The organism is Amycolatopsis sp. CB00013 (assembly GCF_001905755.1).
GTDB classification, from domain to species: domain Bacteria; phylum Actinomycetota; class Actinomycetes; order Mycobacteriales; family Pseudonocardiaceae; genus Amycolatopsis; species Amycolatopsis japonica.
The window spans coordinates 1-57361 of the sequence record NZ_LIWC01000006.1 but is presented as its reverse complement, the minus strand read 5'-3'; the positions used below and the strand labels follow the sequence as shown (position 1 = coordinate 57361).

General features: G+C 69.7%; 50 protein-coding genes (1 of these 50 cut by a window edge). 28 read left to right on the top strand and 22 right to left on the bottom strand.

The annotated features are described in order from the left end of the window. Together AMK34_RS33655 and AMK34_RS33650 are read left to right on the top strand one after the other, a co-directional pair. Positions 1 to 6787, top strand: the 3' portion of a protein-coding gene (locus AMK34_RS33655) for a WXG100-like domain-containing protein (RefSeq protein WP_073848063.1). 2921 nt of this gene lie to the left of the window's left edge; the window shows 6787 of its 9708 coding nt (coding positions 2922-9708); the start codon falls outside the window, past its left edge; the stop codon is at positions 6785 to 6787. A gap of 2 nt (positions 6788 to 6789) precedes the next feature. After that, a complete protein-coding gene (locus AMK34_RS33650; RefSeq protein ID WP_241832924.1) occupies positions 6790 to 9021 on the top strand; it encodes a YrhB domain-containing protein in 2232 nt (743 codons plus the stop codon). Between the two features lie 46 nt (positions 9022 to 9067). Here the strand turns inward: AMK34_RS33650 and AMK34_RS33645 are convergent, their stop codons facing one another. From AMK34_RS33645 to AMK34_RS33630, 4 genes are read right to left on the bottom strand one after another with little or no spacing between them, the layout of a single operon-like run. Then, a complete protein-coding gene (locus tag AMK34_RS33645) occupies positions 9068 to 10042 on the bottom strand; it encodes a DUF6177 family protein (protein ID WP_038509482.1) in 975 nt (324 codons plus the stop codon). Further along, positions 10027 to 10383, bottom strand: coding sequence for a hypothetical protein (locus AMK34_RS33640; RefSeq protein ID WP_038509484.1), 357 nt, complete (start codon positions 10381 to 10383; stop codon positions 10027 to 10029). The genes AMK34_RS33645 and AMK34_RS33640 overlap by 16 nt, the downstream gene beginning before the upstream one ends. A gap of 8 nt (positions 10384 to 10391) precedes the next feature. Next, positions 10392 to 11645, bottom strand: coding sequence for a sensor histidine kinase (locus tag AMK34_RS33635; protein WP_073848061.1), 1254 nt, complete (start codon positions 11643 to 11645; stop codon positions 10392 to 10394). Next, entirely contained in the window at positions 11642 to 12307 is a 666-nt protein-coding gene (locus tag AMK34_RS33630) for a response regulator transcription factor (protein WP_174492007.1), read from the bottom strand. Before AMK34_RS33630 ends, AMK34_RS33635 begins: the two co-directional genes overlap by 4 nt. A 159-nt stretch (positions 12308 to 12466) precedes the next feature. On the opposite strand from AMK34_RS33630, the gene AMK34_RS33625 reads away from it, so the two are divergent. The 4 genes from AMK34_RS33625 to AMK34_RS33610 all read left to right on the top strand — a co-directional run bounded on the left by AMK34_RS33625 (position 12467) and on the right by AMK34_RS33610 (position 15945). Next, positions 12467 to 13120: a helix-turn-helix transcriptional regulator gene (locus tag AMK34_RS33625; RefSeq protein WP_073848060.1), complete on the top strand. Its 654-nt coding sequence runs from the start codon at positions 12467 to 12469 to the stop codon at positions 13118 to 13120. Next, positions 13120 to 14769: a right-handed parallel beta-helix repeat-containing protein gene (locus AMK34_RS33620; protein WP_038509488.1), complete on the top strand. Its 1650-nt coding sequence runs from the start codon at positions 13120 to 13122 to the stop codon at positions 14767 to 14769. Before AMK34_RS33625 ends, AMK34_RS33620 begins: the two co-directional genes overlap by 1 nt. A 9-nt stretch (positions 14770 to 14778) precedes the next feature. After that, positions 14779 to 15444, top strand: a complete 666-nt coding sequence (locus AMK34_RS33615) for a winged helix-turn-helix domain-containing protein (RefSeq protein ID WP_037342057.1) — start codon at positions 14779 to 14781, stop codon at positions 15442 to 15444. A gap of 108 nt (positions 15445 to 15552) precedes the next feature. Continuing rightward, positions 15553 to 15945: a hypothetical protein gene (locus AMK34_RS33610; protein ID WP_038509490.1), complete on the top strand. Its 393-nt coding sequence runs from the start codon at positions 15553 to 15555 to the stop codon at positions 15943 to 15945. Between the two features lie 64 nt (positions 15946 to 16009). Here AMK34_RS33610 and AMK34_RS33605 read toward each other — a convergent pair whose 3' ends face one another. Next, a complete protein-coding gene (locus tag AMK34_RS33605) occupies positions 16010 to 16711 on the bottom strand; it encodes an IclR family transcriptional regulator (protein WP_007031477.1) in 702 nt (233 codons plus the stop codon). A 79-nt stretch (positions 16712 to 16790) separates the two neighbouring features. Here AMK34_RS33605 and leuC point away from each other — a divergent pair, with 79 nt between their 5' ends. From leuC to AMK34_RS33590, 3 genes are all read left to right on the top strand, one after another. Continuing rightward, positions 16791 to 18209: a 3-isopropylmalate dehydratase large subunit gene (gene leuC / locus AMK34_RS33600; RefSeq protein ID WP_073848059.1), complete on the top strand. Its 1419-nt coding sequence runs from the start codon at positions 16791 to 16793 to the stop codon at positions 18207 to 18209. Positions 18210 to 18240: 31 nt separating this feature from the next. After that, complete coding sequence (gene leuD / locus AMK34_RS33595; protein ID WP_073848058.1) at positions 18241 to 18843, top strand: 3-isopropylmalate dehydratase small subunit; 603 nt, start codon at positions 18241 to 18243, stop codon at positions 18841 to 18843. Between the two features lie 253 nt (positions 18844 to 19096). Continuing rightward, positions 19097 to 19762: an HU family DNA-binding protein gene (locus tag AMK34_RS33590; protein ID WP_073848057.1), complete on the top strand. Its 666-nt coding sequence runs from the start codon at positions 19097 to 19099 to the stop codon at positions 19760 to 19762. A gap of 623 nt (positions 19763 to 20385) precedes the next feature. Here the strand turns inward: AMK34_RS33590 and AMK34_RS33585 are convergent. The 3 genes from AMK34_RS33585 to cofC are packed head-to-tail and all read right to left on the bottom strand — an operon-like array spanning position 20386 to position 24285. Next, positions 20386 to 21321 (bottom strand): NUDIX hydrolase, encoded by a 936-nt coding sequence (locus tag AMK34_RS33585; RefSeq protein ID WP_073848056.1) that lies wholly within the window; start codon positions 21319 to 21321, stop codon positions 20386 to 20388. After that, positions 21318 to 23621 carry an RNA degradosome polyphosphate kinase gene (locus tag AMK34_RS33580; RefSeq protein ID WP_174492008.1) on the bottom strand — a complete coding sequence of 768 codons (2304 nt, stop codon included), beginning with the start codon at positions 23619 to 23621 and terminating at the stop codon, positions 21318 to 21320. The genes AMK34_RS33585 and AMK34_RS33580 overlap by 4 nt, the downstream gene beginning before the upstream one ends. A gap of 58 nt (positions 23622 to 23679) precedes the next feature. Beyond that, positions 23680 to 24285, bottom strand: a complete 606-nt coding sequence (gene cofC, locus AMK34_RS33575; RefSeq protein WP_038509500.1) for a 2-phospho-L-lactate guanylyltransferase — start codon at positions 24283 to 24285, stop codon at positions 23680 to 23682. 90 nt (positions 24286 to 24375) lie between these two features. Between cofC and AMK34_RS33570 the strand changes: the two genes are divergently transcribed. The 3 genes from AMK34_RS33570 to AMK34_RS33560 all read left to right on the top strand — a co-directional run bounded on the left by AMK34_RS33570 (position 24376) and on the right by AMK34_RS33560 (position 26871). After that, positions 24376 to 25119 (top strand): lysophospholipid acyltransferase family protein, encoded by a 744-nt coding sequence (locus AMK34_RS33570; RefSeq protein WP_073848055.1) that lies wholly within the window; start codon positions 24376 to 24378, stop codon positions 25117 to 25119. After that, positions 25119 to 26132, top strand: a complete 1014-nt coding sequence (locus tag AMK34_RS33565) for an NAD(P)H-dependent glycerol-3-phosphate dehydrogenase (protein WP_174492009.1) — start codon at positions 25119 to 25121, stop codon at positions 26130 to 26132. Before AMK34_RS33570 ends, AMK34_RS33565 begins: the two co-directional genes overlap by 1 nt. A gap of 259 nt (positions 26133 to 26391) precedes the next feature. Beyond that, the gene (locus AMK34_RS33560) at positions 26392 to 26871 is read left to right on the top strand and encodes a cysteine dioxygenase (RefSeq protein ID WP_073848054.1); all 480 of its coding nucleotides are present in this window, start codon (positions 26392 to 26394) and stop codon (positions 26869 to 26871) included. A 46-nt stretch (positions 26872 to 26917) separates the two neighbouring features. On the opposite strand, the gene AMK34_RS33555 is transcribed toward AMK34_RS33560, so the two are convergent. The 6 genes from AMK34_RS33555 to AMK34_RS33530 form a co-directional block, all read right to left on the bottom strand. Next, positions 26918 to 27931, bottom strand: coding sequence for an asparaginase (locus AMK34_RS33555; RefSeq protein ID WP_073848053.1), 1014 nt, complete (start codon positions 27929 to 27931; stop codon positions 26918 to 26920). A 136-nt stretch (positions 27932 to 28067) separates the two neighbouring features. Then, entirely contained in the window at positions 28068 to 28892 is an 825-nt protein-coding gene (locus AMK34_RS33550; protein ID WP_073848052.1) for a class I SAM-dependent methyltransferase, read from the bottom strand. Then, on the bottom strand, positions 28889 to 29269 hold the full coding sequence (locus AMK34_RS33545) for a VOC family protein (protein WP_038509512.1): 381 nt from the start codon (positions 29267 to 29269) through the stop codon (positions 28889 to 28891). Before AMK34_RS33545 ends, AMK34_RS33550 begins: the two co-directional genes overlap by 4 nt. 42 nt (positions 29270 to 29311) lie before the next feature. Further along, positions 29312 to 30049: an FAD:protein FMN transferase gene (locus AMK34_RS33540; protein WP_037342073.1), complete on the bottom strand. Its 738-nt coding sequence runs from the start codon at positions 30047 to 30049 to the stop codon at positions 29312 to 29314. Next, positions 30046 to 30465, bottom strand: a complete 420-nt coding sequence (locus AMK34_RS33535) for an FMN-binding protein (protein ID WP_073848051.1) — start codon at positions 30463 to 30465, stop codon at positions 30046 to 30048. The genes AMK34_RS33540 and AMK34_RS33535 overlap by 4 nt, the downstream gene beginning before the upstream one ends. A gap of 17 nt (positions 30466 to 30482) precedes the next feature. Further along, positions 30483 to 31820, bottom strand: coding sequence for a ferredoxin reductase family protein (locus AMK34_RS33530; RefSeq protein WP_073848397.1), 1338 nt, complete (start codon positions 31818 to 31820; stop codon positions 30483 to 30485). Between the two features lie 145 nt (positions 31821 to 31965). On the opposite strand from AMK34_RS33530, the gene AMK34_RS33525 reads away from it, so the two are divergent. After that, positions 31966 to 32661 carry a response regulator transcription factor gene (locus tag AMK34_RS33525; RefSeq protein ID WP_073848396.1) on the top strand — a complete coding sequence of 232 codons (696 nt, stop codon included), beginning with the start codon at positions 31966 to 31968 and terminating at the stop codon, positions 32659 to 32661. Then, a complete protein-coding gene (locus AMK34_RS33520; RefSeq protein WP_073848050.1) occupies positions 32658 to 34094 on the top strand; it encodes a sensor histidine kinase in 1437 nt (478 codons plus the stop codon). Before AMK34_RS33525 ends, AMK34_RS33520 begins: the two co-directional genes overlap by 4 nt. A 195-nt stretch (positions 34095 to 34289) precedes the next feature. On the opposite strand, the gene AMK34_RS33515 is transcribed toward AMK34_RS33520, so the two are convergent. After that, positions 34290 to 34943 carry a pyridoxamine 5'-phosphate oxidase family protein gene (locus AMK34_RS33515; protein WP_073848049.1) on the bottom strand — a complete coding sequence of 218 codons (654 nt, stop codon included), beginning with the start codon at positions 34941 to 34943 and terminating at the stop codon, positions 34290 to 34292. A gap of 81 nt (positions 34944 to 35024) precedes the next feature. Between AMK34_RS33515 and pdxR the strand changes: the two genes are divergently transcribed. Continuing rightward, positions 35025 to 36383 carry a MocR-like pyridoxine biosynthesis transcription factor PdxR gene (pdxR, locus tag AMK34_RS33510; protein WP_073848048.1) on the top strand — a complete coding sequence of 453 codons (1359 nt, stop codon included), beginning with the start codon at positions 35025 to 35027 and terminating at the stop codon, positions 36381 to 36383. 33 nt (positions 36384 to 36416) lie between these two features. Further along, positions 36417 to 37385 (top strand): zinc-binding dehydrogenase, encoded by a 969-nt coding sequence (locus AMK34_RS33505; RefSeq protein WP_073848047.1) that lies wholly within the window; start codon positions 36417 to 36419, stop codon positions 37383 to 37385. A gap of 4 nt (positions 37386 to 37389) precedes the next feature. Here the strand turns inward: AMK34_RS33505 and AMK34_RS33500 are convergent, their stop codons facing one another. Both AMK34_RS33500 and AMK34_RS33495 read right to left on the bottom strand, forming a co-directional pair. Continuing rightward, positions 37390 to 37932: a DUF3515 domain-containing protein gene (locus AMK34_RS33500; protein ID WP_073848046.1), complete on the bottom strand. Its 543-nt coding sequence runs from the start codon at positions 37930 to 37932 to the stop codon at positions 37390 to 37392. Positions 37933 to 37951: 19 nt separating this feature from the next. Further along, entirely contained in the window at positions 37952 to 38185 is a 234-nt protein-coding gene (locus tag AMK34_RS33495) for an Lrp/AsnC ligand binding domain-containing protein (protein ID WP_005160289.1), read from the bottom strand. Positions 38186 to 38318: 133 nt separating this feature from the next. Here AMK34_RS33495 and AMK34_RS33490 point away from each other — a divergent pair, with 133 nt between their 5' ends. Continuing rightward, positions 38319 to 39275, top strand: coding sequence for a thiamine-phosphate kinase (locus tag AMK34_RS33490; protein ID WP_037342083.1), 957 nt, complete (start codon positions 38319 to 38321; stop codon positions 39273 to 39275). On the opposite strand, the gene AMK34_RS33485 is transcribed toward AMK34_RS33490, so the two are convergent. Continuing rightward, positions 39272 to 40018, bottom strand: coding sequence for a GNAT family N-acetyltransferase (locus AMK34_RS33485; protein WP_073848045.1), 747 nt, complete (start codon positions 40016 to 40018; stop codon positions 39272 to 39274). The two genes, AMK34_RS33490 and AMK34_RS33485, sit on opposite strands and share 4 nt — an antisense overlap. A gap of 57 nt (positions 40019 to 40075) precedes the next feature. Here AMK34_RS33485 and AMK34_RS33480 point away from each other — a divergent pair, with 57 nt between their 5' ends. Genes AMK34_RS33480 through AMK34_RS33470 form a run of 3 tightly spaced genes read left to right on the top strand, consistent with a single transcriptional unit; the run spans position 40076 to position 41774 of the window. Continuing rightward, positions 40076 to 40546 carry a GNAT family N-acetyltransferase gene (locus AMK34_RS33480; protein ID WP_038509530.1) on the top strand — a complete coding sequence of 157 codons (471 nt, stop codon included), beginning with the start codon at positions 40076 to 40078 and terminating at the stop codon, positions 40544 to 40546. A gap of 8 nt (positions 40547 to 40554) precedes the next feature. Then, on the top strand, positions 40555 to 41085 hold the full coding sequence (locus AMK34_RS33475; RefSeq protein WP_073848044.1) for a gamma carbonic anhydrase family protein: 531 nt from the start codon (positions 40555 to 40557) through the stop codon (positions 41083 to 41085). Positions 41086 to 41096: 11 nt separating this feature from the next. Continuing rightward, entirely contained in the window at positions 41097 to 41774 is a 678-nt protein-coding gene (locus AMK34_RS33470; RefSeq protein WP_073848043.1) for a uracil-DNA glycosylase, read from the top strand. Between the two features lie 354 nt (positions 41775 to 42128). Here AMK34_RS33470 and rpmB read toward each other — a convergent pair whose 3' ends face one another. Further along, a complete protein-coding gene (rpmB, locus tag AMK34_RS33465; protein WP_007031450.1) occupies positions 42129 to 42320 on the bottom strand; it encodes a 50S ribosomal protein L28 in 192 nt (63 codons plus the stop codon). A gap of 133 nt (positions 42321 to 42453) precedes the next feature. Here rpmB and AMK34_RS33460 point away from each other — a divergent pair, with 133 nt between their 5' ends. The 5 genes from AMK34_RS33460 (at position 42454) to AMK34_RS33440 (ending at position 49225) form a co-directional block, all read left to right on the top strand. After that, entirely contained in the window at positions 42454 to 44037 is a 1584-nt protein-coding gene (locus tag AMK34_RS33460; protein WP_073848042.1) for a DAK2 domain-containing protein, read from the top strand. A 4-nt stretch (positions 44038 to 44041) separates the two neighbouring features. Beyond that, entirely contained in the window at positions 44042 to 46195 is a 2154-nt protein-coding gene (recG, locus tag AMK34_RS33455) for an ATP-dependent DNA helicase RecG (RefSeq protein WP_073848041.1), read from the top strand. Between the two features lie 83 nt (positions 46196 to 46278). Then, positions 46279 to 46659 (top strand): hypothetical protein, encoded by a 381-nt coding sequence (locus AMK34_RS33450; protein WP_073848040.1) that lies wholly within the window; start codon positions 46279 to 46281, stop codon positions 46657 to 46659. Next, positions 46656 to 48719, top strand: coding sequence for a caspase family protein (locus AMK34_RS33445; RefSeq protein WP_073848039.1), 2064 nt, complete (start codon positions 46656 to 46658; stop codon positions 48717 to 48719). The genes AMK34_RS33450 and AMK34_RS33445 overlap by 4 nt, the downstream gene beginning before the upstream one ends. Before the next feature lie 2 nt (positions 48720 to 48721). Beyond that, positions 48722 to 49225, top strand: a complete 504-nt coding sequence (locus AMK34_RS33440) for a GNAT family N-acetyltransferase (protein WP_073848038.1) — start codon at positions 48722 to 48724, stop codon at positions 49223 to 49225. Here the strand turns inward: AMK34_RS33440 and AMK34_RS33435 are convergent. The 3 genes from AMK34_RS33435 to AMK34_RS33425 form a co-directional block, all read right to left on the bottom strand. Beyond that, the gene (locus tag AMK34_RS33435; RefSeq protein ID WP_073848037.1) at positions 49215 to 49622 is read right to left on the bottom strand and encodes a hypothetical protein; all 408 of its coding nucleotides are present in this window, start codon (positions 49620 to 49622) and stop codon (positions 49215 to 49217) included. The two genes, AMK34_RS33440 and AMK34_RS33435, sit on opposite strands and share 11 nt — an antisense overlap. Before the next feature lie 382 nt (positions 49623 to 50004). Beyond that, positions 50005 to 50508: a hypothetical protein gene (locus AMK34_RS33430; protein WP_143202696.1), complete on the bottom strand. Its 504-nt coding sequence runs from the start codon at positions 50506 to 50508 to the stop codon at positions 50005 to 50007. A 423-nt stretch (positions 50509 to 50931) separates the two neighbouring features. Continuing rightward, positions 50932 to 51540 (bottom strand): TetR/AcrR family transcriptional regulator, encoded by a 609-nt coding sequence (locus AMK34_RS33425; protein ID WP_073848035.1) that lies wholly within the window; start codon positions 51538 to 51540, stop codon positions 50932 to 50934. A gap of 31 nt (positions 51541 to 51571) precedes the next feature. Here AMK34_RS33425 and AMK34_RS33420 point away from each other — a divergent pair, with 31 nt between their 5' ends. From AMK34_RS33420 to AMK34_RS33410, 3 genes are all read left to right on the top strand, one after another. Then, a complete protein-coding gene (locus tag AMK34_RS33420; protein ID WP_073848034.1) occupies positions 51572 to 52732 on the top strand; it encodes an erythromycin esterase family protein in 1161 nt (386 codons plus the stop codon). Positions 52733 to 52801: 69 nt separating this feature from the next. Then, complete coding sequence (locus tag AMK34_RS33415) at positions 52802 to 53701, top strand: S8 family peptidase (protein ID WP_073848033.1); 900 nt, start codon at positions 52802 to 52804, stop codon at positions 53699 to 53701. A gap of 88 nt (positions 53702 to 53789) precedes the next feature. Beyond that, positions 53790 to 57167 (top strand): pyruvate carboxylase, encoded by a 3378-nt coding sequence (locus tag AMK34_RS33410; protein ID WP_073848032.1) that lies wholly within the window; start codon positions 53790 to 53792, stop codon positions 57165 to 57167. Positions 57168 to 57361 lie beyond the last annotated feature (194 nt).

Genomic DNA, 57361 nt, shown 5'->3' with positions numbered 1-57361 from the left:
GCCCTTGTTGCCGGACGAGTCGGTTCCCGTGCTGCCGTCGGCGAATCCGCCGTGGCCCGGCGCGCCCGTCACCTCTCCACCTCCGCGACCGTCCGCGGTGCCCGAGCACGCGGTGCCCGCCTGGCCGGTGGAGATCCCGTCCCGGCACCAGCCGATCGCGCCGGATTTCCCTCTCGGCCCCAGGGAAGACCAGCCGAGCGTGGTTCCTCCCGAAATCCGGGAATTGCTGACCGAAACCGAGCGCGACCTCCTCGACGCACTCGCCGCCGCCGGAGTGAACATCGCGTTCATCCTGGAACGCGTCCTGACGGAGTTGACGGGGAAGCCCGGTATCCCGAACCGAATCGGACTCCCGGACCGGCTCGCGTCGCTGACCGACGCGCAACGGGCGGCCTTCCGTGAACGGCTGGAGGGAATCCTCGACGCACAGCCGGTCAGGCCACGACCCGCGACCGAGGGAAAGCCCAAGCCCGAGTACCAGATCCTCGGTTCGCCCGAAGGGCTTTGGTTCCCCTACACGATTTCGCTGAACTCCGACACGATAACCGCCTACGACAAGGCGGTCCGGGAGCACGAAGAACTTCTCGAGCAGCTCATGTGGGCGGCCGGATTCCTGCCGCCCGAGGAGGTCGAAAAGCTGCTCGAAGCGACCGGGGACCTGCCGCGGCTCAAAGAACTCCTGCGGAACTTGCGGGACAACGTGCAATCCGCCCTCGTCGCAGCCTGGGAGCTCGCCGCGAAGGGACCGTGGGGGGTGGTGATCGAGGGCGTCCGGGAACCGGTGTTCTCAGCCGAGGGTGAGCTTCTCGGCACCATCGACATCAAGGCACGGCTCGCCGATGGAACCGAGGTGTGGGTAACGGTCGGGCGGCTCGCCGGGCCCAGTGAGAAGGACGCCGCGAACTTGCTCGACAGCGCGGCGAAGTCGGTCGCGCCGTCGTCCGCCGCCGTAAAGCGGTACTTCGTGCTCAGCGCCCCGGCATCGCTCGAAGGCACCGCGGGGATCAAGCAGGTCGCCGGGGACCTGGGCGCGCTCGGTTTCGACGCGGTGCTGCCCCACGGGCGGGAAAGCCGGGTACCGGACGAACTTCCCTTGCTGGACCCGTTTTTCGCCCGCAACGTCCGGCCTCGGCACCCCCAGCGCCACGAGCCGCATCCGGCTCGGCCCGCCGCCCCCGCCCGTCCCGCCGATCTGCCGGACGAGCTGATCCCGCTCTGGGAAGAGCTGAAGGCCCGAGAACAGCGAGCTCTCGCCGATCTGGCCGCGACCGTGGGACCGAAGGCCGGCCGCTACGCCCTGGCGAATTTCGTGACCTGGCTGGCACAGGAGAAGGGGCTTTCCCGCGACGTGTCCGCTTCGCTGGCGGAGTGGCTGGCCAGGGTTCCGCCACCGGGCAACCTGCCCCCCAAATTCGTTCCGGCCTGGCACAAGATGCCCGTGGACGTGCAGCAAGCGTTCGCGAAACTGATCGAGACGAAAGGCCTGCAGGTCGCGCTGTCCGAGTTCAACAACCGGATCGGGGAGCTGACCTCGGTACGAGGCACCCCACTGCAGCGGGTCGCGGACCTGGACGCAGCCCGGTTCGACATCCTGCGCCGGCTGTTCACCGAACAGGTCACGCCGACTTCCGCCGCCGAGATGGGGCGCACGCTCTTCTTCCACGACGTTCGTCCCATCCTCGACAGGTGGCTGGTCCTTCACCAGGTCATAGACAGGCTGGCCGGACACGGAGTCACCAACGTCGCCGAGCTGTACGAGGAGCTGCACCGCAACCTGAGGCTCACGTTCGAGAAACTCACCGGTCTGGATCCGGCGGGCAAGATCGCCGCGAAGGACGTGGGCGGCAATCCGGAGAACCTCAGGGGTTTCGAAGCCACTCTCCGCAGCGCGCTTCGGCTCGCGGACCTGAGTCATACGGATCCGGAAAGGCTGGCGCGGCTCGGCCTGCCGGGACTGAAGATCATCGCCTTGGACCGCAAGATCTACCGGCCGAACGGCGAAGAGTTGTCCGACATCGACATCCTCGGTGAGCTCACGGACGGCACGAGGGTGTGGATCGAGGTCAAGCGCAGCAAACTGGACTACGGGACCAAAAGGTACGAGGACGATCTGGCGGTCAAGCTCCGGAACCAGGGCGCTCATGAGGACTTCACCGCCCGCCCCACGAAGCTCTTCGTGCTGTTCGCGTCGAAGGTCGACGTTCCCTATGCCAAGCAGGTGATCTCGGACGGCGCCTACGCGGTCCTGCACCTCGATCCCCTGCAGAACGTCGATTTGGTCGCGAAAAGCAAACCGGCGCTTCCGATCAGATGGAATCAAGGACGCCGGGACCAGCTCTTCGCGGCCGGTCTGGCCGATATGGACCTGCAGGCTCCATTCGGGCCGCTGGGCGGTAAACGGCAGAAGCACCCGCAGCGCCAGTGGCCGCACCCCGAGCGTCCGCCCTCTTCGGTGAAAGCCACCACCGTGCTGGCGGCGAGGACTCCCGAGCCGTCGCTTCCGTCGAGGCCGACCCAGGTTCCGGCCAAGGTGTGGAAGCAACTCTCCGCTGACGGTCAGGCGGCGATGGCGAAGGCGGCCGCTTCGGGGCATTCGGACATCGTCCGGCTGTTGGGTGCGCACGCGGCGGAACTGGCGGGGGCGCGCAAACATCCCCAGCCGCGGCGAATCCCCAAGCTGCTCGCTTCCTTGACACCTGAACAGCACCGCGATCTCGCGTCGGCGCTGGACCGCGCGGCCGCCGAGGCGGCGAAGGCCCGCCCGGCCAGGCCGGCTCCGCCACTCGGTAGCGGCTGGACGTCGATCGAAATCGGCGGTGCCGCCATGGCCGCGCCGGCGCGGCCGGAACTGGAAGGCGAGCTCGCGCGCGCCTTCTCCCAAGCCGTCGAGGACGCCGGGCTGACGGTGCTCGCGGAGTACGTCCGATCGTCCATAGTGGCCGGTGACGGAGATCAGCGGTTCACGGTCGTCGCCGAAGTCGGTGACTGGCTCGGGGACCGAGCGGCGCTGTGGTCGGTATCAGCCCGGGGACCGGTCGGGGACCCCGCGAGGAACGTCCTCCGGATCGTCGTGTCGGCTCGGCTCGCTCCCGGCGCCGTTCCCCGGGCGCTCGCTCACGCCCTCGCCGCCGGCGCGGCCGATCTCGCCGACGGCGGGTCCGCCATTCCGGGATATCTCGACCCGGAGGGAGATCTCGACCGCAGGCCGGAGCTGACTCCCACCGACCGCGGACATCTCGCACAGGTCGTCGTCCTCGACCGCGAATTCCAGCGGACCGCGCTGAATCCACCGGCGCGTGCCCGCACGCGCAAGGCGATCGTGGAACTGCTGGGCCGCCTCGGTCTCGATCCGAACCAGAGCGGGAGCGACTACCGTATTGCGGCGCTGGCGGGCGAACCCGGTAGGTGGGAGGTCCGGCGCCACCTCCCGCCGAAGGTGACGGACGGCTACCTCGCGACGAAGACCCACGCGGTCACCGGCCTCTACACGAGTGTCCTCCCGTCGGGTATCTCGGCGGGTGTCTTCATGATGCTGGGCTCCGGGGGAGGTGGCATCGCCTGGGCGGTTTTCGGTCTGGTCAACGCTCTGCTCGGTGCGGGGATGGCCCGGAAATGGGAGATCGCCAAGGACGAACAGGTCGCCAAGGGACGGGTGTACGACGCCACCGCACGCAGGATCGACGCCGGCGCCGCGTCGGCCGGACAGGTACGTGGTCACTTGGCTCAGGTCGGCGTGCCCGCCCACCACGGGCCGTCCGCACCCTCCGAACGACAGGCGGGTCTCGCACGGCTGGGGCCGCGGCCCGATCTCGCCCAGAGTCTGGGGAAGCACGTCCGGCGGTTCGCCCTGCCGCCGTTGACCGGTGCGGGTGTCGGGATCTGCGTGGGCATCCCCCTCGGACTCACAGGGGCGTCCGTGCTCAGCATCGCCGCTCTCGCGGGGGTCGCCGCGCTCTTGCAGCCCTTCGCCGAACGGCGGCGGACGCAGATCCAGAAGGGAGAAGAGCTCAGGAAGATCGATGACAACGCCAGGGAGCTGGACCACCTGCTGGCCGCCTACGACGTCCAGGTCTATGTGGACCTGGCGAAGCGTCTCGGTCTCGACCCCGGCCCAGAACCGAAGAGTCTCAGTCTCGCGCACCGCGATCCGAAGCCGCTCGGGCTGGGGAAGGCGGCCAACACACCGGACATCCTGCCCTACTTCAGTGAGATCGTCAGGCGGACGTTCCGGGGCACCGCCGCGGGGACGCTCGACCAGAGCGCGTTCCTCGCGCGGCATCTGACCCTCTTCGAATCCATGTTCGCCTATGGCGCAGGCCGCAGTCTCGCCACCTTGTTCATCGCGGTCTGGCAGTTGAACAAGCTCGACCAGACCGAACTGGAGCACACCGTCGCCAGGCGGACCTTCGATGAGCGGCAACTGCGTTATCTCGCGAGTCCACAGGTGGCGAAGGAACGCGAAGGGATTCTGAAGCTGGCCGAGTCGGCGGTCGGGCCGCGGCCCGGCTTCTGGGGGCGGTTGCGTGACGCGGCGGTTCTCTTCGGCTCGCCGAAGCCGCCGCAGACGGAGCCGCGATCGGTTTCCACAACGGACGAAGCGGCGATCCGTCCCGGATTCGCTTCGAAAGCGGACTTCATGAAGGCTTACACGAGGGTTTCGGCGATCGGCGCCGCGGCCACCGTCGGGGCCGTCGAGCTGTCCGGGGCGAGTCCGGCACTCGCGGTCTCCGCCGTCGCGGTCGCGGCCGCCGGGCCGGTGATCGGCTGGCGCAAATGGTGGCACCGGAAGGCCGAACTCGAAGCGAGCGACAAGAACATCGCCGCGACCAACCAGCAGAAGGCGGACAAGAGGGCCGCGGAGCAGGCGGAGACGGAGCGGTTCGTCACCGCCAAGGTGACCATGTCCGCCGAGGCGGTCGCCGCGGAGGCACGGCGGGCCGACCGGCCCGCGGTGCTCGGCCTGGCCCCGAAGGCGTTCGACGCCATGCGGCAGGTCGCCGCGTTCATGGCGGCCCGGCCGCCGGAAAAGCCGCCCACGCCCCTCCGTAATCTGAAACCGCTCGAGATCGCCGAGTATCTGTGGCCGAACCTGGACTGGGCGGCTCCCTACGAGGCCGCACTCCTCGAAGCGCGGCGCTCCATCGCGGCGGAGTCCACCCGGCTCGACACGACGAAGGACTGGGGCGACTACGAGACGATCGGTGCGCGGCGACTGGCCGTCGTCGAACTCGCGCGGCTCGCCGACCGAGTGGTCACGCTGCTGGAACACTATCGCCGGAGTGGCAACGGCGAACCGGTCTGGGTGGGGAACGCGGACCTGAACAACGCCATCGTGAGCTACCAGCGGCTGAGTTCGGCGGACTGGGCGAAGGCGACTCAGGAACCCGCCCCGGACTGGCCGTCCGGTCCCGGCAAGACCAGTGCCGCGGCGGCGCTCCCCGCACCGTGGAGTTCGCCACCGATACTGGACACACTGGACTGGCCGGCCAGTACCGGTTGGGGGACCGTGCCCCGGGGTGCGGGGAGCTGGCTGCCGACGTGGCGGAACCGCACCGCGGCATCGGCGTCGTCACAAGCGGACTTCTCGAAGCTGGCCAAGGCGACGCCGCTCACTTCGTCGCCGTCGATCCACGACGGCTCCGTGCGGCGGGCCGACGCGGAACGGCTCATCGCGGCGGAGTTCCCCGAATTGCCCAAGACGAATCCGAACGGCCACTCGCCCGACGCCGAGCGAGACGGCTACCGGACGAACTGCACCAAGGCGGTGGTCGCCTTCGTGCTGCGCCTGCGTGGTGAAGAGGTGACGGCCGGTCCGGTCCTGCCGGAGGAAGCCGCGACGCTGGCGTATGTCTCCGACCGCCTCGGAGGTGTGTGGGAGACCGGTCACGGCGTGAGCTACGACAGTGTCATCGCCGCGATGAATTCCCGTCCGGTCGGCGCGATGGCGGTCATCGACATCGTCCACACCGGAGACGACGGACTGGCACGCGAGCACGTCGCATTGGTGGTTCGGCGGCCATACGGGATCGTGTTCCTCGACCCGCAGACGGGCTGGTTGCTGAAACTGCCCGAGCGGCCGGTCGCCCTCGCCCTGCTGCCGTTCACCGACGTTCCCTTCGAAAGCGCAGCGAAGGGCTTGAGCGGACTGAGCTCCCGGCGGCTGGCGGCGCTGGGCTTGCCGGGCCTGAAGATCGAGAAGACCGTGGAGCTCGTGGCGGGACTCGACCTGCACGGGCGGCTCGTCGACGGGACCGAGGTCCGGGTCTTCGCCAGAGGTGCCGTCTCACCGGATTCCCGCCCCTTCGACCGCGGGGTCGTACCACCCGGTGGCAAGGTGGTGTACCTCTACGTGGGGGCGGAAGGGAAACCGGCGGACGGGTTTCTCGAGGCCGGGGCGGACCTGGTCCTGAGATACGGCGGAAGCCCGGATTTCGAGCTGATCGCGGACGCCGATCCGGCGCCGCCGGGCGCCCCGGCGCGGTACGGTCCGTTCCATCGGCTGGAAAGCACGAGCCAGAACGCCGGCGTGGCCGGGATGCAGTCGGCGTCCCGCGAGATCTGGGGCAGGGCACCCGTCTACGGGGACAGCGCGCCGGTGGTGCAGGCCTACCGCGGCCCGTTGCCGGAAGGACGCAGGGGAGTCGAGTTCTGGACCGACATCAAGCCCAAATGGCACGGCACCAATGTCGCGATGCGGGCCTGGTACCCGACGCAGGGAGTCCGGATCGAGGACGACTTCGCCAAACTCGAAGTCGTGGTCACCAAGAACACGCAGACGGAGGAGTGATCGTGCACGCTGGTGAGGCGATCGCGAAGGCACAGGCGTGGCTGCGCTTCGGCACATCCGTGGATCTGACGACGGGGGAGCACGCGGTCCGGATCGAGCATGATCGGGTGCGCGAGGTTCCGGACGGCTGGCTGGTGCCCTACAACACGATTCGCGCGCTGGACGGCGGGGACCGGCTCGCCTCGCTCGTGCCGCGACCGATGTTGCTCGTGCGGGAAAACGGGGAGCTGCGCCGTCCGGATCCCGATCCGGACGGTCTCGGGCCGAGCGTCCCGGTCCCCTTCGCCGGACAGGAGGACTGGCGAGAGATCCTGGAACCCGAGTTCGCGCGCAGCGGGGTGGCCTATCTCGGAGTGCCGGCGAGTGCAGTACTGGGCTGGCGGAAGCACGATCAGGCGGGCGGGCCGACAGAGGAGATCCGGGCCAATCCCGGCTACCGGCCCGGTCCCGAGCGGCTCGGACATCCAGTCATGGAGACCCGGCTCGAACAGCTCCTCGGTTGCCTTGAGACCCGTCGCTTCAGTCGTGAGCGCTACCTCGCCGGCCTGCTCACCGCGACGGTCCACATCCCGGTCGACCCGCGGACGGAACGACCGCTTTCCTCTTTGTGGCGGGAGAATCCGCGAGCCTTGGCGGTGTTCAGTTCCAGCAGACGGGTTCCGGCGGGGACGGTGAAATGGGTGCGGATGGACGTGCTGTCGTTCGCCGCCGAGTTCCCCGGGACCGGCCTGGTCGTCAACCCCGGTTCGGTTCCTTCGGACTCCGTCACCGTCGAGGAGCTCACTTGGGCGCGAGCGCGGTGGCCGGTCCTCCGCGCGATCACGCGGGTCGTGGAGGTCCCCGCCGAGTACTCGGCGCCGGTCGTGGCCGTGATCGAACAGATCCGTGCGGCAACGGAGGGGATCGACCCCGCAGCCGGGCTCCGTGACGCGGCGGGAAAGGCCAGAACGGCCGGATTCGAACTGTCCGTCGAGGACTGTCAGCGGTTCGTGCTCGGCCGGGCGTGGGAACAGCGCAACGGGGTGGAAACCGGCGGGATCGCCTCCCCTGACGACGACATCGAGGGACAGTCCTGGCCCGAGGACCTCGGCGCGAACGGTCTCGTCGCCGGATACGACGCCGCGGGCCGGGTCCGGCCACACACGTCGGCATCGGGGAAGTTCTTCCGCCAGGACGCCGACGGAGTCCGTTTCGCCTGGCGTCGTATCGCGGGCGCGTTCGCCGGGTTCGCCGCGGGGGAGGCGTTGGGTTCGGCCGTGGACACGGTGACCTGGCCCGAAATCAAGACGAAGTTCGGCGAGGAAGGGGTCGTCGAACCGATCTCCGACGGACGGCTCGGCCCGTTGACCCGGCGACTGCTCTTCCACACCGAAGGGCTGCTGCGCGCTTTACCGCCGCGGTTCGGTGGCGCCGCCTCAGGCAGGTTGATGGCGCTCGGCGCGCTGCTTTCGCGGCCGAGCCCGGACCTCCCCGAAGGCTGGCTCTCCCGCGTCCCGGAAATCCAGGACGGCCGGTCGGAACCGCCCCCGGTCGCGAACGACGTCACCTTTCTGGTGCTGGGAATGGTGGCGGCGCTCTGTGGCGGCGGGCCCGACTCCGATGCCGCGACCGCCACGCAGGTCGGCAGGCTGCTCGCGACCGGTGCCGGTGCCGACGGACCCACCGCCGAGGCGGCCGGTGTGACGGCCGAGCTGTTCACCGGGCTGTTCCACACCGACGCGCCGCCGCCGCAGGTCGTCTGCCGGCGGGTGGCCGAGCGTGAAGGCGCGCGTGGCCCGGCGGTGGCCGCACTCGCCGCCGCGGTGCGCGCTCAGGTAGAGCAGATCCGTCCCGATACCGAGGAACTGGACGGTTTCGGAACCGGCGACACCGCCGTCGACGCGCTGGGCCGTGCCATGATCGCGGTGTCCCGGCGGTTCTTCGATCCGCGCTGGGCGATGCAGGCCGCCGTCAATCACTCCGGGCGCAGCGCGATCACCGGGGCGATCGCCGGCGCGGTGGTGGGGGCACGGGCCGGGGTTCCCGGGCTGCCACAGGAGTGGCTCGGCGGGCTGGGATCACCCGGCTTGGTGGAAACCGTCGCCGGTGACGCGTTCTGGCACTTCTCGGCTCGCTCTCCGGCTGAAGACGAGCGTTTCGCCGACGAGTGGGCGAGGCGGTATCCGCGGATCTGGCCGCCGTCGGACGCGGGCGGGATGGGCGTGGGCCTCGCCGGTGGCCGGCCTGGAACCTGACGACGGCGCCTTCGATGATCGGCAGCGGGGCCTCTGAACGCCGACCTCAGCCCTGATCCGGCATACCGTAGTGGTGCAGGATGGCGGCCATTTGCTCGTACGGAGGGCGCTGTCCGCCGTCCAGCCTGCACCACGCGGCCTCATGACCGACACCGCCGAGGATCGCCACCTTCGCGACCGGTGTCCGTTCGGCGTGTGCGACACCGTTCCTGGCGACCAGTTCGTGTCCGATGAGGACTCCGTAGGGCAGGGCGGGCGGGGTCGGGCCGCTGACCCGCAAGCCGTCCGGCCTGCCGGGGTGAGCGGCGACCACCATCATCCGGGCGAACCCCGCGGCTTCGGCGGCCAACGTCTCGACGGCGGCACGCGGAACCGTTCCCGCGGGAGGACCGCTGAGCTCGACCTCCTCCTGTACACCGGCCTCCACCTTCCGCGTGCGCAAGCGTCCCACCACACCGGGGCCGGTCACGATCACTTCCGTGGGGGCGGGCAGCCGGTCACGGCAGAGGTTCGTGAGCGTCGCGGCAGACCACGGCTCGGTGACCGGTTCGGCGGCGCCCCATCCCGCTGGTTCGCCGTCGCCGAGCGCCGACGTCAAGATTTCGACCGCCCTGCCGAGCCGGAATGTCGCGCCGCCGTCGTGCAGCGTGGTGATCCGCACCTCCAGCGAGCCCGAGCCGGGTATCGGCTCCGCCGGCTCCGCCGCCGTGGCATCCGGTTCGGGGGCGAACCGGGTTCCGGTCCAGTGCAAGGGGAATCCGCGCGTCCCGTCGCGATGACCACCACGGGAGTCCCGGACCACCCATTCGCACCGTCCTTCGCCGAGAAGCAGTTCGAGTGGATACGTGAGACCGCTGTGCTCGGCGGTGACCACTTGGAGCAGCCGACGGCTCGCAGCCGCTTCCCCCGCGGCGGCGACGAGCCGGGGAGAAGCCGAGACGACGGCCCGGAACTGTTCGACGACGATGGCCTCCGCAGTCTCGATGTCGGCGGCGGGGGTGCCGGTCAGCGGTTCGACCACGACAGTCCTCCTGTTCTTTCGACAAGAGCCCCGATGAAGGCCCTGGCGACCGTTTCCGCTTCCGCATCGTCATCACGCGTGCGGCATTCCACCCACCACACCGGATGCGGGACCTCCACTTCGGCGTCGAGGCCGAGCAGGCGTTGTGCTTCACCGGCGACCCGGACGAGCCGGATGTCCTCGATGACCACCAGCGGCCGCCCATCGGGATGATGCAGTTGCGTGACACCGTCTTCCGCCTGCTCCGCGACCAGCAGTTCCGGGCCCGCCACCAGCAGCGCCTCGATGGTCTCCTCCGCGCCGGGTTCGTCGCGGCACAAGCCGATGATGTCGAAGGTCATGCCACTCCTCAGTTCGGGCTGACCGGGAACCGCAGTTCGAAGATCGCGCCGCCCTCGTCGGCGTTGTACACCGCGAGAGTGCCTCCGTGCGCCTGCGCGACCCACCGCACGATCGACAGCCCGAGCCCGGAAGAGCCGCCGGTGCTCGCGAACCGGTCGAAGGCGTCGCCGGCCATCGTCGTGTCGATCCCCGGGCCGTGGTCGGCGACGGTCACGGTGCCGCCGGCGACGGTCAGGTGCACGAACGCCTTCGCGCCCGGGTGGCGGCCGTAGCGCATGGCGTTGTCGAGAAGGTTGCCGATCGCTCGTTGCAGCAGCGCGGGATCGGCGTTGACCTTCGTGGGCGCGGCGGTGACGGTGACTTCGGCGCCTTCGGTCGCGGTGTCCTCGACGATGCCCACCACCAGCTGATCGAGCCAGATCGGCTGGATGCTCAGCTGTTCCACGCCCGCGGCGAGCCGGGCGCGGACGAGCAGGTCGTCGATGATCCCGCCCATTCTCGCGGCGAGCCGGACGGTGCGCGGCAGGAGTTCCGCGGACTGCGCGGGGTTGGCCATCGCGGTTTCGGCGAGCGCGCGCAGGGCGGCGACCGGGGTGCGGAGGTCGTGCGCGGTTTCGGCGAGCAGGACCTCCTGCTGCTGCAAGGCCGCGGCCGCGGGACGGATCGAGCGGCCGGACAGCAGGTGGCCCGCGAAACCGAGGATCGCGACCAGCAGCACGGTGCCGCCGATCACCAGCAACGTGAACCGGGTGTGCGCGGAGTCCTCGGCCTCGGTGGACTGCACCGCGACGACGGCCGCGAACGTCTTGCCGTCGCCGTCGCGCAGCGGTTCGGCGCGGACCTTGACCATGGCGCCGTCGGACGCCTTTTGGTGGCCCTGCACCAGCTTGCCGGTCTTCACCGCCTCGGTCGCCAGGCCGTTCAGCAGCTGCGCGCTCATCGGGACGCAGTTCGCCCGGGAGAAATGCGGCTGGAACGCGGGCGCCCCGCCGGACAGGATCGCGAACTGGGGGCAGCGGTCGTTCAGCACGTCGGTGTTGACCAGACCGAAGCCGACGGTGCCGTCGAATTCGACCAGTCTGCTGACCGAAGACGTGACCTGGGTCAGCGCCGCGTCGATCCGTTCGTCACCCTGGTCGCCGTCCTCGTTGATGAGCAGCCACGCGAAGACGACCAGCCCGAGCGTGTTCATCACGGTGAACAACGCGGTCAGCGTCCAGCGCAGCCTGCGCAGCCGGTCGGCCGAGGAGTGGGTGTTCACCGGGCGCCCAGCCGGTAGCCGAGGCCGCGGACGGCGTGGATCAGTTCGGGTTCCTTCAGCTTGCGGCGCAAGCGCTTCACCACCACATCGACCACATTGGACATCGGATCGGCCTGCGCGTCCCAGCAGTGCTCGATCAGATCGGCCCGCTGCACGGGCAGGCCCGCCCTGGTCAGCAGGTATTCGAGCACCGCGTACTCCTTGTTGGTCAAGGTGAGCAGCACGCCCGCGCGCCGCACCTCACGCCGCGCGCAGTCCATCACCAGATCTTCGTGCTGCAGCACCGAGGGCCGGTCGAACGCCGACCGGTGGCACAGGTTCGCCACCCGCTCGGTCAGCTCGGCCATCACGAACGGCTTCACGAGGTAGTCGTCGCCGCCGTGCTCGAACCCCGCCACCCGGTCGGCGAGCGCGTCGCGCGCGGTGAGGAACAGCACCGGCGCCCGCCAGCCCAGCTGCCGCCGCATGTGCACGTATTCGATGGCGTCGCCGTCCGGCAGCATCCGGTCCAGGACCACGCAGTCGTGGTGCGTTCCGCGCAGCAGCCGGTCCGCGGTCGCGATGTCGCCCGCCTCGTCGACGACGAAGCCGGCCGCGCGCAGCTGCGTGACCAGTGCGAGCCGCAGATTCCCGTCGTCTTCGACGACCATCACCCGTGTCATCAAAACCTCATGTTCGGACAGCGAAAGTAGACGCGTGCAGTTCCCGGTGCCCCTGAACGCTAACGCGTCGGGTGCCCGTGACCGCCCCGGTGGCGGGGAACTGGCATGAACAGGACGTCGTCGGCGGCACCGCGCCGGGGGAAGAGGGAGGTACCTGCGATGACCGTGCAGACCGGCCAGCTCAGTCTGGTCACGGGAGCGGGCCCGGGCGGCGACCGGGCGGGGCTCGGCGAGCTGCTCGCGGAAGCGACCGGCGAAGTGCTCGTCATGAGCACGGGAACGGACACCGCGTTCCAGCGGATCGCGCTCGGAGGCGTGCGCCCCGGCGTCCGGCACAAGGTGCTCTTCCCCGACTCCGCACGGATGTCCGGCGCGCTGAACCGGATGTCGCGGGCGGGCGCCGAGGTGCGGACCGACGCCGAGGTCCCGATGGACGCGCTGGTGATCGACCGGACCTCGGTCGTCCTTCCGGCGGAAGGCAGGCAGGCGGGTTCCGCGGTGTTCCGGCTGCCCGGCGTGGTCACCGCGACGGTCGGGCTGTTCGAGCGGATCTGGCAGGCCGCCGCCCCGCTCGTCCCGCTGGATCTCCCGGAACCCGAGAACGCTTCGATCCTGACCTGCCGCGAACAGGAACTGCTGACGCTGCTCTTCTCCGGCACGACCGACGAATCCGCCGCCGCTCGGCTCGGCGTCTCGGTGCGGACGGTGCGCCGGATGGTCGCCGACATCATGAACCGGCTCGGTGCCCGCAGCCGGTTCCAGGCAGGCGCCAAGGCCGTCGACCGCGGCTGGCTGATGGCGAAGGCGGGCTGATGACCACCTCGACCTCCGGCCGCGTCCTGCTGGTGTCCCAGCGGCCAGGCGCGTACCCGACCATCGGCGACGCCTTGGTGGACGCGTCCGACGGCGCCGTCATCACCATCGCTGGCGGCGAATACGCCGAGACCGTCGAGCTCGCGGGTCTCCGGGTGACGTTGGCCGCGGCGGACGGCGCCACCGTCGTCGTCGACGGCCGGGGGGCCGACCGGCCGGTTTTCCGCACCACAGGAGGAGCTCTCGCGCTCGACGGGATCGAAGTCCTGGCGGGCGGCGCGTCCGCGATCCAGGCCGACGACACGGAACTGGCCGTCCGGAACTGCACCGTCTCCGGCGGCCGCGGGCCGGCGATCGCGATCCGCGGCACGACGGCGTTCGCCGTGAGCGGTTGCGTGATTTCGGCGGCGGAGCAGGGGATCCTCGTCGACGGTTCGCCGGGGAGGATCGAGGACACCACCGTCGAAGACGTGCTGGGCGACGGGATCACCGTCGGGCAGGGCGCGGATCCGGTCGTCACCGGATGCACGGTGACCGGCTGCGGGCTGAGGGGCGTCTACGTCTACCAATACGCCCGGCCGGTCGTCGAAGGCTGCACCGTCTCGCACACCGGTCACGAAGGCATCGCCGTGGCGCACCACGGGGTGCCGGTGATCAAACGGTGCACGGTCACCGACACCCGGGGCCCGGGGATCTCGTTCGCGTCCGGTTGCGGTGGCGAGATCTCCGCTTGCCGGGTCTCGAACACGGCGGAACCGGGGATCGCCATCGCCGAAGGGGCGACGCCGACGGTCGGGGAGACCGCCGAGCCCGGCGCGGTGGAGGACGACGCCCTGGAGGAGATGCTCGCCGAACTCGACTCGATGATCGGCCTTCCCGGGGTCAAGGAAGAAGTCCGTTCGCTGGTCGACGAGTTGCAGGTCAACGAATGGCGCCGCCGGGCCGGGCTGCCGGTCGGGGCGGCGGGGCACCATCTGATCTTCGCGGGCGCGCCCGGCACGGGGAAGACGACGGTCGCGCGGATCTACGGCAAACTGCTGAAGGCGCTGGGAGTCCTGCCGGTCGGCCAGTTCCGCGAGGTGTCCCGCCGGGATCTCGTCGGGCAGTACATCGGGCACACCGCCGAAAAGACCGCGACGGTCTTCGAGGAGGCCAAGGGTGGGGTCCTGTTCATCGACGAGGCGTACACGCTCACCCGGCTCGCCGGTTCCGGCGGCGATTTCGGCCAGGAGGCGATCGACACCCTGGTGCCGTTGATGGAGGAACATCGCGACGAGGTGGCGGTGATCGTGGCCGGGTACACCGGCGAGATGGTCGATTTCCTCGCCGCCAACCCCGGTCTCGCGTCGCGCTTCGGCAAGACGATCGAGTTCGAGAACTACAGCCCCGACGAACTGCTCGCCATCTTCGGGCGGATGGCGTCCGCCGGGGACTACGAACTCGATCCCGCCGCGGGCCCGGTGCTGACCGGCCATTTCCGGCGCGTTTCCGGCGACGTCAACTTCGGCAACGCGCGGGACGCGCGCCTGCTGTTCGAGAAGGCGCGCACGGCTCAGTCGCAACGTTTGCGGCTGCTGGGCCGGATGCCCGCGATCGAAGAACTGCGCGGGTTGCACGTGGCCGACGTGGAGGCCGCCATCACGCGATAACGTTCGGGTGTGCGGGTGCTGGTGACCGAGGACGACGAGAACTTGCGGGTGGCGCTGGAATTCGCGCTGCGCGGCGACGGCTTCGCGGTGGACACCGCCGCCGATCTGCCGGGCGCGGACGAGGCGTTGACGGTGAACGCCTACGACTGCGCGGTGTTCGACCGGATGCTGCCTTCGGGTGACGCGCTGGCCTACGTCCGCAACCGGCGCAGCGCCGGATGGCCGATGCCGGTGCTGTTCCTGACCGCGCGCGACAGCGTTGCCGACCGGATCGACGGTTTACGCGTCGGTGGCGGCGATTACCTGGTCAAGCCGTTCGCGATGCCGGAACTGATCGCGCGGGTGCGCAGCCTGTGCCGCCGGGACATGGCCGGGCAGGCGGTGATCCTGCGCTGCGCCGACGTCGAACTCGACACCGGCAGGCACCAGATCTCGCGGGCGGGCGTGCTGCTCACCGTGACCCGCAAGGAGTATCTCGTCATGGAGCGGCTGATGGCCGCGACCGGGCGGCCGGTCTCGCGGCGGGAACTGATCCGGTACGCCTGGGACGAGATGGCCGATCCGGCGTCCAACGTGCTGGACGTCGTGATCGCGCGGCTGCGGCGGAAGCTCAAGGACCCGCCGCTCATCCACACCGTGCGAGGGTCGGGTTACCGCATGGCGCCGCTTCAGTAGGCCACGGGCCGCTCCCACCCCGCCCGAATGAGACCGTCGACACCCCGCGCGCCCCGGATGTGCCATGCTCGACAGCGCACGAGGCGGCGAAACCGAGAGGTGACGAGGGTGTCCATCTGGGCAGGCGTGATCAATTTCGTCCGGGCGCGGTACGAGGTGCTCGAAGAGCGGGACGGCTGGCTCCGGTTCCGCGTCGACACCGGCGACGGCCGCGGCCAGCAGGTGTCCTTGCACCACTTGCCCGACCACGACGGCGCGGAGTGGGTGGAGATCTCGTCTCCGGTCGGCTGGGCCGACAAGATCGACCTGCGGCGCCTGCTCGAACTGGCCGGCGGTGATTCGGTCGGCGGCGCGGCGGTGGTCGACGGTGTCGCGCTGCTCAAGCACACGATTCCGCTGGTCGACCTGAATCTGGTCAACGAATTCGAACATCCGCTGAAGTCCCTCGTCACGCGTGCCGACACCCTCGAACACGAGCTGACCAAGGCCGACGAGTTCTGATAGGACCCTTCGGAAGTACGTGAAGGCCCCCTGCGCCGCAGGGGGCCTTCACTCGTTTCGAGGGTCAGAGGCGCTCCTGCAGCGCGTCCGCGGCGGCGAGGAGGTCCGCGGCCCAGCGTGCCCCCGGCTTACGCCCTATACGTTCGATGGGCCCGGAAACCGACACCGCGGCGACGACGGTGCCCGTCGAATCCCGTACCGGCGCCGAGACACTCGCCACACCCGGTTCCCGTTCGGCCACGCTCTGGGCCCAGCCGCGACGGCGGACTTCGAGCAGGGTGCGCTCCCCGTACACCGCCTCGGTGAGGATCGTGCGCTGTGTGTGCGGATCCGACCACGCGGCGAGCACCTTCGCGCCGGAGCCCGCGGTCATCGGCAGCCGTGAACCGATCGGCACCGTGTCACGCAGCCCGCTCGGCGGTTCCGCCGTCGAAACGCAGACGCGCTGGACGCCGTCACGGCGGTACAGCTGAACGCTTTCGCCGGTGATGTCGCGCAGTTTCGGCAGCACCGAACTCGCCGCGTCGAGCAGCGGGTCGGTCGAACCGCCCGCCAGTTCCGCGAGTGCGGTACCCGGGCGCCAGCGGCCGTCGGGGCCGCGCCGCAACAGGCGATGCACTTCGAGGCCGACCGCGAGCCGATGCGCCGTCGCGCGCGGCAAACCGGTCCGCGTGCACAGTTCCGCCAGGCCACAAGGATCTTCGGCCACGGCCTGAAGCACGGCCACGGCCTTGTCGAGTACTCCGATACCGCTATGCTGTCCCACAAGCCGATACTATCTTCCCGAAGTTTGAGATGTCCAGATGGTGGGAAGCACCTATTCCATCGCATGTGAGGAGCCGGAAATGCCCCGGACACTGGCCGAGAAAGTGTGGGAGTCGCACCTGGTGCGGCGCGGCGAGGGGGCCGAGCCCGACCTGCTCTACATCGATCTCCACCTGCTGCACGAGGTCACCAGCCCCCAGGCGTTCGACGGACTCCGCCTGGCCGGACGGAAACTGCGCCGCCCCGACCTCACCATCGCCACCGAGGACCACAACGTCCCGACGATCGACATCGAGCTGCCGATCGCGGATCCCGTTTCCCGCACCCAGGTCGACACCCTTCGCGCCAACTGCAAGGAGTTCGGCGTCCGGCTGCACCCGATGGGCGACGCCGAGCAGGGCATCGTGCACGTCATCGGCCCGCAGCTGGGCCTGACCCAGCCCGGGATGACCGTGGTGTGCGGTGACAGTCACACTTCGACGCACGGTGCCTTCGGCGCCATGGCGTTCGGCATCGGTACCTCCGAGGTCGAACACGTGATGGCCACGCAGACCCTGCCGCTCCGTCCATTCAAGACGATGGCGATCACGGTCGACGGGCAACTGCGGCCCGGCGTCACGGCGAAGGACATCATCCTCGCGGTGATCGCGAAGATCGGCACCGGCGGCGGGCAGGGCTACGTCCTCGAGTACCGCGGCGAGGCCATCGAAAAGCTGTCGATGGAAGCCCGGATGACGGTGTGCAACATGTCCATCGAAGCCGGCGCGCGCGCCGGGCTCATCGCGCCGGACGAGACGACGTTCGCGTATCTGAAGGGCCGTCCGCACGCGCCGCAGGGCGCCGATTGGGACGCCGCCGTCGAGAACTGGCGCGAACTCCGCACGGACGACGACGCCGTCTTCGACGCCGAGGTGCGCCTGAACGCCGACGAGCTCACGCCTTTCGTGACCTGGGGCACGAACCCGGGCCAGGGGCTCCCGCTGGGCGCCGAGGTGCCCGACCCGGAGCGCATCGGCGACGAGAACGAGCGCATCGCCGCTGAAAAGGCCCTGTCCTATATGGACCTGAAGCCGGGCACGCCGCTGCGCGAGATCGCGGTGGACACCGTCTTCCTGGGCTCGTGCACGAACGGCCGGATCGAGGATCTGCGGGCCGCCGCGGACGTCCTGCGCGGGCACAAGGTCGCCGATTCGGTGCGGATGCTCGTGGTCCCCGGCTCGATGCGGGTCCGCCAGGCGGCGGAAGCCGAAGGGCTGGACCAGGTCTTCACCGAAGCGGGCGCGGAATGGCGTCAGGCGGGCTGCTCGATGTGCCTCGGCATGAACCCGGACCAGCTCAAGCCGGGCGAGCGCAGCGCGTCGACCTCGAACCGCAACTTCGAAGGCAGGCAGGGCAAGGGCGGCCGGACGCATCTGGTGTCGCCGCTCGTGGCGGCCGCCACGGCCGTGCGGGGAACGCTGTCCAGCCCCGAAGACCTCCAGCCCGCCGCCGCTCGCTGACATCGCTGACATCCGCGAAGGAGTTCCCAACATGGACGCGTTCACCCACCACACCGGCGTCGGGGTCCCGCTGCGCAGGTCCAACGTGGACACTGACCAGATCATCCCGGCGGTCTACCTCAAGCGCGTGAGCCGCACCGGCTTCGAGGACGGGCTCTTCGCCGCCTGGCGGTCCGACGAGTCGTTCATCCTCAACCAAGAGCCCTTCAAGAGCGGGTCGGTCCTGGTCGCGGGCCCGGACTTCGGCACCGGTTCTTCCCGTGAGCACGCGGTGTGGGCCTTGATGGACTACGGCTTCCGGGTCGTGATCTCCTCCCGGTTCGCGGACATCTTCCGCGGCAACTCGGGCAAGCAGGGCCTTGTCGCCGCTCAGGTCGAGCAGGCGGACGTCGAACTGCTGTGGAAGCTGCTCGAAAACGAGCCCGGCACGGAGGTCACGGTGGACCTCGAGTCGAAGACGGTACGGGCCAAGGACTTCACCGCGCCCTTCCAGATCGACGACTACACCCGCTGGCGGCTCCTCGAAGGGCTCGACGACATCGCCCTGACACTCCGCCACGCGGATGAGATCGACACTTTCGAGACCGGGCGCCCCTCCTGGAAGCCGGTGACCCTCCCGGCGGCCTCCTCCTAGGGCAGGTCAAAGGGGGCGGATTCCCTTGCTGAGCAGGGAATCCGCACCCCGGCCGGGAGTCCTCGGCACAGCCCCGAAACCACACCGAACGGCACCTCCGGAGGCCCTCAAGGGGTCCCTCGGGAGGCGGAACAGCCCCCGAGACAAGGGAAATTTCCGCGCGTCGTTTGGAATTTGTGCTGCATTGGTAATACCGTGTGCGCTAAGTCGGCCGACGGGGCCGTGTACAAGTAGTTCTTCTTGGAGGACTGGAATGGCCAACAAGGCCCAGCTGATCGAGGCGCTGTCGGAGCGCCTGGGCGACAAGAAGGTCGCGTCGGAGGCCGTCGATGGCCTTGTCGACATCATCATCCGGACGGTCAACAAGGGCGAGAAGGTGAACATCACCGGCTTCGGTGTGTTCGAGAAGCGCGCCCGCGCCGCCCGCACCGCGCGGAACCCGCGCACCGGTGAGACCGTTCGCGTCAAGAAGACCAACGTGCCCGCGTTCCGCGCCGGCACGACCTTCAAGGACGTCATCAGTGGTTCGAAGAAGCTGCCGAAGGCCACCGCTGTGAAGCGCGCGACCGCCGGCACCGCGACTCGCGCCACCGCCACCCGCGCGACGACGACCCGGACGGCCGCCAGCCGCCCGGCCGCGACGCGTTCCACGACCACGCGGACCCGCGCCGCCGCGACGACGACGCGCGCCGCCGTGAAGCCGGCCGCCAAGGCGACCGCGACCAAGGCCGCGGCCAAGACGACCGCGACCAAGGCCGCGCCGAAGACCGCCGCCAAGGCCACGACTCGCGCCACCACGGCCAAGAAGGCGACCGCCACCAAGGCCGCCGCGAAGCCGGCCGCCAAGGCGACCGCTGCCAAGGCTCCCGCGAAGAAGGCTCCGGCCAAGCGGACTTCGGCTGCCGCGAAGAAGAAGTAAGCTCCCTCTCCACGAGTGAGCCAACGGCAAGGCCCCGCGCACCGCGCGGGGCCTTGCCGCATTTCCAGGGCCGTGATCGACGCTGACGCACTCGCGCGCGGTCTCCGGGGATCTTGTCCCGACACGGATCCGCGGCGACCCTGTGGGCGAATGTGATGCGATTCTCGCGCCCTCATGCGAAGTCGCGGAAAAGAATCCGCTTCGATCGTCACTCCGATGGACGCACGGTCCCGCTCACTGGCTCCACAGTGGAGCGACGTGCGCCGGTTCGCCTCGACACCGCCGGAGTAGGCACGTCACCCACGTGGGGGAGCGGCGCCGTCGGGTTTCCTTGAGGGGCAAGCCTGACGCGAGGGGGTTGCGAAAGCCACTTTCGCAACCTTCAACGTTGCGAAAGCCACTTTCGCAACGAGGAGGCGCGGCGGGCGCGGTCGTCGTGAGGCGCTCCCCGTCGCATGTCGCGAAAGCCACTTTCGCGACATCAGACGTCCCGAAAGTGGCTTTCGCGACATCCTCGCGGCACGCGGATACGCCCAGCCAGACCTCAAATAGCCCTGTAGCGCGTGAAGGCCTCCTTCCCTCGGCTCAGCCGAGGGAAGGAGGCCTTCACGCGCGATGAAGCCTCAGGGATGGGCGGGTGCGGGCGTGGGCAAAGGCGACGCGAAATAGTCCGCGGCCACCAGTACCGGCCCGTCCTCTTCGGTCGGCGCCCGGAACGACAGCACCCAGAACGAGCCCTTCTTCGACGGCACCACACCGCCGCGCGCGGCGGTCAGGTCGACGCCGTCGCGGTCGGCCAGCGCGCTGACGACGTCCGGGATCACCCCGCCCTGGCTGGAGATCACCGGCGTCCCACCGTCTCCGGCGATGGCCAGCAGCCGGGCGACACCGAGCACCGGGTCCGGCCAGTAGCCCTCTTCCGACAGCAGCGGCTCGTGCCGGATCTCGACCCCGAGATCCTCGGCGAGCCCGTTCACCGTCTGGACGCACCGAAGCCGCGGCGCCGAGAGCACCCTGCCGGGCGCGTAGTGCCGCAGCAGCGAACGCAAAGCCTCGGCCTGACGCTGGCCCGCGTCCGACAGCGGCCGCAGATCGTCGTCGCCGTTCCACTCGTCGCGTTTACCCGCTTTGGCGTGCCGCACCAGGATCACCGTGGTGAGTTCGGGCGGCAGCGCGGAGAACTCGCGCAGCACCCGGACGTCGCCCGGCCGCGTCAACAGTTTCTCCGCCGACTCCGTGTCGAGCCAGCGCAGCTCGTCGACCTCCTCGTTCGGCGCGAACGCGCCGGAAGCCGCGTGCGCGGAGAAGTAGTCGACGGTCTTCGGCGCTCCCGCCACGGTGTATTCGGTCCGCACCAGATACCGGCCGAGCACCGCTTCGAATCCGGTCTCCTCGGCGATCTCCCGGACCGCCGCGCCCGCGATGGTCTCGCCGGGATCCAGCTTTCCCTTCGGCAGCGACCAATCGTCATAGCGAGGCCGGTGGACCAGCGCGACCTCGATCCGGTCGCCCTGACGACGCCAGAGAACGGCTCCCGCCGCCCGCACGGTCCCGCTCATCCCGCCGCTCCGTGCCGCTTCGCCAGTTCGACCTGGTGGTCGCGGACGTCGTCCCCGGACGCAGGGAACGGGGTCCACTCGCCGGTGGAACCCAGCACCCAGCACCGGGTCGAGGGATGCAGCGCGGATTCGAAGATGTAGTCCAGCTGCGCCGTGAGTTTCGGATCCTTGACCCGCACCAGCGCTTCGATCCGGCGGTCCAGGTTGCGGTGCATCATGTCCGCGCTGCCGATCCAGCGCGTGCCGCCGGCGAGGAAGGTGAAGATCCGCGAGTGCTCCAGGAACCGGCCGAGGATGGAGCGCACGTGGATGTTCTCGCTCAGTCCCTCCACACCCGGCTTCAGCGCGCAGATCCCGCGCACCACGATGTCGACCGGCACCCCGGCCTGTGAGGCGTGGTACAGCGCGTCGATCACCTGCTCGTCGACGAGCGAGTTGCACTTGATCCGGATCCCGGCGGTCTGGCCCGCCCTGGCGAGCTCGATCTCCTCGCCGATCGCGCGCACGATGCCGCGCCGGATCCCGTGCGGCGACGTGAGGATGTTGCGGTAGGTGTCCTGGCGGGAGTACCCGGTCAGCACGTTGAACAGATCCGTCAGGTCCGCGCCGATCGTCGGGTCGGCGGTCAGGATGCCGAGATCCTCGTACAGCCGCGCGGTCTTCGGGTTGTAGTTGCCGGTGCCGATATGGCAGTAGCGGCGGATGGTCGAACCCTCCTGGCGCACCACCATCGACACCTTGCAGTGCGTCTTCAGCCCGACGAGCCCGTAGACCACGTGCACGCCCGCGCGTTCCAGCGTACGGGCCCAGGTGATGTTGGCCTGTTCGTCGAACCGCGCCTTGATCTCGACCAGCGCGACGACCTGCTTGCCCGCCTCGGCCGCGTCGATCAGCGCGTCGACGATCGGGGAGTCGCCGGAGGTGCGGTACAGCGTTTGCTTGATCGCCAGCACCTTCGAGTCCGCGGCGGCCTGTTCGATGAACCGCTGGACGCTGGTGGAGAACGAGTCGTACGGGTGGTGCACGAGGACGTCGCCCTCGCGCAGCGTCGCGAACACCGACTTCGGCGTCTCGCGCTCACCGAACGCCGGATGCGTGGCGGGAACGAAAGGGCGGTCCTTGAGTTCCTTCCGGTCGACGCCGGACAACTGGTGCAGGCAGGTCAGATCCAGCAGACCCGGGACCTCGACGACGTCGCGCGGGTCGACCTCCAGTTCGCGCAGCAGCAGTTCGAGCATGTGCTCGCTCATGTCCTGCGCCACTTCGAGCCGCACCGGCGGGCCGAACCGCCGCTGCGCCAGTTCGCGTTCCAGCGCCTGGAGAAGATCCTCGTCCCGGTCTTCCTCGACCTCGAAGTCCGCGTTGCGGGTCACCCGGAACGCGTGGTGCTCGGTGACCTCCATCCCGGTGAACAGCTCGCCGAGATGCGCGGCGATCAGTTCCTCCAGCGGCAGGAAGGTCGCGGTGCGGACCTCACGCGGCTGTTGCTCGATGCGCATCAGGCGCGGCACATTGCTCGGCACCTTGACGCGCGCGAACCGCTCGGTGCCCGCTTCCGGGTCCCGGACGGTGATCGCGAGGTTGAGCGAAAGGCCGGAGATGTAGGGGAACGGGTGCGCGGGATCGACGGCCAGCGGTGTGAGCACCGGGAAGATCTGCTCGCTGAAGTAGTTGGACAGCCGGAGCTGGTCGGCGCCGGTCAGGTCGTTCCAGCCGACGATGTGGATGTCCTCGTCGGCCAGCTGCGGCCGCAGGTGCAGCTCGAAGGCGTTCGTGTGCCGCTCGACCAGGTCCTGGTTGCGTTTGGCGATGTACGCCAGCTGTTCGCGCGGGGTGAGCCCGTCCGCGCTGCGGACCGGGAGGCCGGTCTCGTCGCGGCGTTTCAGCCCGGCGACCCGCACCATGTAGAACTCGTCCAAATTGGACGCGAAGATCGCCAGGAACTTGGCGCGTTCGAGCAGCGGCTGCGACTCGTCCTCGGCCAGCGCGAGCACGCGCGCGTTGAAGTCCTGCCACGACAGCTCACGGTTGAAGTACCGGTCGTCGGGAAGGCTCTCGACGGCCGTGGGCGCCGACGTCACCGCGGGCGGCGCGGCGGGCAGCGCGCGGAACTCCTGGGCGGGGCGGCTCGCCGAGCCACCACGCGTCGCGCGGACGGCCGTGCGCGGGGTCGAACTGTTCGTCTTCCGCGCACGGACGGGTTTCGCCGTGCCGTTGTCCGGTTCCGGTTTCGCGGCGGAGGTCTTCCGCTTCCTTGCCGAGTTCGGGGTGCCGCCGTCATTTGTGCTCACGGGCTTCATTGTTCACCACTCGGGGCGATTATGTGCGCCGCGCGCGGGTCGGCAGGGTGAACTCTCGTCACATCACCACGCAGGGTGTTCCCAGCAGCGTTGAGGTGCGCTTTCCGACACCGAGGGTGCGGACGTGAGCGAGATCATCCGCGGTGTCGACGTCGGCGCGAAGCGATTCCGCGGCGATCGTGAGCGGGGTCGCACCGGAGGCGGTGTGCGCCCGCGCGGAACCCGTGCCGAAGCGGGGTGCCAACGCCTGCCCGGCGCCCGCGAGCAACAGCGTGGTGCCCGTTCCCTGCCGGTCCGCGACGAACGCCCGTCGTCCGGCGGCCCCGGCCAGCGCGGCGGTGAGGTCTTCGGTCCGCAGCGCGGGGAGATCGGCCTGCAGGGCGCCGACGAGACCGGACGGCCCGTCCCGGCGCAGCAGTTCCTCGCCGTGGCGCAGGGCCGCGTTCAGTCCGCCGCGCGACGGTTCGGTGACGATCTCGACGCCCAGCTCGGTGAGATCCGCCACGGACGCCGGGTCGGCGGCGACCACCAGCACCCGCCGGACCCCGTCCGCCGAGGTCGCCGCGGACAACGTGTCGTAGGCCAGCGCCAGCACCAGTTCGGCGTGCCGCTCGGGCACCACCGCGCCGCGAAGCCGCGACTTGCCCTCGGCGGGGCGTTTCATCGGCACTATCAGGTCAAAGCCCACACGGTCCACATCTCACTTCTTACCCGACCCTCCCTGGACCGCGCTCGTATGCGCGCGGCAGGATCAATGGTCTGGGACGACACGTGTGACTTCGAGGAGGACGAATTGGCCCGGCGTGAGAAGGGCGGCATCTGGGTGGGCATCGCCGCCGCACTGTTCTACCCGGCGACGGCCATCGGCAAGCGGGTCTACCGCAACGCCGAGCGGATCCCCCGCGAAGGCGGCGCGCTGCTCCTGCTCAACCACGTGTCCCACATGGACCCGGCGGTGGACGCGGTGTTCGTGCACCGGCAGAAGCGGGTGCCGCGGTTCCTCGGCAAGGAGAGCCTGACCAGGGCGCCGCTCTTCGGCAAGATCTTCGTCGGCGCCGGCCAGATCCCGGTGTCCCGCGGTTCGGCCGCCGCCGGCGACAGTCTCAAGGCCGCCCACCAGGCGTTGCGTGACGGCAAGGTCGTGGTGATCTATCCGGAGGGGACGATCACCAAGGACCCGGACGGCTGGCCGAAGAAGCCGTTCACCGGGGCCGCGCGGCTCGCGCTGGAGACCGACGTGCCGGTGATCCCGATCGCCCGCTGGGGCACGAACCACATCTTCAACGGCTACACGAAGAAGTTCACGCCGTTCCCGCGCAAGAAGATCACGCACCTGGTCGGCGAGCCGATGGACCTTTCGGCGTACAAGAACGGTTCGACCCGCAGCGCGTCCAAGCTGCGCGAGGTCACCGACCTGATGATGACGGAGATCACCGCGCTGCTCGCGGAGATCCGGCAGGAGGAACCGCCCGCGAAGAAGCCGGAGGACGACGCCTGATGGCCGAGGTCCAGCGGGTCACCGTGCTCGGCGCCGGATCGTGGGGGACGGCGTTCGCCAAGGTGCTCGGCGACGCCGGCCGCGACGTGACCATGTGGGCCCGGCGGCCCGAGGTCGCGGCCGAAATCCGGGAGCGGCATCTCAATTCGTCCTATTTACCCGGTATCGAACTGCCGGAGCGGATCACCGCGACGGCCGATCCGGCCGAGGCCCTCGACGGCGCGCAGGCCGTGGTCCTCGCGGTGCCGAGCCAGACCTTGCGGACCAATCTCTCGGAGTGGTCCGGTCTGCTGCCGCCCGACGCGATCCTCGTGAGCCTCGCGAAGGGTGTCGAGCTGGGCACGCTCAAGCGGATGAGCGAGGTCATCGCCGAGATCGCGCGGGTCGACGACGGGCAGATCGTGGTCGTGTCCGGGCCGAACCTGGCGAAGGAGATCGCGCTGGGGCAGCCCGCGGCGGCGGTGCTGGCGTGCACCGACCACGACAACGCCAAGGCGATCCAGCAGGCGAGCTTCAACCAGTACTTCCGGCCGTACACCAACACCGACGTCGTCGGCTGTGAGCTGGGCGGGGCGTGCAAGAACGTCATCGCGCTCAGCTGCGGGATGGCGGCGGGGCTGGGACTGGGCACCAACACCACCGCGACGCTGATCACCCGCGGGCTGGCCGAAATGGCCAGGCTCGGCGCGAAACTCGGCGCCGACCCGCTGACCTTCGCCGGGCTCGCCGGTGTCGGCGACCTGGTGGCGACCTGCTCGTCGCCGTTGTCGCGCAACCGGACCTTCGGCGAGCGGCTCGGCCGGGGCGAGACGCTGGAGCAGGCGCTGGCGGCCACCGGCGGCCAGGTCGCCGAGGGCGTCAAATCGTGCACGTCGATCCGGGAACTGGCGATGGGCCTCGGTGTCGACATGCCGATCACGGACGCGATGCACCGCGTGTGCCACGAAGGTGTCGACCCGCGGCGTGCGGGGGCCGAGCTGCTCGGGCGGTCGCAGAAGCACGAGTGGTCCTGAGGGAGACCGCAATATCGCGACAGACCGGGGCGGATCCGTGTTGCGAGCATGGACGTCAGGTGCAGAACTCACGGTCCACGGTATGAGATCTGTTGACCGCCGGGCTCCGCACTGGTTCGCTGGGCGCATGTTCGCACGTGGGATGACTGTGTCGCGGGGCCTCTCGGGTCTTGGCGTGGTCGCGTGCGCGTGTCGCTGTTGTCGGTGAACCCAGCCCCGGCCCAGCTCGACACCTACTTCCTTTTGCGAGGACACCGCCATGTTCGCCGTCCCGGACAACACGCTCGTCATTCCCGAAAACCCAGCCCTGCGCCACCCGGTGCGCGTCGCGCTCGAATTCGCCGCGGACCGCGACCGCTGGCGGCACCTGCTGCGTTACGACCCCGAGGAGCGCTTCTCGGCTCTCGTCGACGCCGATGAACTGCAAGAGATCTGGTTGATGAGCTGGCTGCCCGGCCAGCACACCGACCTGCACGACCACGAGTTCGCCGCGGGCGCGTTCACCGTCGTCAGCGGGAAGCTGAGCGAGACAGTCGCCCGGCGCGCGGCCGGCGGACGTGCCGTGACCGAGCTGCACTCGCTGTCGGAAGGGCAGTCCCGCGTCTTCGGTCCCGGCTACATCCACGAGGTGCGCAACGACGGCCCGGATCCCGCCGTCAGCGTGCACGTCTACCGGCACCGGCCCCGCGCCATGCGGCCTTACCACCTGGACCCCATCTCAGGCCCCTCTCGCGTTTAGTCCTCTGAATGCGTTCCTTACGCATTCAGAGGACTAAACGCGGGGGTCAGGCGAGGTCGCCGCGCAGGCGGAATTCGGCTTCGACGCGCTCCCGGGAGGCGCCGGTGGCGAGCAGGGTGTGCAGCAGGAGCCGGGATTTGCGCGGGTCCAGCCAGCCCGCCATCGTCGCGCCCATCGCGATCAGATCCGACTCCGAACCCCGGAAGCCGTAGGTGCCGCGGAACGTCGGCCCGGCACCGGTGCGGCCGGCGACCACGATCGGCACCTCCGCCAGGGCCCGCTCGATCACGTCGGCGGATCCCGCCGAAACGTGCCCGGCGCCGTTGGCGGCGAGCACCACTCCCTTGACCCCGGCCTTGACCAGCGTTTCCAGGAGTTCGCCGGTGTCGTCGACGCCGCTCTCGACGATCGGCACCAGCCCGGAGAAGTCGGCGTTCTCCAGCGGCAACGCCGCCGGACGGGCGGCCGCCGGATGGAAGTAGTGCACCAAACCCTCGCTGACCAGCGCGAGCGGGCCGGCGGGGGCCGAGGAGAACGCCTCGACGTGGCTCGAATGCGTCTTCCGGACCCACCGTCCGGCGTGGACGTCGTCGTTGAACGCGACCAGCGAGCCGCGGCCCCGGCCGCGTGGATCGGCGGCGACTGTCAGCGCGGCGAGGATGTTCCCCGCGCCGTCGGCGCTGGGCAGGCTGGGGTTGCGCATCGCGCCGGTGACCACGATGGGCGCCTCGGAAGCCCACGTCAGCTCGAAGAAGTACGCCGTCTCTTCGAGCGTGTCCGTGCCCTGGATCACGACGACGCCTTCAGCGCCTTCGTCGACGGCCCGAGCGGCCCAGTCCCGCGTCCTGATCAGGGTCGCGAAGTCCATCGAGGCGCTGGAAATCCCCGCCAGCGTCTCCGCGCGGACGTCCATCTCGAGGTTCTCGCCCAGGTCGCCGAGCAGGTCGGCGGCGGTGAGCCGGGGGACGGCGTGGTCTTCGCCGTCACCGGGGACCATGGAGATGGTGCCGCCCAGGGCGGCGACGGCGACAAGGGGCCGTTTCTCAGGGGAGACGCTCATACGGACATCTTCCCAAAACTTTGTGGCGGGTAAGGCGAATGTGGCGCGATGCCGAGGCGCGTCGTGAAAGCCACTTTCGCGACGTCTGATGTCCCGAAAGTGGCTTTCGCGACACGGCCGCTGCGAGTCCCAAGGCTCACCGCGCCTTGACGGCCTCGATGGTGAAACTCGCCGCCAGCCGCTGCGGATCTTCGGTCAGCCGCCATTCCTCGGTCGCCTCGTCGAGGGTCATGAACCCCGGCAGCGCGTTCCACGGCACGCTGTCGTGCTCCACCAGTCGCGTCAGCGTCAACCCCGCGTCGAGCAGCGAGGTGACGATCTCGCCCAGCCCGTGGTTCCATTCGTGCGTCCGGTTGTGCTGGAACGAAACGTCGGTGTCCACATAGGTCCCCGGCTCGTCGAACACCAGCGGTTCGGCCTGTTCGAAATACGGGTACTTCGGCGTGATCTGCGGCTGCGTCTCGTCGAGAGTGCCCAGCATCGGATGCATGTCGCGGATGAACAGCCGTCCGCCCGGCTTCAGCAGCTTCCCGACGACCTGTCCCCAGCGGGCGATGTCCGGCAGCCAGCAGATCGCGCCGATCCCCGTGTAGACGAGGTCGAATTCCCCGGCGCCCAGTACGTCGGCGGCACTGTACACATCGGACTCGTGGTAGTCGATCTCCGCGCCGGTCTCGGCGGCCAGCCGTCGCGCGATCTCCAGCGCGGGCGCGGAAAAGTCGAGACCGGTCATCCGGGCGCCGAGGCGGGACAGGGAAAGCGTGTCCGTGCCGATATGGCACTGGAGGTGGACCCCGCGCGCGCCGGAGACATCGCCGAGCAGCGGCTGGTCGAAGGTGACCACGCCGCTGAGATGCGTCGGATCCGCGACGAACTTCTCGTAACCGTAGTCGGCCGAAGCGGCGTGCGCGGGAGCGCGTTCGTCCCAGTTCGCCCGGTTGACCGTCACGTAATCCGTCACGCCGTCGCGGCCTTTTCGGCGGCGCTGCGCAGCACGCAGAATTCGTTGCCTTCGGGGTCTCCGAGGACGGCCCAGCCGGTGCCGTCGGGATTGCGCCGGTCGTGCAGGAGGGTCGCGCCGAGCTTCAGCAGGCGCTCCACCTCCTCGTCGCGCGGGATGTCCGGGGTGAGGCAGAGGTGGATCCGGTTCTTCACCGTCTTCGGCTCCGGGACCTGCCCGAAGAACAGCGTGACACCGTTGTCCATCTCGATGATCGCCTCGGGATCGCCGGGCACGTCGTCGTCGGCCATCGGTTTGCCGACGACACCGCTCCAGAAACGGCCCAGTTCGTAGGCGTCGGCGCAGTCGAAGAAGAAGTTCTGTACGACAGAGGTCATGACGCCGCAGTCTGCCCGAGCCCGTGGAACCCGGCCAACGGTTTACGCCAGCCGCAGCCCCGGCGACCGGTGCACCTGCCGTTCCGCGTCGATGACCAGCACCTGGCAGCCCGGCCGCGACGCGACCCACGCGATCCCTTCCGTCCCCATCGCGAAGGCGGCGGTAGCGAGGGAATCCGCGGTGACGAGGTCGTCGGCGGCGACCGTGACGCTCAGCAGCCCGACGGGCGGGCGCCCGGTCCGGCCGTCGAGGATATGCGCGCCGCGTTCGTATTCGGCCGAGGTCGCGACCGCGCCGCCGGAGGATTCCACCACGGCGCAGACCGCGTCGGGCCGTTCGGGATGCCGGATGCCGACCCGCCAGGCGCGGCCGGGTTCCGGTTCGCCGGACGTGATCACGTCGCCGCCGGCGTTGATGCAGAACACGTCCAACCCCTCGGCCAGCAACAGCGACGCCGCCTGCTGCACCGCCCAGCCCTTGACCACCGCGTTCGGATCGAGCCGCCGTCCGGGGAGCCGGGCGGTGAACGCCCCGCCGGACAGCCGTTCGTAGTGGTCGCACAGCGAAAGCACTTCCAGGAGGTCGTCGCTCAGTTCCGACGGCGAGAGTTCGCCGCGGTCGTAGCGGCAGACCTCGCTGTCGGCCTTGAACGGGCTGAACCGCGCGTCGACCTCCCGCAGCCAGCCGAAGACGCCGTCGATGGCGTGGTCGACGAGCCCGCCGCCCGCCCGGACGTCGACCGAGACCGGCAGCCCCATCACCTGTTCGACGCGGTTCATCTGGCGTCCAGTGCCGCCTGCAACGATTTGACGTACGACTCGCTCGTCGACGTCGCCCCGGAGACGGTGTCGATGTCGGCGCTCTGCGCGGTCAGCGTCTCCTCCTGCAGGATCGGGATCGCGTCGACCCCTCGGCCGCTCGTCGGCCGTTGCAGCAGACGGACTTCGGAGATCTTGTCCTCGGCCGAGATCACCAGCCGCACCTGCACGGTGCCGTACCGGTTGCTCTCCACCGAGCCGTCGAGGGTGCGTTCGGCGCCCTCGGACGCTCCACCGTCCGCGCTCGACGACGGTGCCGGAGCGGGCGCCGCGACGGCCACGGTCTCAGAGCCGAGCGGGCCGGGTTCGTACAGCCACACACCGAGGAAGCCGGCGGCCGACAGCGCGACCGTGGCCGCGACGATGGTCTTCTTCATGATCGGGTCTCCCTGGTTCAGGCGGCGAGGCTGAAACGTTCGGCGTGGACCTGGCTGCCCGGCACCCGCAGTTCCCGCAGGCTGCGCAGCGTCGCCGAGGTCATCCCGGGCGGACCGCAGACGAAGACGTCCCGGTCCGCGATATCCGGCACCAGCCGCCGCAGATTGGGGGCGCCGAGTACCGGACCGGTCTGATCGGACGGTCCACTGAGGACTCGGACGGCCGCGCCGCGCGCCCGTGCCAACCCGATCAGCTCCGGCAGGAGGACGGCGTCACGTGCGTCGCGGACGCGGTAGAGCACCACGACGTGCCCGGAGATCTCCTCCAGCAGCGCGCGGATCGGGGTGATCCCGACGCCGCCCGCGACCAGCAGTGCGTCCGGTTTCTGTTGGTGCATCGTGGTGAACGCGCCGTACGGGCCTTCGGCGAACACCCGGGTGCCGACCTTGAGCGACCGCAAGGACGCGCTGCCGTCGCCCGCGGCCTTCGCGGTCAGCCGCAGGGTGCGGCCGTCCGGTGCGGCGGAGAGGGAGAACGGATTCGCCTGCCACCAACGATCTCGCGTCATGAAGCGCCACAGGAAGAACTGACCCGCCCTCGCGGGCATCTTGTCGAGGTCCTTGCCGGAGATGTACACCGAGACGACGTCGTGGGATTCGGGCACCACGGCGACGACCTTCAACCGGTGCCGCAGATTCCGCGCCAGCGGCAGCACCACCCGGCCGGCGACGACGGAGCCGAGCGCGACGCCCCACACCGCCCACCAGTAGACCTGTGCTCCCGGCGAAGACGCGAACGATCCGCCCAGCGCGATTTGATGCGTGAACGCCAGCACGACCGCGGCGTAGGTGTAGAGGTGGATGAAATGCCAGGTCTCGTACGCCAGCCGTCGCCGGGCGAACCGGGCGGAAACGGCGCCGACGAGCAGGATCAGCGCGAACGCGACGACCGCACGCAGGATCCCCTCCAGTTTGGTCACCATCGTGACGAACTCGTCGACCACACTGTTGTCCTCGACCTGCGCGTAGCCGAAGACGATGAACACGAAATGGGCGAGCAGCGTCCACAGCAGGCCGAATCCCGTCCAGCGGTGCCAGCCGGTGAGCCGGTCCATGCCGAGGCGGCGGTCGAGCCAGGGCAGCCGGGCGACCAGCAGCAGCTGGAACGCCATCGTCAGCGCCCCGTACAGCCCGGCGAGCCTGCCGATGCTGATGAGCACGTTGTCCGACGGCCCGGCGGCGAAGAACAGCACGGTCACGGCGGCCACGTTGGCCCCGAGGAAGAGGAAGAGCCCGGCGCGCGCGGCGATCCTGGGACGGATCGCCGGGCGCGGTCTCACGGCGGTCTGCGTCATGGTGGTCACACGTGGTCCCTTCCGGTTCGGTTCAGTGCAGAGCCTGCTGTGCCAACCTGTGACCTTTCTTGGCGGAAGCTGTCGGCTTGCTGTCGTATGCGGTCCCGCCTCGCCCTCGCGCGCGCGTTCACGGAGGATGGCTTTCGTGAACACCGAGAACCCCGTGCGCCTGCTGGTGGTGGACGACGAGCCGCATATCGCCGATCTGGTGGCCACCGTCGCCCGCTACGAGGGGTGGCAGGCCGTGACCGCCGGATCGGGCGAGGCCGCGCTGGCCAGGGCGGCCGAATTCGTGCCCGACATCGTCGTGCTCGACCTGATGCTGCCCGGGATCGACGGGTTCACCGTGCTGGACAAGCTCCGCGAGGCCGGGACGGCGGTGCCCGTGGTCTTCCTCACCGCGAAGGACGCGACCGCGGACCGCGTCGCCGGGCTCACCCTGGGCGGTGACGACTACCTCGTGAAGCCGTTCTCCGTCGAGGAACTGATGGCGCGGCTGCGCGCGGTCCTGCGGCGGAGCACCAACCAGGCCAAGGCCGCGGTGCTGCGGGTCGGCGACCTGACCCTCAACGAGGACACCCGCGAGGTCGCCCGTGACGGCAAACCGGCCGACCTGACCCCGACCGAATACGAACTGCTTCGCTATCTCATGCGGCATTCGCCCTCGGTGATGACGAAGGCGCAGATCCTCGACCACGTCTGGGAGTACGACTTCGGCGGCCGGTCCAATGTGGTCGAACTCGTCATCTCGCATCTGCGCCGCAAACTCGACACGGGCGACGAACCGCTGATCCACACCGTGCGCGGCGTGGGCTACGTCGTGCGGCAGGCGGCGAGATGAAGATGTTGCGCCGGTGGTACGACGCCTGGCGCCGCTCGAGGCTCGGGACCAGGCTGGCGCTCGGGCTAGGCGCGCTGGCGCTGGTCGTGTTCGCCGTCGTCGGCACCGTGATGGTCGGCATCATGAAGGGCTATCTGAACGACCGGCTCGACGAACAGCTCGCCAAGACCCAGATCAGCCAGGTGCCGTCGCTGCGCACCACGCACGGCGGGAAACCGCAGCAGGCCTACGGCTGGTTCTCCGCGGTCTTCGCGGTGCAGAACGGCGACGCGCTGCCGCAGGCGGGCGGTTCCCTGCCACCGGACACGAAAGCGCTCGAAAAGGTCGCCGAGGACGCGACGCGGACCGAGGTCCTGCGCACCGTCTACATCGAGGACAAGGGCACGTACCGGGTCCGGGCCTGCCCGATCGAGCCGGCGCAGAACATCGTGCTGGTCAGCGCCGCGCCGCAGGCGGACCTGGACCGGACGGTCAGCCAGCTGATCATGGTCGAGGTCGTCGCGTTCCTGCTGGCGCTCGCGGTGCTGGTGATCGCGGGACGGCTGGTGCTGCGGCGCGGGCTGCGGCCGCTGAGCGACATGGCCGGGACGGCGCACGACATCGCGTCGCACGACCTCACCACGAACGCCGATCTCCCGGTGCGCGCGCGGGCGAACGGCGGCGGCGCCGAGGTCGAGGAACTGCGGACGGCGTTCAACGTCATGTTGGCGCACCTGGATTCCTCGCTGGTCGCGCGCCGGGAGGCGAACGAACGGCTGCGGCGGTTCATCGCCGACGCCTCCCATGAACTGCGCACGCCGCTCACGTCGATCCGGGGCTACGCCGAGCTTTTCCGCTACGCCGCGGCGAACGAACCCGCCGAACGCGAGGCGCATCTGGCGAAGATCCGGGAAGAGACGCAGCGGATGAGCGTGCTCGTCGACGACCTCCTGCTCCTCGCGCGCCTCGACGCGCCGGAGAGCGAACCACCCTTGCGACTGGTCGACGTCGACCTCGCCGAGCTGGTCACCGACGCGGGGGAGGCCTTCGCCGCCGGGCGCCCGGAGCATCCGCTGAACGTCGGCGCGTTACCGGAAGGTGTTGTCCTGCAAGCGGATCCGGTGCGCCTGCGGCAGGTGCTGGACAATCTGCTCGCCAACGCCGCGGTGCACACGCCGCCCGGGACCGCGGTGACGTTGTCGGCCGCGGCGTCGGGTTCGGAGGTCGTCCTGCGGGTGAGCGACACCGGGCCCGGGATCCCGCCGGAAGCGCGGGAACGGATCTTCGACCGGTTCTACCGGGTCGACACCGCCCGCACGCGCGGCAACGGCGGGACCGGGCTCGGGCTTTCGGTGGTGCTCTCGCTGGTTTCGGCGCACGGCGGGACGATCGAGGTCGAGAGCGTGCCGGGGGCGACGACGTTCACCGTGCGGCTGCCGCGCCACCGCTCGTAAGCCCGGTTCGGAACCGAGCCGCGCCCCTGGGAAAGCCTGGTCGAAGGTAAGTCCGTGAAGGCCTCCTTGAGGGACCCAGGGTCCCTCAAGGAGGCCTTCACGGACGGGCGAGTCGCCATATTCGCCCCACCTGCATCAGCTGTCACAGGAGATGCGCGTGAAGGCCTCGGGGAAGTGACCAAGAGCGGCGCGCGGCTACCCGACCCGCCGCTTCACATGGTCCGGCACCGTCCACTCACCGACCAGGTCCACCGACGGCTCCGGTTCCCCGAACACGGTCCGCACCGGCAGCACCCCCGCCCACGCGAGATCGTCCGCGACCTCGTCCTCGGGATCGTCGGGCCCTTCGCCGCGCATCTTCACCGACGCCTCGGTGAGGTCCAGCTCCAGCACTGAAACGGACGCGAACTCCTTCGCGTTGATGTCCCGCGCGTGTTCCCACGAACCGGGCGCGAGGTGGTCGGTCAGCACGTGGAGGCCGTGCATCTTCCGGTCGCGATCGGTGACCGCGGCGGCCTTCCCCAGGATCACCGCGCTGCGGTAGTTCATCGAGTGGTTGTTGATCGAGCGCGCGTAGACGATGCCGTCGAGCAGGGTCACCGTGACGCAGACCTCGACGCCGTCGGAGTCGCGCATACTCCTCGCCCCGGTGGATCCGTGCAGGTAGAGCGTGTTCCCGTCGCGGCCGTAGCCGGTCGGGATGACCAGCGGGACGCCGTCGCGCACGACGCCCAGATGGCAGATCAGGCCTTCGTCGAGCACCGCGTACAGCGCCGAGCGGTCGATGAGCGCGCGGTTCTTCTTGCGGCCGAGGGTGGTCCGGTCGGTGGGAGAGAGCGGGGTGGACATGCGACCAGTCTCACCCAGGAGAGTGGCCTGTAATAATGTCCAATTCTCCTATACTTGAGAAGTCCACTTCAGGAGTACGCCATGTCCGACACCGCCCTGCCGGTCAGTCTCGACCGCGATTCGGCCGTCCCGCTCGCGGTCCAGCTGGCCGACGCGTTGCGCGCGGCCGCGGGCGACGGGCATCTGCGAGGCGGGGACAGGCTGCCCTCGACCAGGGCGCTCGCGAGCCGTCTGGGCGTCAGCCGCACGGTGACGTCGGCCGCGTACGAGCAGCTCCACGCGGAGGGCTGGATCGCCGGCCGCCACGGTTCCGGCACGTATGTCACCACCACTCCGCCCGCGGACCGACCGGCGAAAGGGCCCGCGCCCGGGACGCCCGCCGCGCCGCCCACGCTGGTCGACCTCACCCCGGGTGTCCCGTGGGCCGACGGCGTCGAGAAGGCCGCCTGGCGCCGCGCGTGGCGGGCCGCCGCCGATCCGCGCCCGACCTACCGCGAGGACCGGGCGGGCCTGCGCGCGTACCGGGACGCCGTGTCCGAACATCTGCTGCGGCACCGCGGTCTCGCGGCCGGAACGGTGCTCGCGACCGGCGGGACGACGGCCGCGGTGATCGAACTCGCGGGCGCGATGCTCTCGCGCGGTGACCGCGTCGCGATCGAGGAGCCGGGTTATCAGCGTGCCGTGCAGGCGTTCCGCCGGGCGGGGATGGAGGTCGTGCCCGTCCCGGTCGACGAAGAGGGCCTGCGCCCGGACGCCGTCCCCGCCGACGTACGCGCGGTGTACTGCTCACCGGCGCACCAGTATCCGCTCGGCAGCCGGATGAGCGCGTCGCGCCGCGTCGACCTGGTCGAACTCGCCCGCGCCCAAGGCATGCTGGTGATCGAGGACGACTACGACGGCGAGCTGCGGTTCGACGTCGCGCCGCTGCCGTTGCTGGCCGCGCTCGCGCCCGACGTCGTCGCGCATCTCGGGACCACCAGCAAGATCCTCACCCCGGCGCTGGGCGCGGGCTGGATGGTCGCGCCCGCCCCGGTCGCGGCCGCGGTGCTGGAGTACCGCGAGGCGACCGGAACGCGGCCGTCGCCCGCGGGGCAGCGGGTGCTCGCCGAACTGGCGCGGCACGGCGATCTCGGCAGGCATCTGCGCAAACTCCGGCGGGAACTGTCGGAGCGCCGGTCCCTGGTGTCGGCCGCGCTGACGTCGGCGGGGATCCCGGTGCTCGGCGACGACGCGGGCGCGCATCTGGTCGTCCCTTGTGGATCCGCGGAGGAGGAGGCGGCGCGGATGGCGGCGGCGGAACGCGCAGGGATCCGGCTCGACGGGCTGGCCCGGCACTTCGCCGGGACGCCGACGGTGTTCGGGAACCTCATCGGTTACGCGGGCTGCTCGCGCGAGGCGCTCCACACCGCGCTCAAACCGCTGATCGCCGTTCTCGGTTGACCTCGAGCAAACTGGAGGTCATAGCTTGCGTTCATGCGTGAGATCAGAGTGTCCCGGTTCGGCGATCCCGGCGTCCTCGAGCAGGTCGAAATGCCCACTCCCGAACCCGGAGCGGGGGAGCTCCGCGTCGCGGTGACGGCGGCCGGGGTCGGCTGGCTCGACGCCCTCATCCGGCGAGGTGACGGTCCCGACGTGTTCGCCGTCGAGCCGCCGTACGTCCCGGGCGGGTCGGTGGCGGGCACCGTCGACGCGGTGGGCGACGGCGTCGACGAGGACTGGCTGGGCAAGGCGGTCCTCACCCACGCGCCGGGCGGTTACGGCGGGGGATACGCGGACACGGTCGTCGCGCTGCCGGACGACACCTTCCCGATCCCGGAGAAGCTGGATCCCCGGCACGCGGTGGCCCTGTTCGACGACGGCAGTACCGCGCTGGCGTTGCTGGAGAAGACCCCGGTCGCCGCCGGCGAGCGAATCCTGGTGATGCCGGGGGTGGGCGGGCTCGGCAGTGTGCTGGTGCAGCTCGCCCGCGCCGCGGGCGCGACGGTCGTCGCGGCGGTCCGAGGCGAGGAAAAGGCGGCGATCGCGCGGAAACTGGGTGCCGAGCCGGCCGACTACTCGGCGGCGGACTGGACGGGGGAGGTCCTCGCCCGCACGGGAGGCCACCGGCTGGACGTGGTCTTCGACGGCGTCGGAGGTGAACTGGGCGCCGCCTCTTTGGCCTTGCTGGGCAACGGCGGCCGCTTCTCCGGCTACGGCATGTCCAGCGGGGCGGAGACCGTGATCGGTGACGCCGACCGTGCCCGGCTGTCCGTTGTGGACATGGCGCAGCTGGTCGGGTTCTGGCCCGACAACGCGCGCCGGGTGCGGGAGATCCTGCGGCGGGCGGCCGAAGGAACGGTGACCCCGGTCATCGGCCGGACGTATCCGCTGGCGGAGGCGTCCGCCGCGCACTCGGACATCGAGGCGCGGCGGTACACCGGGAAGAGCCTGCTCCTGCCCTGAGCGCTCAGAACCGCAGCGGCACCGCGGGGAGGTTGGCGGCGATGACGTCCGAAACCGTCTGGAGCGGCCCCGTCCCCGCGGTGTCCGGCACGGTGAGCGCGGTGTAGACGGGCCGGTCCACCGCGAACCACGTCGCGGTGCCCTCACCCTCGACCTGCAGCCACTGGACGGTGTTGATCGTCCGCAGCTGCGAGGTCCGGGTCAGCTCCGGCGGCTTGCCGAGACCGCACCGCAGGACCACCGGATCGCCGGTGCCCCAGCCGATCGTCGCCTCGGGGGCCGGATCGGCCAGCGTCCGCCGGATCAGCGTGGTGCCGGACGACGTGAGCTCGTGGGGGAGCGCACCGATGAGTTTCGCGCATTCGGGTGACCCCGACTGCGGCGCCGGGACCGGGACGAGCGGGAGCGGACCGTCCGCCACGGGGGCGTCGGAGTCCGCGCCGCGGGTCAGCCCGAACACGGCCACGCCCGCGACGAGGAGGATCGCCAGGCAGGCGGCCGCGATCAGCAGGGGTTTCGGGGGAGCGCCGGTGTCCGTGTCAGCCACCGGACCACTACACCACCTCTCAGAGATGCACCACCGGGCAGGTCAGCGTACGCGTGATGCCCTCCACGTTCTGCACCTTGGCGACCACGAGCTGACCGAGCTGGTCGACGGTGTCGGCGGCGGCCTTGACGATGACGTCGTACGGGCCGGTGACATCCTCCGAACTGGTGACACCGGAGATGGTGGAGATCTCCGCGGCGACCGCGGCGGCTTTGCCGACCTCGGTCTGGATGAGGATGTATGCGTGGACCACGGCGCGCCCCTTCGTAAAAGTCGGCTCAAGGTAGGAACGTTGTAGCAACGTATCGCCAGCCCCGGGAAAAACCTAGGGCTTCCGACTATCGGTGATCGACATTTGTCCGGACAAGGGAAAGTGGAGGTGACGGGTGTCACCGAACGACGGCACGGTCGCCGGGACCGGTGAATTCCGGTTGATCGAAGCGGTGACGGCAGGCCGGAAACAGCCGGAGTCGACCCTGCTCGGACCGGGGGACGACGCGGCCGTCGTGGCCAGCCCGGACGGCCGGACGGTGGCGTCCACCGACGTCCTCGTGCAGGGCGTCCACTTCCGGCTCGACTGGTCCAGTGCCGAACAGGTGGGCCGCAAGGCGGTCGCGGTGAACCTCACCGACATCGCCGCGATGGGCGCCCGCCCGACGTCCGTCCTCATGGGATTCGCCTGCCCCTCGGACACCCCGACGGCACTCGTCACCGAACTCACCCAGGGCATGTGGCTCGAAGCCGATCGCGCCGGTATCGGGATCGTCGGCGGCGACATGGTGCGCGCCGACCAGATCGTGATCAGCGTCACCGCCCTGGGCGACCTCGGCGGCCGGGAGCCGGTGACGAGGTCCGGCGCGCGTCCCGGCGACGTCGTCGCGGTCTGTGGACGGCTCGGCTGGGCGGCCGCCGGTCTCGCCGTGCTCGGCCGCGGTTTCCGGTCACCGGTCAGCGTGGTCAACGCGCAGCGCTGCCCCGAACCGGACTACGAGGCGGGCATCCGCGCGGCCGACGGCGGCGCGACGTCGATGATCGACGTGTCCGACGGGCTCCTGTCCGACCTCGGTCACATCGCCGAGGCATCCGGCGTGGGGATCGACGTACGGACGGCGGACCTCGACGTGTCGAGCAGGCTGACCGAGGTCGGCACCGCGCTCGGCGCCGACCCGCTGAAATGGGTGCTCACCGGCGGCGAGGACCACGCGTTCGCGGCCACCTTCCCCTCGTTCGCCGAACTGCCGGAGGGCTGGACCGAGATCGGCGTCGTCACCATGCCGGATTCGGGGGTCACGGTGGACGGGAAGCGGTACGGCCACGACAGCGGCTGGCAGCACTGGCGTTAAGGGCGGGAAGCCCACCAGGTCGACTCGCCGGCGACGGTGAAGCCGAGGGATTCGTACAGGGGCCTGCCCGCTTTGGACGCGGTGAGGGTCACCGGCTTTTCCGCCAAGGGGACGAGGGAACCGAGCATCACGGCTCGCCCGACGCCGCGGGAGCGGAAAGCCGGCGGCGTGCCGACCCAGTAATGGCTGCCGAAGCCGTTCTCGACGACGGTGACGCACGCCCCGGCGACCTCGCCGTCGAGCCGCGCGACGAACACCTCGACCCCCGGCTCGCGGAGCAAGGCCATGGGGAACATCTCTCCCGCGCGGTAGGGCTCGAACCGGTCGAGTTCGAAGCCCGCGATGACCGCGCGTTCGGCGCCTCGCAGGTCTTCCTCCCCGTCGACCCTGACCACCTTCATCGAGGGTTCGGCGACCGGGGAGGGAGGCCGCAACATGACGGGCATCCGCCAGCTGCGCATGTCGCCGAGGTGGCTCAGATCGGTGACGCTGAAGGGATCCTCGGCGTCCACCGGGCCCTTCGCCCGCCTGGCGAGCTCCGTGATCTCCGCCACCTCGCCGTCGGTGAGGCCGGGTTCCTGGATCAGAACGCGCAATCCCGCGCGCTCGTCACCTGCGACGGCGAGAAAACCGTTGCGGCGGATCACTTCGTGACCGCGGGAGCGGCCGGTGGCCGCCCAGAAGGCGGCGGAGTTGCGGGCCTGGCGGAGTTGCGCCTCGGCGAGGCCTGCTTCGATCGACATGAGCAGAACCTAGCGCTCGCTTCCCCGGCGGGAGGGCGGCTCGCTAATCTCGCGCTCATGGACCTTCGTGTGCTGGCCTACGACCACCCCGACGCGGTGAAACTGTTGGCCGAAGCCCAGCTCGAACTGGCCGCCCGGTACGGCAGCGAAGACGAGACGCCCATGGACGCGGCGCAGTTCGCCTCGCCGAAGGGACTGTTCCTGGCCGCCTACCTCGACGACGTCCCGGTCGCGTGCGGTGCCTGGCGGGCGCACGACGGTCCGGACCCGCTGCGGCCCGGCGACGCCGAGATCAAGCGGATGTTCGTGATGGCCTCGGCGCGCGGTCGTGGCCTCGCGCGGGCGCTGCTCGCCGATCTGGAGCGGACGGCCGCCGAGGCCGGACGGTTGCGCATGGTGCTGGAGACCGGGGACAAGCAGCCGGAGGCCATCGCGCTGTACGAGTCGGCCGGTTACCTGGAGATCCCGGGTTTCGGGTACTACAAGGACGAGCCGGAAAGCATCTGTTACGGCAAGTCGCTGGTATAGGAGGACGGATGCCGATCTACGCACTGGGCGACCTCGAACCCTCGATCCACCCGGACGCCTACGTCCATCCCGACGCGACGGTGATCGGCGACGTCCGGATCGCGGCGTTCGCGTCGGTGTGGCCGCAGACGGTGTTGCGAGGCGACCACGGGTACATCGAGATCGGCGAGCGGTCCAACGTCCAGGACGGCTGCGTCCTGCACTGCACCCGCAAGGAGCCGACGATCATCGGGAAGTCCTCCGCCGTCGGGCATTCCGTGCACATCGAGGGCGCGCGGATCGGCGAAGGCTGCCTGATCGCTTCGGGATCGGTGGTGCTGAACGGAACCGTCGTCGAGGACGGCGGGATGGTCGGCGCGGGCGCTGTTCTCTCCTATGGTTCCTATGTGGACAGTGGGCAGATCGCGCTCGGTGTCCCCGCGAAGACACGGCCGAACACGTCGTTCGGGCCGGACATGATCAAGCTCGTGGTGGACGGGTATGTCGAGAGGGCTGCCCGGTTCCGGGTCGAACTTCGGCGGCTCGACCCACGTGAGTAAGCTCGCACGCCGTGACCGCACGACCGCTGCAGGACATCGTCGAAGCAGGCTGGGCGCAGGCCCTCGAACCGGTGGCGCCGCAGGTCGCCGCGATGGGGGAATTCCTCCGCGCGGAGATCGCCGCGGGCCGGACCTATCTCCCGGCGGGTGAACATGTGCTGCGGGCGTTCCAGCAGCCGTTCCACGACGTGCGGGTGCTGATCGTCGGGCAGGACCCGTACCCGACGCCCGGGCACGCGGTCGGGCTGAGCTTCTCGGTGGCGCCGGAGGTCCGGCCGATCCCGAAGAGCCTGATCAACATCTACAAGGAGTACTGCGAAGACCTGGGATACCCGCTGCCGTCGAACGGTGACCTGACGCCGTGGGCCGACCAGGGGGTCTTGCTGCTCAACAGGTCGCTGACCGTGCAGCCGGGCAAGTCGAACTCGCATCAGGGCAAGGGCTGGGAAGCGGTCACCGAGCAGGCCATCAAGGCCCTCGCGGCGCGGGACGAGCCGATGGTCGCGATCCTGTGGGGCCGTAACGCGCGGAATCTGAAGCCGATGCTGGGGCAGGTGCCGTGCATCGAGTCGGCGCACCCGAGCCCGCTCTCGGCGCACGCGGGTTTCTTCGGTTCGCGGCCGTTCAGCCGGGCGAATCAGCTGCTGGCGGATCAGGGCGCCGGTCCGGTGGAGTGGAAGCTCCCCTGAGCCTTCACGCGCTTGCGTGGGCCCTTGCGTGACAGCAGTGGCCGCTGTGACTCCTGAGGTTTCGCCGAAGTCCGTGAAGGCCTCCTTCACTACCTTCAGGGTAGGGAAGGAGGCCTTCACGGACTTCCGGCTTGAGGCGGTCGCTTCCCGAGTACATGAAGGCCCCCTTCCTGTACCTAGGCGCAAGGAAGGGGGCCTTCATGTACTCGGTGCGGGCTACGGCTCGGTCACAGTGGTCGTGAGTGGCGATTCGGGTTAGAACCCGAATCGCCACTCACGACGACGCCCGAGCCCACCGCACACAAAAAATGGCGGGTGCTCCGAAGAGCACCCGCCATTCCCCAAAAACCCGGCTCAGCCGCGAACGACCTTGCCCGCCTTGATGCACGAGGTGCAGGCGTTCAGGCGCTTGCGCTGGGACAGACCGATCTTGGCGTGAACGGTCTGGATGTTCGGGTTCCACCGGCGGTTGGTACGCCGGTGGGAGTGCGAGACCGACTTGCCAAAGCCCGGTCCCTTGCCACAGACGTCGCACACGGCAGCCACGTCGAACTCCTCTGGATCTGGGACAAAGAATGATGCGCCCAGCATGCTGGGCAACTCGACCATAGTAACCAGTGGCTCAGAGCCCTCCGGCACCGGGTCGATACCCTCGCTGGAACAGGTAGGAGGTTACGGGGTGCGGGTGCTGGACGTGGCGGCGGTCTCGGCTTGGTCCGCGGCCTGTGTGCACAGCTTGGCCGTGCTGCGGCCGGCGATCGACGGCATCAACGTCTACCCGGTCGCCGACTCTGACACCGGCTCCAACCTGCTGTTCACCATGACCGCGGCCCGCGACGCGCTGGCGGAGGCCGATCCCGCGACGACCGCCGAGGCGCTGGCGGCGTTCGCCAAGGGCGCGGTCGCGGCGGCCAAGGGCAACTCGGGCGTGATCATGTCGCAGGTCGTGCGCGGGATCGCCGAGTCGGCGGCCGCGAGGGAGCTCGACGGGCCCGGGCTCGCGGAGGCGCTCGGCTGCGCGGACCGGGCCGCCACGGGCGCGGTGAGCCGTCCGGTGGCCGGGACCATCCTGACCGTTCTCCACACCGTCGCGGCGGCGGTCCGCGACGCGACGGGCTCACTCGAAGAGGTGGCCGCCGAAGCCGCGCGCGTCGCCGCCGAAGCGCTCGAAGAGACCCCGAAGCAGCTGCCCGTCCTGGCGGTGGCCGGCGTGGTCGACGCGGGCGCCCGCGGCCTGGTCGCGGTCCTCGACGCCCTTGCCGGCGTGATCTCCGGCGGCCTCACCGAGCCGGAGCACCCGCTCGAAGCGCATCACCATCACACGATCGACGCGCCGACCGCGTGGGAGGTCATGTACCTGCTCGACGGCGTCGACGAAGGCAGCCTCCCTGGGCTTCGCAAGACCCTCAGCGGCCTCGGCGACAGCGTCACGGTCGCCGGGGACGGCGCGGGCGCGTACGCCGTCCATGTCCATTGCGCGGACATCGGCGCGGCGCTGGAGGCCGGGATCGAGCTGGGCCGCCCACGCCGCGTCCGGGTCGAGCCGCTGATCACGCCCACCCCGGTCGAGGTCGGTGGCGGGATCGACCGGTCGGTGGTCGCCGTGGTCCACGGCGGGCAGCTGGCCGAACTCCTCCGCGCGGAGGGGGTCGCGGTGCTTTCGGTCCCGCAGGGGAGCGAGCCGACGGTCGAGGAGATGCTGGGCCTGATCAACGAGGCCGCCGGCCATCACGTCACCGTCCTTCCCGGCGGTCAGCGACTGACCGCGGCGGCCGACGCGGCGGCCGGGCACGCAATGGCGGCGGATCGCGACGTCGTCGTCATCCCGTGCGTTTCACCCGTCCAGGTGCTCGCCGCGCTGGCCGTCCACGACAAGGACCGCCGCACCAACGACGACGTGGTCGCGATGGCCGAAGCGGCGGCCGCGACCAGGCGTGGCGAACTGCGGATCGCGCAGGAGGAGTCGCTAACCTGGGTGGGCCGGGCGCAGGCCGGTGACGTCGTCGGCCTCGTCGACGGCGAGGTCGTGTCGATCGAGCCCGCGCCCGCCTCGGAGACGAGCCTGGTCGCGGCTGCGGTCGGTGTGCTGAACCGGATGCTGGCCCTCGGCGGCGAGTTGGTCACCGTGCTGACCGGCGTGGACGCGCCGGTCCGGCTGCCCGGTGAGCTGGCCGATCAGCTCCGCGTGGAGCATCCCGAGGTCGAATTGACGAGTTACGCCGGCGGTCAGTCCGACGCCGTGCTGCTGATGGGGGTGGAGTGACCGCATGACCAACCTGCGCGCGGACCTCAAGCTGGTCGTGGGCGCGGCGACGGCGAAGGCGCTGGCCAAGGGCCTCAAGATCGAGACGGTCAGCGACCTCCTGCGCCATTACCCCCGCCGCTACGCCGAGCGCGGGCAGCTCACCGACATCGCCGGTCTCGAACTCGGCGAGCACGCCACCGTGATGGCGCGGATCGAGCGGGTCAACAAGCGCCGGATGAAGGCGCGCAGCGGCACCTTGCTCGAAATGGTGATCACCGACGGCAAACGCCGTCTGCAGTGCACCTTCTTCAACCAGGCCTGGCGCGAGAAGGAGCTCGTACCCGGCAAGAACGGGCTGTTCGCGGGCAAGGTCACCGCCTTCCGCGACGTCCTCCAGCTGGCGAACCCCGAATACGAACTGTTCGACGCCGACCGGCAGGCCGAGGCGATGGACGACTTCCTCGCCGAGATCATCCCGGTGTACCCGGCGGCGCAGGGGATCCCGACCTGGGTGATCGCCAAGGCCGTCCGGCAGGTGCTGGACGTGCTGGAGGTCGACGAGGACCCGATGCCGATCGAGCTGCTCGCCCAGTACGGCCTGCCCAGCCTGGAAAGCGCGCTGCGCGGTATCCACCGTCCGTCGGGCTGGGACGCGCTGAACTCCGCGCGCCGGCGGCTCAAATGGGACGAAGCCATGGCGGTGCAGCTGATTTTCGCGCAGCGACGGCATTCCCTGGTCTCGCGGCCCGCGAAAGCCTGCCCGCACACCGAAGGCGGCATCCTCGACGCCTTCGACCAGCGGCTCCCGTTCGCGCTGACGTCGGGCCAGCAGGAGATCGGCGAAGAGATCGCCCGCGATCTGTCCACCGAGCATCCGATGAACCGGCTGCTGCAGGGTGAGGTCGGTTCCGGCAAGACGGTGGTCGCGTTGCGCGCCATGCTGCAGGTCGTCGATTCCGGACGGCAGGCGGCGATGCTCGCGCCGACGGAGGTCCTCGCCGCGCAGCACGCCCGGTCGTTGCGCGAGATGCTGGGCGACCTCGGGCAGGCGGGCGAACTCGGCGGCGCGGAGAACGCGACGCGCGTGACCCTGCTGACCGGTTCGATGGGCGCCAAGGAACGCAAGAAGGCGTTGCTGGAGACGGTCAGCGGCGAGGCCGGGATCGTCGTCGGCACGCACGCGCTCATCCAGGACACCGTGTCCTTCGCGGATCTCGGCCTGGTCGTGGTCGACGAACAGCACCGCTTCGGCGTGGAGCAGCGGGACGCGCTGCGTTCCCGCGGTTCCGACGAGACCAGCCCGCACGTCCTCGTCATGACCGCGACACCCATCCCGCGCACGGTCGCGATGACCGTCTACGGCGATCTGGAGACGTCCGCGCTGCGCGTGATGCCCGCCGGCCGGTCGCCGATCAAGACGTCGGTGGTGCCGGTCGCGGAACGGCCCGCGTGGCTGGACCGGGCATGGCAGCGAGTCCGCGAGGAATGCGGCAAGGGCCATCAGGCGTACATCGTCTGCCCGCGTATCGGGGACGAACCTGCTTCGGACAAGGGGGACAAGCGGCCCGCGCTCGCCGTCCTCGACGTGGCGCCCGAGCTGGCCGAAGGACCGTTGAAGGGGCTGAAGATCGGCGCCCTGCACGGCCGGATGCCCGCCGACGACAAGGACGCCGTGATGCAGGCGTTCGCCAAAGGTGACCTGGACGTGCTCGTCGCGACCACCGTGATCGAGGTCGGCGTGAACGTGCCGAACGCGACGGCGATGGTGATCATGGACGCCGACCGCTTCGGCATCAGCCAGCTGCACCAGTTGCGCGGCCGGGTCGGCCGGGGCAGCGTGCCGGGGCTGTGCCTGCTGGTCACCGAGACCCTGGACGGGACGACCACCCGCGAGCGGCTCGCCGCCGTCGAGTCCACGACGGACGGTTTCGAACTGTCCAGAATGGACTTGGAACTGCGCCGCGAGGGCGACATCCTCGGCGCCGCGCAGTCGGGGAAGAAGTCGACGCTGAAGCTGCTTTCGTTGCTGCAGGACGAGGAGGTCATCGCCGAGGCGAGGGCCCGCGCGTCGGAAATCGTCGAAAAGGACCCGGCCTTGGGGAATTACTTGGGGCTGGCGCACATGATCGCCGACGTCGTCGACGAAGATCGTGTGGAGTACCTGGAAAAAAGCTGACGTGAACATCTCTGCCCGATCGGACCTTGCCGCCGGACGGGCCGAGGGGTTTTCCTCGATCCGTACGGGCGAGGGAGGCCGGGATGACAGCAGCGGTGCGGGTCCAGCTCGGTGAGGAGGGGGCCGACGCGGAACGGGTCGAGCGGCTCGCCGGGTACCTCCGAGGGGAACTGATCGATCGCGGCGTTTCCGACGTCAAGGCGTTGCCCGCCGGTGAGGCGCCACCAGGCTCGCGGGGCTTCGACGTGGCGACCGCGGGCGGCCTGCTCGTCACGCTCGGGAAGTCCGCCGACGGCCTGCGCTCGGTCGTGACGGCCGTGCGGGAATGGCTTTCGCGCGGCGGACGGGTGAAGCGCACGGTCCGGCTGGAGATCGACGGCGACGTGCTGGAGCTGTCCGAAGCGACGCTCACCGATCAGGACAAACTCGTCGATCTCTTCGTGAGCAGGCATTCGTCGTCATGACCGGCGAACGGCGGGCCCTGATCATCGCCAACGGGGAGTACGACAACCCCGGGCTGAGCGCGCTGCGGTCCCCGGCCGCCGACGCCGAGGCGCTCGCCGAGGTCCTCGCGGACCGTGCCGTCAGCGAGTTCGACGTCCAGGTGGTACGCGACGAGACCGCGCACGTGATCGCGGGCCGGGTCGAGGATCTGTTCGCCGACAGCGCGCCGGACGACGTCCTGCTGGTGCATTTCTCTTGCCACGGCTTGAAAAGCGAATCGGGCGAGCTGTTCTTCGCCGCCCGCAACACCCGGCCGGAGCGGCTCGCGTCCACCGCCGTCCCCGCCGACTTCGTCCAGCGCTGTATGCGGATGAGCCGGTCGCGCAGCATCGTCCTCCTGCTGGACTGCTGTTACGGCGGCGCTTTCAGCCAGGGGGTCGCCGTGCGCGCCACCGGCGAGGCCAACGTGCTCGACGCGTTCCCCGGCGGGGGTTTCGGCGGCCGAGGCAGGGCGGTGATCACCGCGTCGAACTCCATCGAGTACGCCTTCGAGGGTGATCACCTCGCCGACGACCACGCGCGGCCGTCGGTGTTCACCTCGGCACTGGTCGACGGGCTGCGGACGGGCGACGCGGACCGCGACGAGGACGGCTGGATCGCGCTCAGCGAGCTCTACGACTACCTGTTCGACAGTGTCCGGGAGCGGAATCCGAATCAGACACCCAGTCGTGACATCGAGATGCAGGGCGAGCTGTATCTGGCCAGGAGCAGGCGCCGCCGGATCAAACCGTCGCCGGTCCCGGCCGATCTGCGCGCGGCGAGCGAGGATCCCAACATGTTCACCCGCCTCGGCGCGGTGACCGAACTCCAGCGACGGCTGACGAGTGAGAACCTGTCGGTCGCCATCGGCGCGCACGAGGTCCTCACGACGATGGCGCAGACCGACATCCGGCATATCGCCGAGGCCGCCGAACTGGCGCGGGCCGAAGCGCGGGTGCGGGCCGAGTCCGAAGTGGTCCGGTTCGGCGAGGTCGTCCGGGGGACGCGGCCGGTGGCGCGCGTCCGGCTGGCCGGGCCGCCGATCGCGCGGGCGTGCCACTTCGCCTCGTCGCATTCCTGGCTGCGGGTGACCGAGGACGCCGACGGGGCCGAGATCTCCCTGGAGCTGTCGGAACTCGGGGCGTTCGACGGGCGGATCACGGTGACCGGACCGACCGGCGAGGTCGTGGTACGGGTCGAGGGCCAGGTGGTCGCGGAACCCGCGCCGGTGCCGCCGTCGCGGCCCGAACCGGCTCCGAAACCCGCCCCGCCCGTGGAGATCCAGGAAGCGACGGTCGTGGAACCCGTGCGGCCGGTCGAAGCCGCGCCGAAGTTCGAGCCGTTCGCCGTCGCCGCGAGTGTGCTCGCGTTCGCTGCCGCGGTGTACCTGCTGCCTATCAGTCTCGCGCTCAGCCGCAGCATGGAGGACTTCTTCGAAGACGGCGGCTGGACGGTCGTACCGCTCGGCATCTTCGCGATCGCGGCGGGGATCATGATGTTCCTGCCTGCCACACGCCGGTTGGTGGGGCCGGGAGCGCTGTGCGGGCTCGCGCTGCTTTCGGCGATCCCGTCCGGGCCGGTGCTGCTGGTCCTCACCGACGGCTGTCTGCTCGCGGGGGCCGTCTGCGCGCTGATCTCGGTGCGGCGTGACCGGAGTTTCCGTCTCGGGCTGGGGAAGCCGAGGGGCGGGCTCGCCATCGCGGCCCTCGTGGCCGGGGCCGCCGGTACGGCCGGGCTGGTGGCGGAGGCCGTCGAACTGCTCGACTACTCGTCGAGCCGGGCCGACGAGGCGGCGATCTACCTCGTGGTCTCGGTGGTGCTCCTGATCGGGACGCTGCTCGGTGTGCTGCTGCGGCCGGCGGCCTTCGGGATCGCCTTCCTCGGCGGGGTGGCCGGAGGCGGCATCGTCATGGCGTGCGTGCTTTCCTACGCGATGCCGAGCAGTTCGAGCGTCACCGGCGCCGGCTGGTGGATCGCGCTGGGGGCGGTGCTCGCGCTGGCCGTCGTGACCGGTTTCGCCGCCCGCGAAGTGAAAAGCTGACGATGGCCACGATCCGCCTCGCGACCGTCGAGGACGCCTGGCCCATCGCGGAGGTGAACGTGCGGTCGTGGCAGTCGGCGTACCAGGGCCTGCTGCCCGAGCTCTACCTTCGCGATCTGTCCGTCGAGGGACGGGCGGCCCGCTGGCAGCGGACGCTCGCCGATCCCGCCAACCGGGGCGACATCCTGGTCCTGGTCGAAGGCGGAAAGCTCCTCGGCTTCACCGCCGTCGACCGGGTCCGCGGGGAACTGCGCGCGATCTACCTCGAACCGGCGCGCTGGGGCACGGGACTGGGCAGGCTGCTGCTCGACACCGCCGTCGCCGCGCTGCGGGATTCGGGGCACCGCGAGGCGACGCTCTGGGTGCTCGAAACCAACGAACGCGCCCGGCGTTTCTACTCGGCCGGGGGATGGGTGCCGGACGGGGCGACGAAGACCGACACCATGCCCGGCGAGGACGTCCCGCTTGCCGAAGTGCGCTACCGGATCGCTCTCGTCAGCGCTTGAACCAGGCGGTTTCCTCGGGTTTGTTGAGGGTGACGATGATGCCGACGGCGATGCCCATGCCGATCAGCTGGGTGATCGCCCCGCCGTTGACCAGACTGATCAGTCCCATGACGACGGAGAGCCCTTCCACGGCGATGACCGTCGGCCGCACCCAGGGCGAACCGTGGGAAATCCTTGTCGCGCAAGCGATCAGCACGGCGGCGACGACGAAACCGAGGATCGCCAGCGCGAGGGCGAGGCCGGCTTCCTCGTTGCCGTGGTCGAGTTCGTTGATCGCGAGCGCGGTCACGAGCACGCTGACGAGGATGTTGAGGACCGCTTGCACCCAGAGGAAAACGCGGACGAACTTGAGCTGGCGCGGCATCTCGCGCGTCGGCTTCCGGACTTCCTCGGTCATGACGGTCCCCTCTCGTGGCACGGAGAAACCAGTCTGGCCCGGAAAGTTCCCGGCGCTGACGGTAAAACTGACCTCAAGAGCTCGGGCGTAGCGGCGTTTCTGGCTCTATCACCCTTCAGTATTGTTTCGCCGGTTTCATTGTCGCTTAAATTGCGAACACAGGTTCGATTATCTTGAGATATTATCCAGAGGTGTCCAAGACTGTTCTTCCCGAGTTTCCGCAGGTTGTGCGGGAGGCGTCCGTCGGTTGGGGCGGTATCTGGCCGAGATCGAGTCCCGGGGTGTCAAAGACTTGTCTGGTCCTGGAGTCGGACACCGTATGTGAACCCGGCTCGGGGATCCGGGCCGGGTTCACTCCTGCGCGATCAACTCAGGCTGGGCCTCACGACTTGTACAGGTAGACCTCGGCTCCCTTGCTACCTTTACCGAGATCCAAGTTGATCTTCTTGTCGGTGCCCCAGCCGCAGGCGGACACCTTCTTCGTCTTGCCTCCGGTCATGTTCGTGGCCTTCACCCGCGCACATTTGCCGTCGAGCGCGGTGTCCTTGACGTGCCCCCGGACGTGCACCCGGCCCTTTTCGCACGTGATGTCCCACTCGGCGTAGCCGCCGCTGATGCTGACCTCATTACCGGTATCCGGGCAGGCACCCAGCACGACCGGCGCGCCGGTCGTGCCACCGTCGGCGGCTGCTGCTGTCCCCGTCGTAACGCCGAACGCCAGCGCGACGCCGGCAATCGTGGACACGACAACATGCTTGGTTCGCATGATATTTCCCCTCTGTGGATGTTGCTGACGAAACCACAATCGCCGCCGCACGAATCGATCACCACACCTTTTCGCTGCAGTGAAAACCTCCTTCTCCCCGGTAAGCCGCTCGTTGCTCATGACCAGACCGAACTGGCGGGTGGTCGTTAGCGGCGATTCGGGTTATTGAGAGGTAAGCCAACGGTGGCGTGCTCAGAGCCGGGTCTCGCGTGCTTGAAAGCGGATCTCGTGTGCGTGGAGCCGGGACACCCGAGTGCGGGATCCAGGCACGCGTGTCCCGTGTCTGAGCACGCGCGTTACGCCTTCGCACTGCCCATCACCCCGGCGAACAGGCCGCCCGCAATCACGACACGTTTGGCTTACCCCTCAAGGGATGGCAGGCATGGCCCTTGATCAGCGAAAATCGGGGACGTTGAGTGTTCTCGATCCTCCGTCGACCAAGCTCCATCGCCGACATAACCCACGGCCATGAAGGAATCGGGACACTCAACGTCCCGATTCCTTCATCAACAACCGATCACGCCCCACCGCGTATTTCCGCGACTAAACGTGTGACCGAACGAAGGCGCCTTCGCGCGCGGCGACCGCCACAGCCCGTGCGGTGACCCGTGCGTCCGCCACCGTGACACTTTCCCGCGACAGGAAGAGCCGGTAGAACATCGGCCCGCACACCGCCCGCACCAGTTCGTCGCCATCCGTGCCGGCCGGGATCTCGCCCCGCGCGACGGCCCGTTCCGCGATCGGCGCCATGCGCACGTGCCGGTCGGCGTAGAAGTCGTGCAGCGCCTCGGCCGCTTGCGGAGACTGGAAGGCCGCCAGGACCGACGCCGTCGGCAACTCCTTCAGCGCGGGCTCGGTGAAGTACCGCACCACCTCGGCCGCGACCTCGTACAGATCGTCCTCGAGCGACCCCGTGTCGGGCGCCTTCCAGTCGTCCTCCGCGCCCATCTGCAGCGCGGCGGCGACGAGACCGTCCGGTGAGGACCAGCGCCGGTACACCGTGGTCTTGTGCACGCCGGACCGCTCGGCGACCGCCTCCACGGTCAGTTCGCCGAACCCGCGTTCGGCCAGCAGATCGAGGGTGGCGTGCAGCACGGCCTGGCGCGTGCGTTCGGTCCGGCCGCCGGGCCGCTGGGTGCCGGAGGTTGCCAATTGCTACTCCTGTTGCGTTAGTGTGGCCAGTATGTCAGACCCAGCGAAGATCGCCGAACTCGTCGGAGACGCCAAGATCGTCGCCATCGGTGAGAACAACCACCACGTCCACGAGTTCGGCGACCTGCGCAATCGTTTGCTCCAGCACCTCGTCGAGCACCACGGCTTCCGGGTCTTGGCGTTCGAATCCGGATTCGCCGAAGGAAAGCTCGTCGAAGACTGGCTGAAGGGCGCGCCCGGGGACGTCGCCGACATCGGTCGCGACGGCTTCACGTTCTCGCTCGGGGAGTCCCCTGAGGCGCACGAAATGCTGACGTGGCTGCGCGAACGGGGCGACGTCCGGTACTGCGGCCTCGACGTACCGAGTTCCGCGGGCTCGCCGGTGCCATCGCTCGACGCCGTCCGCGCCTATCTGTCCACTGTGGACCCGGATGCGGCGGGCCTCGTCGACGCGGCGATCGAGGCGACCAAGGGATACGCCTCGGTCAGCAGCGCGGACGCGCCCGCCAAGTACGCCGCCCTCGACGACGCGGCCAAGGACAAGGCGACCGCGGCGCTCACGCGGCTCAAGACCCACCTCACCTCGCTGCGTCCCGTCTACGGGGACACCGCCGTCGCGGAGCACCACGTCGAAGGCGCGGTACGCGTCGACGCGTACCTCGCCGAGGTCGCCGCGATGATGTCCGGCGACGCGCCCGCCCTGCAGAGCGGTTCGCGCGACGCGTACATGGCCGACACCGTCCGGCTGATCCGGCGGCTTCACGGTGACGACACGAAGATCGTCGTGATGCTCCACAACGGACACCTCCAGCGCGTGCCGTTCTCGCCGTTCCCCGGCCTCACCTCGCCGTCGGCGGGGACGCATCTGACCGCCGAATTCGGCGACGACTACTTCGCGCTCGGGCTCACCGCGGTCGAGGGCGAGACCACCGGGCTCAAGCCGGATGCGACCGCGCGGCTCGGTTTCACCGTGTACCGCCAGGAATTGGACGCTCCGGCGGACGGCAGCGTCGAAGCCGAGGGCCCCGGCCTGGTCGACCTTCGCGCGCGACGTGGAACCGAGGGACCACAGAGCATCCGGCACGCGCACCTGTTCAACCCCGTCGACGTCGTCGAGGCGTTCGACGCGCTGGTCTGCTTCCCGAAGTCGACGGTCAGCGCGCATATCGGCCAAGACCAGTCGAACGGGTGACACGCCGGGGTTGCCGCCCCGCAGGTACAGGCGTAGAGCCAAGACATGATCATTCGACTGGTACGGATCATGGCCGCGCTGGCGCTCCTGGTGCTGGTGGCGCAGCCCGCTTCCGCGACGGAAGTCCAGCAGAACCCGCCGAACTGGGGGCTGGACCGGATCGACCAGCGAACCGGTCTCGATCAGCTCTACCACTACGAGACCGACGCCAAGGACGTCACGGTCTACGTGATCGACAGCGGGGTCGACGCGGCGCATCCGGACTTCGGCGGCCGCGTCAAACCCGGTAAGGACTTCCTGAACGGCGGCACGGACACCACCGACACCAACGGTCACGGCACGTACCTGGCCGGTGTCGCCGCGTCGAGGACCTTCGGTGTCGCGAAGGCCGCGCAGATCGTCCCGGTCCGGGTGATCGACGCACAGGGCGGCGGCGCGACCGACAAGATCATCGCGGGTATCGACTGGGTGACGCAGAACGCACGGCAGCCCGCCGTCGCCGTCCTCGGCATCGGCGGCGCGGCCAACGACCAGCTCGACGCCGCCGTCCGGGCGCTCGCGGCGGTCGTCCCGATCGCCCTCCCGGCGGGCGGCGAGGCCACCGACGCGGGGAAGTTCTCACCCGGCCGGGTCACCGAAGCGCTCACCGTCGGATCGACCGACGCCAGTGACCAGGTCGGGTCGACGTCGAACTACGGCGAGGTCGTCGACCTGTTCGCGCCCGGCGTCGACGTGCCGGGACCCAACGCCGGCGGGAGCGGCGGCCGGGTGCTCAGCGGGACGTCGTCGGCCGCCGCGCACGTCGCCGGGGTGGCCGCGCTGTACCGCGCCCTGCACCCGGACGCCTCGGCGCCGGACGTCGCGAAGGCCCTCGTCGACCTCGCTTCGGTCGACGTGCTGACCGGGGTCCACGAGGGCACCGCGAACAGGTTGCTGCAGAGTCCCGGAGCGCAACTCGGCCAGGAATGATGTCCATCACCTGGGCAACAACTCCCGCCCTGCGGGAGCGAGCAGGTAACGTGCCTCACCTACCGATCCGATGATGGGAAGGACCGGCATGTTCCGCAAGGTACTGGTCGCCAACCGGGGTGAGATCGCCATCCGCGCGTTCCGCGCCGGATTCGAGCTCGGCGCGGGCACGGTGGCTGTGTTCCCGCACGAAGACCGCAATTCGCTCCACCGGCTGAAGGCCGACGAGGCCTACGAGATCGGCGAACCCGGTCACCCGGTGCGGGCCTATCTGTCGGTCGAGGAAATCGTGGCGGCCGCCAAGAAGGCGGGCGCAGACGCCGTCTACCCCGGCTACGGCTTCCTCTCCGAGAACCCGGACCTCGCGCGCGCGTGCGAGGACGAAGGAATCACCTTCGTCGGGCCGAGCGCGGACATCCTCGAGCTGACCGGCAACAAGGCCCGCGCGGTCAAGGCCGCCCGCGACGCCGGTGTGCCGGTGCTGGGTTCTTCCGAACCGTCCTCCGACGTCGACGCGCTGATCGCCGCGGCCGAGGAGATCGGCTTCCCGGTGTTCGTCAAGGCCGTCGCCGGTGGTGGCGGCCGCGGTATGCGCCGCGTCCAGGACCCCGCGCAGCTGCGCGAGTCCATCGAGGCCGCCGCGCGCGAGGCCGAGTCGGCCTTCGGCGACCCGACGGTGTTCATCGAGAAGGCCGTCGTCGAGCCGCGCCACATCGAGGTCCAGATCCTCGCCGACGGCGAGGGCAACGTGATCCACCTCTACGAGCGCGACTGCTCGGTCCAGCGGCGGCACCAGAAGGTCGTCGAGCTGGCCCCGGCGCCGAACCTGCCGTCCGAACTGCGGGACCGGATCTGCGCCGACGCGGTGAAGTTCGCCCGCCAGATCGGCTACCGCAACGCCGGCACCGTCGAGTTCCTGCTCGACCGGGACGGCAACCACGTCTTCATCGAGATGAACCCGCGTATCCAGGTCGAGCACACGGTGACCGAGGAGGTCACCGACGTCGACCTCGTCCAGTCGCAGCTGCGCATCGCCTCCGGCGAGACACTCGAAGACCTCGGCCTGTCGCAGGACAAGGTGTACCTGCGCGGCGCCGCCCTGCAGTGCCGCATCACCACCGAGGATCCCGCCAACGGTTTCCGCCCGGACACCGGGATGATCAGCGCGTACCGCTCGCCCGGTGGTTCCGGCATCCGCCTCGACGGCGGGACGGCGTTCGCCGGCACCGAGATCAGCGCGCACTTCGACTCGCTGCTGGTGAAGCTCAGCTGCCGCGGCCGCGACTTCAAGACCGCCGTCGGCCGCGCCCGCCGCGCGGTCGCCGAGTTCCGGATCCGCGGTGTGGCCACGAACATCCCGTTCCTGCAGGCCGTCCTCGACGACCCGGACTTCCGCGAAGGCCGCGTCACGACGTCGTTCATCGAGGAGCGCCCGCATCTGCTCACCGCGCGCCATTCGGCCGACCGCGGGACCAGGCTGCTGACCTACCTCGCCGACAAGACGGTCAACAAGCCGCACGGCGAGCGTCCGCGCACCCTCGACCCGCAGGTGAAACTGCCGAAGCTGCCCAAGGGCCTCGAACCGGCGCCCGGCTCGAAGCAGAAGCTCACCGAACTGGGCCCGGAGGGCTTCGCCCGCTGGCTGCGGGAGTCGCCGACCATCGGCGTCACCGACACCACTTTCCGCGACGCGCACCAGTCGCTGCTCGCCACCCGCGTGCGGACGAAGGATCTGCTCGCCGTCGCGCCGGTCGTCGCGCGGACCACGCCGCAGCTGCTCTCGCTGGAGTGCTGGGGCGGCGCGACCTACGACGTCGCGCTGCGGTTCCTCGCCGAAGACCCGTGGGAGCGGCTGGCGAAGCTGCGACAAGCGGTGCCGAACATCTGCCTGCAGATGCTGCTGCGCGGCCGCAACACCGTCGGCTACACGCCGTACCCCACCGAGGTGACCAACGCCTTCGTCGAGGAGGCGACGGCGACCGGCATCGACATCTTCCGGATCTTCGACGCGCTCAACGACGTCGAGCAGATGCGCCCGGCGATCGAAGCCGTCCGCGAGACCGGATCCGCCGTGGCCGAGGTGGCGCTCTGCTACACCTCGGATCTGTCGGACCCGGCCGAAAAGCTGTACACGCTGGACTACTACCTCAAGCTGGCGGAGCAGATCGTCGGCGCGGGGGCGCACGTCCTGGCCATCAAGGACATGGCGGGCCTGCTGCGGGCGCCGGCGGCGGTGCGGCTGGTTTCCGCGCTGCGCAAGGAATTCGACCTTCCGGTGCATATCCACACGCATGACACCGCGGGTGGGCAGCTGGCGACGTACCTCGCCGCGATCCAGGCCGGGGCGGACGCCGTCGACGGTGCCGTCGCGTCCATGGCGGGCACGACGTCGCAGCCGTCGCTGTCCGCGCTCGTCGCGGCCACCGACCACTCGGACCGGCCGACCGGGCTGGATCTGCAGGCCATCGGCGACCTGGAGCCGTACTGGGAGAGCGTGCGCAAGATCTACGCGCCGTTCGAGGCGGGGCTCTCGTCGCCGACCGGGCGCGTGTACCACCACGAGATCCCGGGCGGTCAGCTGTCGAACCTGCGCACGCAGGCGATTTCGCTCGGCCTCGGCGAGCGGTTCGAGGACATCGAGGCGATGTACGCGGCCGCGGACAAGATCCTCGGGCACCTGGTCAAGGTCACGCCTTCGTCCAAAGTGGTCGGTGACCTCGCGCTGCACCTCGTCGGCGCGGGTGTCTCGCCCTCGGATTTCGAGGCGGAGCCGAACAAGTTCGACATCCCCGACTCGGTGATCGGCTTCCTGCGCGGCGAACTGGGCGACCCGCCCGGCGGCTGGCCGGAGCCGTTCCGCACCAAGGCCCTCGAAGGCCGCGCGCAGCCGAAGCCGGTGCAGGAACTGTCCGAAGAGGACCACAAGGGACTGGCGGAGAACCGGCGCCAGACCTTGAACCGGCTGCTGTTCCCCGGGCCCACGAAGGACTTCGAGGCGCACCGCGAGCAGTACGGTGACACCTCCGTCCTGCCGTCCAAGGACTTCTTCTACGGCCTGCGGCCGGGCGAGGAGTACTCGGTCGACCTGGAACAGGGTGTCCGGTTGCTGATCGAGCTGGAGGCCATCGGCGAGGCCGACGAGCGCGGGCTGCGCACGGTGATGTCCACGCTCAACGGCCAGCTGCGCCCGATCCAGGTCCGCGACACCGCGATCGCGTCGGACATCCCGGCGACGGAGAAGGCCGCCAAGGGCGACCCGAAGCAGATCGCCGCGCCGTTCGCGGGTGTGGTCACGCTGCAGGTGTCCGAGGGCGACGAGGTCGAGGCCGGTGCCACGGTCGCGACCATCGAGGCGATGAAGATGGAGGCGTCGATCACGGCGTCGACCGGCGGCAAGGTGTCGCGGCGCGCGATCAACGCCGTCCAGCAGGTGGAAGGCGGGGACCTGCTGCTCGTCCTGGAGTGATTTGCCCGTGAAGGCCCCCTTCCCTCGGTCGAGTTCAGTCCTGCCGCGCGTCAGCGCGCCCGTTGAGGGCGGCGGCGGGGGCATGGATGGACGAGGAAAGGGGGCCTTCACGCGCAGTGGCGGGGCGATGGTGTCGCGAAAGCCACAGTGATGATGATGTGTGTGGATGGAGTTCTGGCGGGGTCTGGCTCGGA

Bases quoted from the DNA above. Each gene is read 5' to 3' on its own strand.
- AMK34_RS33640 (WP_038509484.1), bottom strand. From the start codon at position 10,383: ATGACCTTCGACATCATCGGCTTGTGCCGCGACGAACCCGGCGCGGAG.
- AMK34_RS33630 (WP_174492007.1), bottom strand. From the start codon at position 12,307: ATGACACGGGTGATGGTCGTCGAAGACGACGGGAATCTGCGGCTCGCA.
- AMK34_RS33625 (WP_073848060.1), top strand. From the start codon at position 12,467: ATGACCGTGCAGACCGGCCAGCTCAGTCTGGTCACGGGAGCGGGCCCG.
- AMK34_RS33620 (WP_038509488.1), top strand. From the start codon at position 13,120: ATGACCACCTCGACCTCCGGCCGCGTCCTGCTGGTGTCCCAGCGGCCA.
- leuC (WP_073848059.1), top strand. From the start codon at position 16,791: ATGCCCCGGACACTGGCCGAGAAAGTGTGGGAGTCGCACCTGGTGCGG.
- leuD (WP_073848058.1), top strand. From the start codon at position 18,241: ATGGACGCGTTCACCCACCACACCGGCGTCGGGGTCCCGCTGCGCAGG.
- AMK34_RS33590 (WP_073848057.1), top strand. From the start codon at position 19,097: ATGGCCAACAAGGCCCAGCTGATCGAGGCGCTGTCGGAGCGCCTGGGC.
- AMK34_RS33585 (WP_073848056.1), bottom strand. From the start codon at position 21,321: ATGAGCGGGACCGTGCGGGCGGCGGGAGCCGTTCTCTGGCGTCGTCAG.
- AMK34_RS33580 (WP_174492008.1), bottom strand. From the start codon at position 23,621: ATGAAGCCCGTGAGCACAAATGACGGCGGCACCCCGAACTCGGCAAGG.
- cofC (WP_038509500.1), bottom strand. From the start codon at position 24,285: ATGAAACGCCCCGCCGAGGGCAAGTCGCGGCTTCGCGGCGCGGTGGTG.
- AMK34_RS33570 (WP_073848055.1), top strand. From the start codon at position 24,376: ATGGTCTGGGACGACACGTGTGACTTCGAGGAGGACGAATTGGCCCGG.
- AMK34_RS33565 (WP_174492009.1), top strand. From the start codon at position 25,119: ATGGCCGAGGTCCAGCGGGTCACCGTGCTCGGCGCCGGATCGTGGGGG.
- AMK34_RS33560 (WP_073848054.1), top strand. From the start codon at position 26,392: ATGTTCGCCGTCCCGGACAACACGCTCGTCATTCCCGAAAACCCAGCC.
- AMK34_RS33555 (WP_073848053.1), bottom strand. From the start codon at position 27,931: ATGAGCGTCTCCCCTGAGAAACGGCCCCTTGTCGCCGTCGCCGCCCTG.
- AMK34_RS33545 (WP_038509512.1), bottom strand. From the start codon at position 29,269: ATGACCTCTGTCGTACAGAACTTCTTCTTCGACTGCGCCGACGCCTAC.
- AMK34_RS33540 (WP_037342073.1), bottom strand. From the start codon at position 30,049: ATGAACCGCGTCGAACAGGTGATGGGGCTGCCGGTCTCGGTCGACGTC.
- AMK34_RS33535 (WP_073848051.1), bottom strand. From the start codon at position 30,465: ATGAAGAAGACCATCGTCGCGGCCACGGTCGCGCTGTCGGCCGCCGGC.
- AMK34_RS33530 (WP_073848397.1), bottom strand. From the start codon at position 31,820: ATGACGCAGACCGCCGTGAGACCGCGCCCGGCGATCCGTCCCAGGATC.
- AMK34_RS33520 (WP_073848050.1), top strand. From the start codon at position 32,658: ATGAAGATGTTGCGCCGGTGGTACGACGCCTGGCGCCGCTCGAGGCTC.
- AMK34_RS33515 (WP_073848049.1), bottom strand. From the start codon at position 34,943: ATGTCCACCCCGCTCTCTCCCACCGACCGGACCACCCTCGGCCGCAAG.
- pdxR (WP_073848048.1), top strand. From the start codon at position 35,025: ATGTCCGACACCGCCCTGCCGGTCAGTCTCGACCGCGATTCGGCCGTC.
- AMK34_RS33505 (WP_073848047.1), top strand. From the start codon at position 36,417: ATGCGTGAGATCAGAGTGTCCCGGTTCGGCGATCCCGGCGTCCTCGAG.
- AMK34_RS33485 (WP_073848045.1), bottom strand. From the start codon at position 40,018: ATGTCGATCGAAGCAGGCCTCGCCGAGGCGCAACTCCGCCAGGCCCGC.
- AMK34_RS33480 (WP_038509530.1), top strand. From the start codon at position 40,076: ATGGACCTTCGTGTGCTGGCCTACGACCACCCCGACGCGGTGAAACTG.
- AMK34_RS33475 (WP_073848044.1), top strand. From the start codon at position 40,555: ATGCCGATCTACGCACTGGGCGACCTCGAACCCTCGATCCACCCGGAC.
- recG (WP_073848041.1), top strand. From the start codon at position 44,042: ATGACCAACCTGCGCGCGGACCTCAAGCTGGTCGTGGGCGCGGCGACG.
- AMK34_RS33450 (WP_073848040.1), top strand. From the start codon at position 46,279: ATGACAGCAGCGGTGCGGGTCCAGCTCGGTGAGGAGGGGGCCGACGCG.
- AMK34_RS33445 (WP_073848039.1), top strand. From the start codon at position 46,656: ATGACCGGCGAACGGCGGGCCCTGATCATCGCCAACGGGGAGTACGAC.
- AMK34_RS33440 (WP_073848038.1), top strand. From the start codon at position 48,722: ATGGCCACGATCCGCCTCGCGACCGTCGAGGACGCCTGGCCCATCGCG.
- AMK34_RS33435 (WP_073848037.1), bottom strand. From the start codon at position 49,622: ATGACCGAGGAAGTCCGGAAGCCGACGCGCGAGATGCCGCGCCAGCTC.
- AMK34_RS33430 (WP_143202696.1), bottom strand. From the start codon at position 50,508: ATGAGCAACGAGCGGCTTACCGGGGAGAAGGAGGTTTTCACTGCAGCG.
- AMK34_RS33420 (WP_073848034.1), top strand. From the start codon at position 51,572: ATGTCAGACCCAGCGAAGATCGCCGAACTCGTCGGAGACGCCAAGATC.
- AMK34_RS33415 (WP_073848033.1), top strand. From the start codon at position 52,802: ATGGCCGCGCTGGCGCTCCTGGTGCTGGTGGCGCAGCCCGCTTCCGCG.
- AMK34_RS33410 (WP_073848032.1), top strand. From the start codon at position 53,790: ATGTTCCGCAAGGTACTGGTCGCCAACCGGGGTGAGATCGCCATCCGC.